Annotated in this window: 58 protein-coding genes and 6 pseudogenes (2 of these 64 only partly in view); 15 read left to right on the top strand and 49 right to left on the bottom strand. The window is 50.0% G+C overall.

All coding sequences use genetic code 11. From position 1 onward, the window contains the following. A protein-coding gene (locus GNG27_RS09705) for an ATP-dependent endonuclease (protein WP_156263543.1) crosses the window boundary here: on the bottom strand, positions 1 to 678 show its start. The gene continues 1,176 nt to the left of window position 1, outside the view; 678 of the gene's 1,854 nt are visible here — the first part of the coding sequence; the start codon lies at positions 676 to 678; the stop codon falls past the left edge of the window. Positions 679 to 1,055: 377 nt separating this feature from the next. Between GNG27_RS09705 and GNG27_RS23660 the strand changes: the two genes are divergently transcribed. Beyond that, entirely contained in the window at positions 1,056 to 1,265 is a 210-nt protein-coding gene (locus GNG27_RS23660; RefSeq protein ID WP_231600443.1) for a hypothetical protein, read from the top strand. 15 nt (positions 1,266 to 1,280) lie between these two features. Further along, entirely contained in the window at positions 1,281 to 1,679 is a 399-nt protein-coding gene (locus GNG27_RS23655) for a hypothetical protein (protein ID WP_231600442.1), read from the top strand. Between the two features lie 381 nt (positions 1,680 to 2,060). Here the strand turns inward: GNG27_RS23655 and GNG27_RS09695 are convergent, their stop codons facing one another. From GNG27_RS09695 to rcnR, 3 genes are all read right to left on the bottom strand, one after another. Next, positions 2,061 to 2,492, bottom strand: a complete 432-nt coding sequence (locus GNG27_RS09695; protein ID WP_156263542.1) for a hypothetical protein — start codon at positions 2,490 to 2,492, stop codon at positions 2,061 to 2,063. A gap of 86 nt (positions 2,493 to 2,578) precedes the next feature. Beyond that, a complete protein-coding gene (locus GNG27_RS09690) occupies positions 2,579 to 2,902 on the bottom strand; it encodes a hypothetical protein (protein WP_156263541.1) in 324 nt (107 codons plus the stop codon). Between the two features lie 223 nt (positions 2,903 to 3,125). After that, positions 3,126 to 3,398, bottom strand: a complete 273-nt coding sequence (gene rcnR, locus GNG27_RS09685; protein ID WP_000019951.1) for a Ni(II)/Co(II)-binding transcriptional repressor RcnR — start codon at positions 3,396 to 3,398, stop codon at positions 3,126 to 3,128. Between the two features lie 121 nt (positions 3,399 to 3,519). Here rcnR and GNG27_RS09680 point away from each other — a divergent pair, with 121 nt between their 5' ends. Continuing rightward, on the top strand, positions 3,520 to 4,629 hold the full coding sequence (locus tag GNG27_RS09680; RefSeq protein ID WP_156263540.1) for a nickel/cobalt efflux protein RcnA: 1,110 nt from the start codon (positions 3,520 to 3,522) through the stop codon (positions 4,627 to 4,629). 257 nt (positions 4,630 to 4,886) lie between these two features. Here GNG27_RS09680 and GNG27_RS09675 read toward each other — a convergent pair whose 3' ends face one another. From GNG27_RS09675 to pcoA, 7 genes are all read right to left on the bottom strand, one after another. Then, on the bottom strand, positions 4,887 to 5,321 hold the full coding sequence (locus tag GNG27_RS09675; RefSeq protein ID WP_156263539.1) for a copper-binding protein: 435 nt from the start codon (positions 5,319 to 5,321) through the stop codon (positions 4,887 to 4,889). Positions 5,322 to 5,537: 216 nt separating this feature from the next. Then, positions 5,538 to 6,938: a sensor histidine kinase gene (locus GNG27_RS09670; RefSeq protein ID WP_156263538.1), complete on the bottom strand. Its 1,401-nt coding sequence runs from the start codon at positions 6,936 to 6,938 to the stop codon at positions 5,538 to 5,540. Continuing rightward, a complete protein-coding gene (locus GNG27_RS09665) occupies positions 6,935 to 7,615 on the bottom strand; it encodes a heavy metal response regulator transcription factor (protein ID WP_156263537.1) in 681 nt (226 codons plus the stop codon). The genes GNG27_RS09670 and GNG27_RS09665 overlap by 4 nt, the downstream gene beginning before the upstream one ends. 54 nt (positions 7,616 to 7,669) lie before the next feature. Beyond that, on the bottom strand, positions 7,670 to 8,599 hold the full coding sequence (copD, locus tag GNG27_RS09660) for a copper homeostasis membrane protein CopD (RefSeq protein WP_156263536.1): 930 nt from the start codon (positions 8,597 to 8,599) through the stop codon (positions 7,670 to 7,672). A gap of 4 nt (positions 8,600 to 8,603) precedes the next feature. Next, positions 8,604 to 8,984, bottom strand: coding sequence for a copper homeostasis periplasmic binding protein CopC (copC, locus tag GNG27_RS09655; protein WP_156263535.1), 381 nt, complete (start codon positions 8,982 to 8,984; stop codon positions 8,604 to 8,606). Between the two features lie 39 nt (positions 8,985 to 9,023). Then, entirely contained in the window at positions 9,024 to 9,914 is an 891-nt protein-coding gene (pcoB, locus tag GNG27_RS09650) for a copper resistance outer membrane transporter PcoB (RefSeq protein WP_197090578.1), read from the bottom strand. 5 nt (positions 9,915 to 9,919) lie between these two features. Then, a complete protein-coding gene (pcoA, locus tag GNG27_RS09645; RefSeq protein WP_156263534.1) occupies positions 9,920 to 11,737 on the bottom strand; it encodes a multicopper oxidase PcoA in 1,818 nt (605 codons plus the stop codon). A 457-nt stretch (positions 11,738 to 12,194) separates the two neighbouring features. On the opposite strand from pcoA, the gene GNG27_RS09640 reads away from it, so the two are divergent. Further along, entirely contained in the window at positions 12,195 to 12,932 is a 738-nt protein-coding gene (locus GNG27_RS09640; RefSeq protein ID WP_156263533.1) for a peptidoglycan DD-metalloendopeptidase family protein, read from the top strand. Positions 12,933 to 12,965: 33 nt separating this feature from the next. Here the strand turns inward: GNG27_RS09640 and GNG27_RS09635 are convergent, their stop codons facing one another. The 7 genes from GNG27_RS09635 to silC form a co-directional block, all read right to left on the bottom strand. Further along, positions 12,966 to 13,154 (bottom strand): DUF2933 domain-containing protein, encoded by a 189-nt coding sequence (locus tag GNG27_RS09635; protein WP_156263532.1) that lies wholly within the window; start codon positions 13,152 to 13,154, stop codon positions 12,966 to 12,968. Between the two features lie 42 nt (positions 13,155 to 13,196). Next, positions 13,197 to 15,638: an Ag(+)-translocating P-type ATPase SilP gene (gene silP, locus GNG27_RS09630; protein ID WP_156263531.1), complete on the bottom strand. Its 2,442-nt coding sequence runs from the start codon at positions 15,636 to 15,638 to the stop codon at positions 13,197 to 13,199. A gap of 127 nt (positions 15,639 to 15,765) precedes the next feature. After that, entirely contained in the window at positions 15,766 to 16,206 is a 441-nt protein-coding gene (locus GNG27_RS09625; protein ID WP_156263530.1) for a DUF411 domain-containing protein, read from the bottom strand. 85 nt (positions 16,207 to 16,291) lie between these two features. Continuing rightward, positions 16,292 to 19,438, bottom strand: a complete 3,147-nt coding sequence (gene silA, locus GNG27_RS09620; RefSeq protein WP_156263529.1) for a Cu(+)/Ag(+) efflux RND transporter permease subunit SilA — start codon at positions 19,436 to 19,438, stop codon at positions 16,292 to 16,294. A gap of 10 nt (positions 19,439 to 19,448) precedes the next feature. Further along, complete coding sequence (locus GNG27_RS09615) at positions 19,449 to 20,732, bottom strand: efflux RND transporter periplasmic adaptor subunit (RefSeq protein WP_156263528.1); 1,284 nt, start codon at positions 20,730 to 20,732, stop codon at positions 19,449 to 19,451. 109 nt (positions 20,733 to 20,841) lie between these two features. Continuing rightward, positions 20,842 to 21,195, bottom strand: a complete 354-nt coding sequence (gene cusF / locus GNG27_RS09610; RefSeq protein ID WP_156263527.1) for a cation efflux system protein CusF — start codon at positions 21,193 to 21,195, stop codon at positions 20,842 to 20,844. 28 nt (positions 21,196 to 21,223) lie between these two features. Beyond that, entirely contained in the window at positions 21,224 to 22,609 is a 1,386-nt protein-coding gene (gene silC, locus GNG27_RS09605; RefSeq protein ID WP_156263526.1) for a Cu(+)/Ag(+) efflux RND transporter outer membrane channel SilC, read from the bottom strand. 189 nt (positions 22,610 to 22,798) lie between these two features. Here silC and silR point away from each other — a divergent pair, with 189 nt between their 5' ends. From silR to GNG27_RS09585, 4 genes are all read left to right on the top strand, one after another. Next, entirely contained in the window at positions 22,799 to 23,482 is a 684-nt protein-coding gene (gene silR / locus GNG27_RS09600; RefSeq protein WP_156263525.1) for a copper/silver response regulator transcription factor SilR, read from the top strand. After that, positions 23,472 to 24,947, top strand: a complete 1,476-nt coding sequence (locus tag GNG27_RS09595; protein ID WP_156263524.1) for a Cu(+)/Ag(+) sensor histidine kinase — start codon at positions 23,472 to 23,474, stop codon at positions 24,945 to 24,947. The genes silR and GNG27_RS09595 overlap by 11 nt, the downstream gene beginning before the upstream one ends. A 239-nt stretch (positions 24,948 to 25,186) precedes the next feature. After that, positions 25,187 to 25,618 (top strand): copper-binding protein, encoded by a 432-nt coding sequence (locus tag GNG27_RS09590; RefSeq protein ID WP_156263523.1) that lies wholly within the window; start codon positions 25,187 to 25,189, stop codon positions 25,616 to 25,618. Between the two features lie 153 nt (positions 25,619 to 25,771). Next, positions 25,772 to 26,122, top strand: coding sequence for a DUF305 domain-containing protein (locus GNG27_RS09585; RefSeq protein ID WP_156263522.1), 351 nt, complete (start codon positions 25,772 to 25,774; stop codon positions 26,120 to 26,122). A 168-nt stretch (positions 26,123 to 26,290) separates the two neighbouring features. Here GNG27_RS09585 and GNG27_RS09580 read toward each other — a convergent pair. The 3 genes and pseudogenes from GNG27_RS09580 to vapB all read right to left on the bottom strand — a co-directional run. Further along, positions 26,291 to 26,551: pseudogene (locus GNG27_RS09580) on the bottom strand (hypothetical protein); the annotation flags it as partial. 32 nt (positions 26,552 to 26,583) lie between these two features. Further along, complete coding sequence (locus GNG27_RS09575) at positions 26,584 to 27,003, bottom strand: type II toxin-antitoxin system VapC family toxin (RefSeq protein ID WP_156263521.1); 420 nt, start codon at positions 27,001 to 27,003, stop codon at positions 26,584 to 26,586. Beyond that, a complete protein-coding gene (gene vapB, locus GNG27_RS09570; RefSeq protein ID WP_039032651.1) occupies positions 27,000 to 27,230 on the bottom strand; it encodes a type II toxin-antitoxin system VapB family antitoxin in 231 nt (76 codons plus the stop codon). Before vapB ends, GNG27_RS09575 begins: the two co-directional genes overlap by 4 nt. A 427-nt stretch (positions 27,231 to 27,657) precedes the next feature. On the opposite strand from vapB, the pseudogene GNG27_RS09565 reads away from it, so the two are divergent. Beyond that, positions 27,658 to 27,840 (top strand): annotated as a pseudogene (locus tag GNG27_RS09565) (helix-turn-helix domain-containing protein); the annotation flags it as partial. Between the two features lie 32 nt (positions 27,841 to 27,872). On the opposite strand, the gene GNG27_RS09560 reads toward GNG27_RS09565, so the two are convergent. Next, positions 27,873 to 28,993 (bottom strand): IS3-like element ISSen4 family transposase gene (locus GNG27_RS09560; RefSeq protein ID WP_096147877.1). Its coding sequence is split into 2 segments (ribosomal slippage): positions 27,873 to 28,735 and positions 28,735 to 28,993, totalling 1,122 coding nucleotides; the frame shifts between segments, so codons are not numbered across the junction. 146 nt (positions 28,994 to 29,139) lie between these two features. Between GNG27_RS09560 and GNG27_RS09555 the strand changes: the two genes are divergently transcribed. Further along, a complete protein-coding gene (locus GNG27_RS09555; protein ID WP_197090577.1) occupies positions 29,140 to 30,219 on the top strand; it encodes a DEAD/DEAH box helicase in 1,080 nt (359 codons plus the stop codon). A 482-nt stretch (positions 30,220 to 30,701) separates the two neighbouring features. Here GNG27_RS09555 and GNG27_RS09550 read toward each other — a convergent pair whose 3' ends face one another. Then, complete coding sequence (locus tag GNG27_RS09550; protein WP_156263520.1) at positions 30,702 to 30,983, bottom strand: hypothetical protein; 282 nt, start codon at positions 30,981 to 30,983, stop codon at positions 30,702 to 30,704. 120 nt (positions 30,984 to 31,103) lie between these two features. Here GNG27_RS09550 and GNG27_RS09545 point away from each other — a divergent pair, with 120 nt between their 5' ends. Continuing rightward, positions 31,104 to 32,132, top strand: a complete 1,029-nt coding sequence (locus tag GNG27_RS09545) for a sensor domain-containing diguanylate cyclase (protein ID WP_156263519.1) — start codon at positions 31,104 to 31,106, stop codon at positions 32,130 to 32,132. Positions 32,133 to 32,176: 44 nt separating this feature from the next. Continuing rightward, positions 32,177 to 32,275: a YoaK family small membrane protein gene (locus tag GNG27_RS09540; protein ID WP_032617670.1), complete on the top strand. Its 99-nt coding sequence runs from the start codon at positions 32,177 to 32,179 to the stop codon at positions 32,273 to 32,275. A 127-nt stretch (positions 32,276 to 32,402) separates the two neighbouring features. Here the strand turns inward: GNG27_RS09540 and GNG27_RS09535 are convergent, their stop codons facing one another. Beyond that, positions 32,403 to 32,651 (bottom strand): GlsB/YeaQ/YmgE family stress response membrane protein, encoded by a 249-nt coding sequence (locus tag GNG27_RS09535; protein WP_106993575.1) that lies wholly within the window; start codon positions 32,649 to 32,651, stop codon positions 32,403 to 32,405. Positions 32,652 to 33,014: 363 nt separating this feature from the next. Here GNG27_RS09535 and yncL point away from each other — a divergent pair, with 363 nt between their 5' ends. Next, on the top strand, positions 33,015 to 33,107 hold the full coding sequence (yncL, locus tag GNG27_RS09530) for a stress response membrane protein YncL (protein WP_142489122.1): 93 nt from the start codon (positions 33,015 to 33,017) through the stop codon (positions 33,105 to 33,107). Between the two features lie 35 nt (positions 33,108 to 33,142). Here the strand turns inward: yncL and GNG27_RS09525 are convergent, their stop codons facing one another. Further along, a complete protein-coding gene (locus GNG27_RS09525; protein WP_156263518.1) occupies positions 33,143 to 33,406 on the bottom strand; it encodes a hypothetical protein in 264 nt (87 codons plus the stop codon). A gap of 151 nt (positions 33,407 to 33,557) precedes the next feature. Between GNG27_RS09525 and GNG27_RS09520 the strand changes: the two genes are divergently transcribed. After that, entirely contained in the window at positions 33,558 to 35,537 is a 1,980-nt protein-coding gene (locus tag GNG27_RS09520) for an acyltransferase family protein (protein WP_156263517.1), read from the top strand. A 27-nt stretch (positions 35,538 to 35,564) separates the two neighbouring features. On the opposite strand, the gene GNG27_RS09515 is transcribed toward GNG27_RS09520, so the two are convergent. The 4 genes and pseudogenes from GNG27_RS09515 to GNG27_RS09505 all read right to left on the bottom strand — a co-directional run bounded on the left by GNG27_RS09515 (position 35,565) and on the right by GNG27_RS09505 (position 38,795). Then, complete coding sequence (locus GNG27_RS09515; protein ID WP_156263516.1) at positions 35,565 to 36,887, bottom strand: IS4 family transposase; 1,323 nt, start codon at positions 36,885 to 36,887, stop codon at positions 35,565 to 35,567. Positions 36,888 to 37,008: 121 nt separating this feature from the next. Continuing rightward, positions 37,009 to 37,179: pseudogene (locus GNG27_RS09510) on the bottom strand (isocitrate/isopropylmalate family dehydrogenase); the annotation flags it as partial. A gap of 314 nt (positions 37,180 to 37,493) precedes the next feature. After that, positions 37,494 to 37,754, bottom strand: a pseudogene (locus GNG27_RS23650) (hypothetical protein); the annotation flags it as partial. A gap of 57 nt (positions 37,755 to 37,811) precedes the next feature. Further along, positions 37,812 to 38,795 carry a hypothetical protein gene (locus GNG27_RS09505; protein WP_156263514.1) on the bottom strand — a complete coding sequence of 328 codons (984 nt, stop codon included), beginning with the start codon at positions 38,793 to 38,795 and terminating at the stop codon, positions 37,812 to 37,814. A 194-nt stretch (positions 38,796 to 38,989) separates the two neighbouring features. On the opposite strand from GNG27_RS09505, the gene GNG27_RS09500 reads away from it, so the two are divergent. Then, complete coding sequence (locus GNG27_RS09500) at positions 38,990 to 40,885, top strand: acyltransferase family protein (protein ID WP_156263513.1); 1,896 nt, start codon at positions 38,990 to 38,992, stop codon at positions 40,883 to 40,885. Between the two features lie 158 nt (positions 40,886 to 41,043). Here GNG27_RS09500 and GNG27_RS09495 read toward each other — a convergent pair whose 3' ends face one another. The 20 genes and pseudogenes from GNG27_RS09495 to GNG27_RS09400 all read right to left on the bottom strand — a co-directional run. Further along, complete coding sequence (locus tag GNG27_RS09495; RefSeq protein WP_156263512.1) at positions 41,044 to 41,475, bottom strand: tail fiber assembly protein; 432 nt, start codon at positions 41,473 to 41,475, stop codon at positions 41,044 to 41,046. After that, complete coding sequence (locus GNG27_RS23645) at positions 41,475 to 42,014, bottom strand: hypothetical protein (RefSeq protein ID WP_231600440.1); 540 nt, start codon at positions 42,012 to 42,014, stop codon at positions 41,475 to 41,477. Before GNG27_RS23645 ends, GNG27_RS09495 begins: the two co-directional genes overlap by 1 nt. An 11-nt stretch (positions 42,015 to 42,025) precedes the next feature. Next, entirely contained in the window at positions 42,026 to 42,607 is a 582-nt protein-coding gene (locus GNG27_RS09485; protein WP_156263511.1) for a YmfQ family protein, read from the bottom strand. Next, positions 42,598 to 43,650: a baseplate J/gp47 family protein gene (locus GNG27_RS09480; protein WP_156263510.1), complete on the bottom strand. Its 1,053-nt coding sequence runs from the start codon at positions 43,648 to 43,650 to the stop codon at positions 42,598 to 42,600. The genes GNG27_RS09485 and GNG27_RS09480 overlap by 10 nt, the downstream gene beginning before the upstream one ends. Next, complete coding sequence (locus GNG27_RS09475; protein ID WP_156263509.1) at positions 43,643 to 44,062, bottom strand: phage GP46 family protein; 420 nt, start codon at positions 44,060 to 44,062, stop codon at positions 43,643 to 43,645. The genes GNG27_RS09480 and GNG27_RS09475 overlap by 8 nt, the downstream gene beginning before the upstream one ends. A gap of 2 nt (positions 44,063 to 44,064) precedes the next feature. Beyond that, complete coding sequence (locus GNG27_RS09470) at positions 44,065 to 44,607, bottom strand: phage baseplate assembly protein V (RefSeq protein ID WP_156263508.1); 543 nt, start codon at positions 44,605 to 44,607, stop codon at positions 44,065 to 44,067. Further along, positions 44,607 to 45,677: a phage baseplate assembly protein gene (locus tag GNG27_RS09465; RefSeq protein WP_156263507.1), complete on the bottom strand. Its 1,071-nt coding sequence runs from the start codon at positions 45,675 to 45,677 to the stop codon at positions 44,607 to 44,609. Before GNG27_RS09465 ends, GNG27_RS09470 begins: the two co-directional genes overlap by 1 nt. Before the next feature lie 2 nt (positions 45,678 to 45,679). Then, on the bottom strand, positions 45,680 to 45,964 hold the full coding sequence (locus tag GNG27_RS09460; protein ID WP_156263506.1) for a hypothetical protein: 285 nt from the start codon (positions 45,962 to 45,964) through the stop codon (positions 45,680 to 45,682). After that, positions 45,964 to 47,493, bottom strand: coding sequence for a hypothetical protein (locus GNG27_RS09455; protein ID WP_156263505.1), 1,530 nt, complete (start codon positions 47,491 to 47,493; stop codon positions 45,964 to 45,966). Before GNG27_RS09455 ends, GNG27_RS09460 begins: the two co-directional genes overlap by 1 nt. 134 nt (positions 47,494 to 47,627) lie before the next feature. Continuing rightward, a pseudogene (locus GNG27_RS09450) lies at positions 47,628 to 48,923 on the bottom strand (DNA circularization protein); the annotation flags it as partial. Between the two features lie 48 nt (positions 48,924 to 48,971). After that, positions 48,972 to 49,388, bottom strand: a complete 417-nt coding sequence (locus GNG27_RS09445) for a PH domain-containing protein (RefSeq protein WP_197090576.1) — start codon at positions 49,386 to 49,388, stop codon at positions 48,972 to 48,974. Between the two features lie 68 nt (positions 49,389 to 49,456). Then, the gene (locus GNG27_RS09440) at positions 49,457 to 51,283 is read right to left on the bottom strand and encodes a phage tail tape measure protein (RefSeq protein ID WP_156263502.1); all 1,827 of its coding nucleotides are present in this window, start codon (positions 51,281 to 51,283) and stop codon (positions 49,457 to 49,459) included. A gap of 141 nt (positions 51,284 to 51,424) precedes the next feature. Beyond that, a complete protein-coding gene (locus tag GNG27_RS09435; RefSeq protein ID WP_156263501.1) occupies positions 51,425 to 51,694 on the bottom strand; it encodes a phage tail assembly protein in 270 nt (89 codons plus the stop codon). After that, positions 51,694 to 52,050 carry a phage tail tube protein gene (locus tag GNG27_RS09430; protein ID WP_156263500.1) on the bottom strand — a complete coding sequence of 119 codons (357 nt, stop codon included), beginning with the start codon at positions 52,048 to 52,050 and terminating at the stop codon, positions 51,694 to 51,696. The genes GNG27_RS09435 and GNG27_RS09430 overlap by 1 nt, the downstream gene beginning before the upstream one ends. Beyond that, a complete protein-coding gene (locus tag GNG27_RS09425) occupies positions 52,050 to 53,546 on the bottom strand; it encodes a phage tail sheath subtilisin-like domain-containing protein (RefSeq protein ID WP_156263499.1) in 1,497 nt (498 codons plus the stop codon). Before GNG27_RS09425 ends, GNG27_RS09430 begins: the two co-directional genes overlap by 1 nt. Then, the gene (locus GNG27_RS09420; protein WP_156263498.1) at positions 53,543 to 53,725 is read right to left on the bottom strand and encodes a DUF2635 domain-containing protein; all 183 of its coding nucleotides are present in this window, start codon (positions 53,723 to 53,725) and stop codon (positions 53,543 to 53,545) included. Before GNG27_RS09420 ends, GNG27_RS09425 begins: the two co-directional genes overlap by 4 nt. Before the next feature lie 8 nt (positions 53,726 to 53,733). Next, a pseudogene (locus GNG27_RS09415) lies at positions 53,734 to 53,967 on the bottom strand (hypothetical protein); the annotation flags it as partial. A gap of 50 nt (positions 53,968 to 54,017) precedes the next feature. Continuing rightward, the gene (locus tag GNG27_RS09410; RefSeq protein WP_156263496.1) at positions 54,018 to 55,238 is read right to left on the bottom strand and encodes a phage major capsid protein; all 1,221 of its coding nucleotides are present in this window, start codon (positions 55,236 to 55,238) and stop codon (positions 54,018 to 54,020) included. Positions 55,239 to 55,247: 9 nt separating this feature from the next. Next, entirely contained in the window at positions 55,248 to 55,847 is a 600-nt protein-coding gene (locus tag GNG27_RS09405; RefSeq protein ID WP_156263495.1) for an HK97 family phage prohead protease, read from the bottom strand. Next, positions 55,840 to 56,208: the 3' portion of a phage portal protein gene (locus GNG27_RS09400; protein ID WP_156263494.1), read on the bottom strand. Its footprint extends 858 nt past the window's final position; only the last 369 of its 1,227 coding nucleotides appear in the window; its start codon lies off the right edge, out of view; its stop codon occupies positions 55,840 to 55,842. The genes GNG27_RS09405 and GNG27_RS09400 overlap by 8 nt, the downstream gene beginning before the upstream one ends.

Genomic DNA, 56,208 nt, shown 5'->3' with positions numbered 1-56,208 from the left:
GCTAAGCCCTACAGCAAGCGCTTGAGCTAACTGTTCCCCCATCATCGACAGGTGTCGGGATGATATTGCAGTATGGGTGTTATTAATGGACGCATTCAATTGAAGCTTTTCATCAAGCTCCTTCAACGCCTTGTTTATTTCTTCGCGACCATCGTCATCTGTGAGCAAATGAAGCAAGCGCGCCAGTTGACTGTTTCGACTAGGTCGAAGGCTTTGCGCAGCATCCCGCAGAGGCTGCAGATAGACTCCGCGAAGGTTTTCCATCATGTCTGAAGTAAGCGCAACCTCATGGTGATCGCCGCACCAACGTTTCACTTTAAAGCGGCCTGTCTGATCCACATCGGTATATCGAATATGGATATGTGCCTCCATGCTGTCGTCACCACATGGTTTAAGCGCAGCAATAAAGTCTGCTTCATCTTCAAGACTGAGATCTCTAAAGACAAAATGGAAGCTGATGTCTCCGGCTGGCTCACCCTCTTTGGGACGATGACGGTCGGAAACATCAAGGCGAGGATAAGGCTCATCATGTCCTGCGAGAAGCGTCCTGAGCGCATCGACTACTGCACTTTTACCAACGTTGTTCGCCCCTACCAGAACATTCAAACCAGGCTGAAATTTAAGTTTATTGTCACGAAGTTTGCGGAAATTTTTAATCGTGAGTTCAGCGAGATACATAGAATTCTCCGTCCTTAAGAACTGTTCCGAATAGTAAATCATTCAAAGAAGCGAACTAATCACCGCTTGTACAAGATGATTAATTGCTAGACAAAATACACTCAATAGGCTGATTTCATGTCTATCGTAACACCACTCGTTCGCGCACAAAGGCGATGCATTCACAAAAAATGCCAACGCGACAGAAGAAATAATTTGTCTACCGTACGGAATCTCTCATGCTGATAGAGTAAGGCTTCCGAGTAATCAAAAAAAGTAACGACTGCTGCAAAATACCGGGTTGGCCTTATGATCCATAAGTAACATACCTGATGGTGTAAGGACTACTGCCTAATAATTTAGCACTCTCAAAAGTGTGGCACTAGCTGGGGGTAATTATGAAGAAACACACCATAGTAGAGATTGAACTGCGATTCCCAGATAAACTATCTGAGCCACAGCAAAATCTCCTAAAGAGGATTAACGACCTTGCGATCTCGCTCATGCCTGAGTTTGAAGATAGAAACAAGGCTATGAACGCGCTTACTATGGATGATCATTCTCTGATGCAGCTGCTCTGCACTGTCCTGACGGATCAGAAGACCTGAGCGTAAGCTGAAGCAATGCGAAAAGTACGTCGACATCGTGAAAACCTCGGAGAGTTCTATAGTAGTCTTCAGGAGCTTGGTGGCATTCTAAGAATAGATGATGTTGCAGATATTCTTGGGATTACTCATCATGCGGTCAACGTGCGTGTGAAAAAGCATCAACTTATAGCATTTAAACTTTATGCGGATTTTATCTTCCCAGTCTTCCGGTTCATCGATAACGGGCTGCTGCCCGGATTTGATGAAATCTTGGAAGCATTTGATGAAGATATCCATCCAATACTGCATCTTACATTGCTGAAAACACCGATTAGTATCGGTAAAGGCGGGATGAAAACTCCTATTCAGATCATGCAAGATGGGGCAATTCCAGATGAGCTAAGTTTGGCAATCCGTGCAGTAAAAAATTCGTAAATCATGGTGCTTGCTAATATAAAACTTCTGTTACAAAGAACCGGCAAGCGGGTCCTTCTTTATGCGAATAACAAGAGTTCAAATAGCAACAACTGTTAAGGTGAACATCAAGTATTATTCTTTCTATAATAATTACTCAGCCGTAAATAACCTGCGTCCTGTTCAAGATGTGGCGCAGTTCGGGAAATTTCGTTGCGACAAAAGCTAAACTTCTCAGGTAACCATCGCCGGTTTGCTGTAGATATAATGGCATTCAGCAATACCACGGCTTCAGCAGGAAAACGATTACATAAACCCGATTCAAGCAGTCGATGTAATGCATAATTAGGATGTTCAATGGGTTGCAACCAGACTAATACTTCTTTCAATGCGAAGGGGAATTCATTTCCTGATGCGATCACCAGTTGGGTGAGCGAAGCTGAAACCTGCTGCGTCATTAATTCGAGTGATTTTGGCCAGATATTTCGCCAAAAAGGGAGGATACGATTCTTCCAGTAATCCTCTCGTTGATATCCTGCTCCTTCCAGCCTGGTAGAGCACCATAGCAATTTTTTCAAGCCCATGCTGCGGAAGTACGCTAATAGCCCCGCGGAATTCATCCACGGTGTAATCTTGTGTCGGACCTAAAGCTGCATAGGTGAGCAAGCTTGCATATTGCTGACGATGCTCACCAAGGTCTTCATAGTGATTTGCACTATCCAAAAAATGGAATTTAAAGGCTGTCATTAGTGGCTGGTACAATCGCGGCGACCAGAGAAAACCCTCCCATACAGCTTTCGCCTCGATGTGATTACGCCAGTCAAGAAATGGCAAAAGGTACTTCTCAGTCCAAGTTGGATCAACTCGAAAAAGTGCAATTAGTTGCGAACTTAACAGTACGCGTCCATGAATAAATTTCTCTACTTCTGAGTCACACAAATTTGAAAACTAGGCTTTAGGGTGTCCGGAAGTAGCTCATTATCACTCGGATTATGTTTGAACCACAGGTTGATTAAGGCCTGCGTAATATGGCCAACAGGATGATTAATCGCTGAGGTGACCGGGCTAAAGGTTTTAACTCCATTGCTAATGAAATGAGAACCGGAGCCCTTTTCCAGGGGTAATTCTAAAACCCTTTGGCAAAGAGAAAGCAGAATCTGCTCATGGCAGTCGATTTTTCTGGATACGTTTTCAATCCAACAGGCGACACTGGAAACAATCTTCTCAAAAATGCTATCTGGCATAACACTAATCCAAGAGGCTAAATATCGCCATGAAAGTAAAACAAGTCCCCCATCAGCCCATGTTTGAAATGCCTCCCGCCAGCGTTCTTCAGGCCATACATCAGTTTTTGCCTCATCCGCTCGTAAACCCTGCCCCGATTAAACTGACCGTGTGCATCTCTAGTTAGAGTGTATTTTAGGTCAAATGATGTCCATGACTTTACAGCCAAAGAGGAAATACTTGTTATTTGATGTAAGAATCCAGAACCTTCAGCACAACGTCCAGGTCTTCTTCTCGTTTCTGTTCTTCACTTTCATGAACAATATGTTCAGTCAAATGTCCCTTAATCACTTCACGCAATAAACCATTCACGGCACCACGTATGGCGGCTATCTGTTGCAGTACAGCGGCACATTCGTGAGGTTCATCAAGCATTTTTTTCAGCGCAGCAACCTGCCCCTGGATCTTGCTCGTGCGTGCTTTCAGTTTTTGTTTATCGCGGATGGTATGTGACATGTGGGCTCTTACTCTCCTGGATATTTATGTAACTATACCAGCGTTATTCTACTGGGGGGTAGTATATTGTACTGGGGGGGAGTAGAATCCGGCTTACACTTAATAACCAAGAATGATTTTCATGAACGAATTTACGACACTTCTTCAGCAAGGCAACGCATGGTTTTTCATCCCCAGCGCCATTCTCCTTGGCGCGCTTCATGGACTGGAACCCGGGCACTCCAAAACAATGATGGCAGCATTCATCATTGCCATAAAAGGCACCGTGCGTCAGGCCGTGATGCTGGGTGTAGCGGCAACACTGTCGCACACTGCAGTCGTATGGCTGATTGCTTTTGGAGGGATGTATATCAGTAATAAATTTACCGCAGAATCAGCCGAGCCCTGGCTACAGATGGTCTCTTCAGTGATTATTCTTGGTACGGCTTTTTGGATGTTCTGGCGAACCTGGAGCGGGGAGAGAAACTGGCTGGAGGGAGTGCAAGAGAATGAACATCATCACCATGACGAAACAAGGTTGATCGATACTGGCCATGGAAAAGTTGAACTGTCCATTTTTGAAGAGGGTCAACTTCCCCACTGGCGGTTACGCACTCTTAGTGGCCAAAGATGGGCTTCTGAGGATACCTCATTAACCACCCTTCGGGAAAACAGTACGATCTCTCAGACTTTTGATTTTGTTGATCATGGTGATTATCTGGAGTCAACATCGCCCATTCCAGAGCCTCACAGTTTTAACGTACGTCTGTCTCTGGGGCATCGTGGTCATGTCCATGACTATGATGTGGCGTTCACTGAGCACGACCATGACCACTCAGAGCTTGATGGGCTGGATGTGAATTCGAAAGAGTATCAGGACGCTCATGAACTGGCTCATGCCAATGACATAAAACGCCGCTTCGACGGGAAAGAAGTAACCAACGGGCAAATCCTGATATTTGGACTGACAGGAGGGCTTATCCCTTGCCCGGCAGCTATTACTGTATTGTTGATCTGCCTTCAACTTAAAGCGCTTACGCTGGGTGCCACACTGGTTGTTTGTTTCAGTATCGGCCTGGCATTGACCCTTGTAACGGTTGGAGTGGGGGCGGCGATCAGCATTCGTCAGGTCGCAAAACGCTGGAGTGGCTTCAATACCATCGCCAGAAGAGCACCCTATATTTCAAGCGCCCTGATTGCTGCTGTTGGGATTTACATGGGTATACATGGCTGGAATGGGCTGGTGCATTAACACCGGTACCGATGACACATACTCTGGATACTTACAAAGTACATCCTAAGCGCCACCGTTGAGGTTATGAGCAGAAACACCCGGAATATAAAGCTGCTCTTTCCGGGGCTTGTTGCTGAGGCAGGGATCAAGTAACTGATTAAATCCATCCCCATAAGACTCAATGATAAATGAAAGAATAAAAAAAACGCTCCCGGATGGGAGCGTAAGCCAGTGACTTCGGCGTCAAATGAGGGTCTAACAAGTGGAGCTGCGGGTTAATTCTGGGGGATCTGGCTGCGATGCTTTTCAGCCTGCTGCTGATGAATAACGGAAGACTGACCATTATTCGCCTTCTCGTGTACAACAGCGGCTTTTTCATGCTCGTTCATTTCAGAAAATGACTTTGCTGTTTCGTTGGTGGCTCCTGATTTGCCTTTCATCATTTTTTTATGCATTTCCGCCATGTCCTGGTGGGCAGAAGCGTTGCCGTTTTGCATCATTTCATGGGACATTGCAGCCTGATCGTGACCGCTCATATCCATCGTTGTCATGCTGTCTCCCTGAACAGTGCTTTTTTCAGAAGTTGACTGCATCTGATGGGCAGGCGCCTGGGCATTATTTACCTGGTCATGCATGTTCATTGTCTCTGCAGCCATAGCGGATGAAGCGACAGCCATAATGCCAACAAATGATACAAGGATCTTTTTCATGGTTGGGTCTCCGGTGTATTCATACCCAAACAATCAATGGCTTATAACAGAGAAAGCATTTGATCTCAGGGCGGGTTATTCATCAATCCAGGAACCAGGCGATTAAGTATCTCGCCGCTCCTGATTTATGAATGATTATAAAAAACCGCCTCTGTTTATCGCGTGACTGAATGATGACATTTTTGTCACCTTCCATATTTCTTCTGAATAACGGTATCAACTTCTTAACAGACACACATTGAACACAATTTCCCGCCCCTGCTGTTCAGCTGACAACTCGCCACCATGAGCATGAATGATCGACCTCGTAATTGATAATCCCAGCCCCGCACCTTCCGTGTTGTGGACCCGTGATGAGTCTGCACGATAGAACCGGTCAAACAAGCGCTCCAGATTTGCTGGCACCCCGCCTGATACTGGATTCGCGATCGTCACATTCACATATTCATTTATCTGAGCAAGGCGTATTGTTGTACGTGAATTATCGGGAGAATACTTGATTGCATTGGACAGCAGATTGATGAAAGCACGTCGCAGCATATCGCTGTCTCCAGCCACAACGCCCTCGCCTTCAACGGTGATCGTTTTTCCTGTTTCTTCTGCCAGAGGCTCAAACAGCTCACGTAGCTCATTCAGTTCCTCTGCCAGATCAACATCATGCTTTTCCAGTTGCAGCAAGCCATGCTCAGAGCGAGCCAGAAAAAGCATGTCACTGGTCATTCGTGATAACCTTTTCAGCTCTTCAAGGTTAGCAAATAAAATCTCACGGTAATGCGAACTATCTCTTTCCTTAGAAAGTGCAAACTGCGTCTGCATCATCAGATTACTGACCGGAGTACGTAGTTCATGCGCAATGTCGGAAGAGAAATCGGATAATCTCCGGAAAGAACTCTCCAGGCGGTCGAACATATTATTAAATTCCTGCACGGTCTCAGAGATTTCCGGGGGTGCCAGATCGGGGTTAAGACGTTGATTAAGGCTATGCACCGTCATAGAAGAAGCCAGGTTAGTCATCTCCCGTAATGGTTTCAAACCAATTCGTGTTGTCAGCCAGCCCAGAAAAATGGAAATAAAGACAAGACCGATATTAAACCAGAACAGCCAGGTGCTGAGTTTGTCCATAAATAAGGTATGATAACCTGTATCCGTGGCAACGGTAATGATGAAATGTTTATTTACACCCTGTTCAGGAGTTACAGCAACACGTCGCGAGATACTGCGATACACAGTATTGTTCTCTTCTGTCTGAACCATATAGTCAAGAATATCACCGGACTGGCTCAGCAAAGTCGCAGGGACGGTAGAATTCTTAGCATAGAGCTCAACTATTTTTTCATTATCGGTATTTTTTATAGAAATGAATAATCCATTGTGCCCCACCATTGCATCATTTATTTTTTCGGATAACGATTTTATATCCGTTTTGCTCCTGAATGTTTCTGTTTTAAGTAATTCTTCGGTAAGCTGAAGTTTACCCGTCAGAAAATCTCTGTCTTGATTATCGAAATAGCCATTCAGGGTGCTTATTAATATAAAACTTGATAACCACCATACCGTAAGCATAACTGCTGAAAAAATCAGGCTCAGGCGAGTGGTCAGAGAAATTTTAAACCTCACTCTTCTTTGATCTCCAGGACATATCCGGCGCCGCGAACGGTGTGGATCAGTTTTGGCTCAAAGTCATCATCAATTTTGCTTCTCAGTCGCCTCACAGCGACATCAATCACATTCGTATCACTGTCAAAATTCATATTCCAGACCAGGGATGAAATCAGACTTCTTGGTAAAACCTCTCCGGTACGCTGCAACAGCAGCTCAAGCAAAACGTACTCCTTACCAGTGAGATGGATCTTTTTACCCGACCGGGTCACGGTCCGGCGCACCATATCAACAGTCATGTCAGCAATGGTGCAAATCGTAGCACCCTGCGGACGTACTCGACGCAGTAGTGTTCTTACACGTGCAACCAGTTCCGTGAAATCGAACGGCTTTATCAGATAGTCATCAGCGCCAAGTTCGAGCCCTTTCACTTTATCTCGCACATTATCTTTTGCGGTTAAAAATAACACCGGCTCTTCATGACCTGATGCCCGCAGAGCGCTGATGATCTCCCATCCGTCCAGATATGGAAGCATGACGTCCAGTATGATCAAGTCATAATGACTCTCTAGTGCAGCACCAAGACCGTCCCGGCCATTATCAAAGAGATCGGCCAGATACCCTTCCTCAATCAGCCCTTGCTGTAGATAACGGCCTGTCTTTTGTTCGTCTTCAACGATTAAAATACGCTGCATAGTCCACTCGCTGACATGATAATAAAAATCTTCCTGCAGAGCCTTGCAATTGCCCTAACTGGCCTGAGTCGGGGCAAGCATCCCAAGCCAGGATACGGCGCCCAGAATTGTGACAGCAACAAAAAACTCTGTCAGGATGCTGTTTCGCATCAGGGCGACACTACGATCATAGTTACCTTCTCTGACCATTACTTCAAGTCTGGGGCCAAGGTGAAACCGATTTGCTGCTGCAAGCAGGAGCATCAGAACAAACAGAGCAGTTTTCGCAAGCAATATGCCTCCCCATGAGCTGCTGAACAAGGGGGTTAAATCACCATCCGCAATGTACAGATAGTTAACCAGCGCACTCAGGCTCAGGGCCACAACGATCACCGTTCCAGCCGTTGCAAATCTTGCTAACGAGTCAGAAATTATGCCGACCCCGTGTGCATTATGATTATCTTTTCGCATCAGTAAGATGGCGAATGCAGCCAGAGCGCCTGTCCATGCTCCTGCTGCACCGAGATGGGTTAAATCACTCAGCAAATGGAGATAATAATGCACACCGTCATGCATGACGGCATGCCCTCCCCATGCAAGTGTGGCCAGCGCTACGCCTCCACTCAGGGTCATCAGCACACAGGACAACACTCTTTTTTTAGAGTAAAGAAGCAGACCGCCAAGTGTGATAAACAGTGCGCAAAGTCTGATAACCCAACTGATCCCTACGTCGGTTTCTTCTATCACCATCTCAATAATATGGATGGATAATTCCCGGAGATCGGTCACCCCACTCATCGCATTTGATACAAGGAGCATATTAACACCAGTGAGCAGGATACCAGTCAGTACAGCAACAGCGATAAACGACCTGAAATTAGTTAAATTATACTTTTCATTCCGACTGCCGCTTATTCCATATATCTGGAAAAATGGCAATCCAAAGATAATCATTAAATCAAGATAAAGAAAAAAACGAATAACAATCATAATCAGGTCGTTCATGATATTACTTCACTGTAAAAGTGTAATTACCGGTAATAGGATGCGTATCTGAAGAAACGGCACGCCAGTCAACACGATATGTTCCCGCTGGTAAAGGTTCTCGCGGGATAATAACCATAGACTTAGGCTCCGTGCCTGGTGCAACTTTTGCGGCTATTGGCATAGGTGAATGCGATGACATTCCCTTCATTCCGGTCATCGTTAATTTTGCACCAGAGAATTTAACGGTCAGATCCTCTGTGAAATTAAGTTGTATTTTTTCAGGGGCAGTTACGGTTGAATTAGCCTGCGGTACAGATCCTTTTAATTCAGGATGTGCCATTGCAGAAAAAACGACGCCCATTACCAAACCGCCAGTCAGAATGGCTTTTTTTAAAATCAACATATTCTTTACCTGTTAAGTTAAGTGTTTTCTATCACTGCATTAAAACCATATTCTGGCTCCCGCCAGAAATACTACCTGATGGTCTTTTTCACCCTCTCTTTTCGCCATGTCGGATGTTTTGCCGTAAAGCTGATTCCAGGAAACGCCTATATAAGGTGCAAACTCGCGTCGAACCTCATAACGTAGCCGTAGTCCAAGTTCAGTGTCGGATAATCCCCTACCTCGCCCTCGGCCTTCATCATCATGGCTATAGAGATTTACCTCATAAGATGGCTGGAGTATCAGTCGGTTAGTCAGTAAAACGTCGTACTCCCCTCCCAGACGGAGGGCTGTTTTTCCGCCATCACTGACAAATCCTGTGATTTCAGATTCAAAATTATAAAGGGCTAAGCCCTGAAAACCGACAGCGGCCCAGGTCTGGGCTGACGCTGGTCTGAAATCCTGCCTGACACCTGCAACCAAATCCCACCATGGGCCAACCGCATGCCCCCAGAGTAACTGGGCTTCTGCCGTCTCCGTTTTCCCCCCGCTTCGTTCGCCTTCACTCTTTAGCCAAAGCCGGTCTGTGTCGCCTCCAATCCAGCTGTTAACACTCCAGCTGAAATTGTCGGTGTTATCCGATCGTTGCCATTCCAGTTGATCCAGCAGAACCAGATAATTAATTGCACTGTCATGGATCGCATGCCCCTGTAAATTGCCGAATGCAGCCTTCCGGTCGGCATCGGTAACAGGCGGAATTGGTGTTCTGCTCTCTGTTACCATGGGCTCCATCGAGGTCATCTCAGTGAAATTTTCATCTGCTGGCATCTGCATGGAAGACATGTCGTGCCCGGCGTGGGGATCTGCAGAGACGGAGCCCGCTGCAATCGAAACCTCTGAGGTAAATAAACCGGCGACCAGAACAGGTATGGCCTTTAAATTTCTCTTCATTCGCATCATTCCTCCACCCGGACTTCACGAAACATTCCCATTTCCATGTGATAGAGCAAATGGCAGTGATACGCCCAGCGGCCAAGCGCATCTGCTGTCACTCTGTAACTGCGTTTTGTACCAGGAGGAACATCAATTGTGTGTTTACGAACCATGAAATTACCGTTTTCATCTTCCAGATCGCTCCACATACCATGGAGATGAATGGGGTGGGTCATCATGGTGTCGTTGACCAGCGTTATTCTGAGCCGCTCGCCGTATTTGAGCAGGACTGGAGCGGCATCTGAAAACTTGATACCGTTAAACGACCAGGCAAACTTTTCCATATGCCCGGTTAAATGCAGTTCTATGGTGCGGCCGGGTTCACGTCCATCAGGATCTTCAAAGCTGCTTTTCAAATCTGCATATGTGAGAACTTTTCGGCCATTGTTGCGAAGCCCAAGGCCCGGATCGTTTAACTTCGGAGAGACACTCATCGCCTGCATATCAACCAGTGGGTTATCCGTTTCTGACGCGGGATGACTTTGCATACCCGGCATTCCTGCCATCTGGGAATGATCCATTCCGGCCATACTGCTGTGGTCCATAGGCGCGGAGGATGTCCCGCTTTCTGGTAGATCAGCACCGTCCATTGACATCATCTGTCCGCTGTTATCCATGCCACCCATCTGGCTGTGGTCCATGCCTGCCATATCATGACCCATTCCTCCCATGCCCATATCTTCCATAGTCAGCAGGGGACGGGGATCGAGAGCAGGGACTGCAGCATTTAATCCGTCTCTCGTGGCCAGCGTCCCACGGGCATAGCCGGTCCGATCCATGGATTGTGCAAAAATGGTATAGGCCTCACCCTGTGGTTCCACGATGACGTCATAGGTTTCGGCAACGGCAATCCTGAATTCGTCAACGGTAACCGGGTTTACATACTGACCATCCGCAGCCACGACCGTCATTTTCAGCCCGGGGATGCGGATATCGAAATAGGTCATTGCCGAGCCGTTGATAAACCGTAAGCGTATTTTTTCACCGGGACGGAATAGTCCGGTCCAGTTTTTCAGCGGGGCCTGTCCGTTCATGAGATAGGTGTAGGTGTAGCCACTGACATCCGCGAGATCAGTCGGATTCATTTTCATTTCAGCCCACATTTTCCGATCGGCAATGGTGGCTGAAAGGCCCTTGGTATTCACGTCGCGGAAAAACGAGCCAACGGTTGGTTTATTGAAATTGTAGTAATCCGACTGTTTTTTTAATTTTTTCAGCAGGCTGTGAGGGTTTTCATCGGTCCAGTCAGACAACATGACCACGTGTTCACGATCGTAAGCAAACGGTTCAGGCTCCCTTGCATCGATGATAATGGCACCGTATACCCCCTCCTGTTCCTGCAGACCGGAATGGCTGTGGTACCAGTAAGTCCCGTTCTGCTTAACCTTAAAGGTGTAGACGTAGGTGTCATCGGGCTCGATACCCATAAAACTCAGCCCGGGTACACCATCCATATTTGCAGGAAGAATAATGCCGTGCCAGTGGATGGACGTCTGTTCATTGAGGCGGTTTTTGACTTTCAGAGTAATGGTTTCGCCTTCTTTCCAGCGCAGGACTGGACCCGGCAGGCCACCATTGATTGTCTTGGCCTGGCGTTCACTGCCGGTGATATTCACTGCCGTTTCACCAATAGTCAGGTCAAAATGAGTACCATGCAGAGACGCAGCGGGTGGCAAACTTAGGGTGGAGCGCGCATTGAAACTCCATACGCCAAGACTTCCGGCTACGCCAGAAAGGGTCAACCCCTTCAAAAAAGTTCGGCGTGATGTTTTCACCAGCATGAGCGTTCCCTTAATTAAATTATGGTCATTAGTAGAGGTCGACCACCGATTTGAATTAGATTTCCCGGTACATCCTCTTTCAATGAAAGGAAGCTAGCACAATTAAAGAAACAATTTCATTACAATCGTGTAATGTAAGCCCTTCTATTACATTTGTGTCATCTTTGCCGCAGGATATTTATTTAATACATAATCACGAGGTCGTATTTTATTACGTTACACAGAAAGCATTCCCTTTTGTAAAAAATTAAATTTTTCACCTGGGTTAATCATTTTTATTGTAGAACCGCGTCGTCCCAGACACATCAGAAGTAGAGTACCGGACGGGGATGGTGTAGTGCATCAACCTGTCGTTATCTGTCAAAAACAGCTTCATCAGATGCTCTGACTGGTGACAGGTACGCAAAAATTCCTTAGCATACCTGGCAGTGATAATGCTAACTGCGAATTTCAGTAAATGTACTCTACAGATGTAGTGAAAGATAATGTTTACCTCTCTGCTGCGCGTTCAGGTCTGGAATCGACCGAAATTGCTACGCTTCAGCGTTCGTTACCCTCCCGATTTGATCTTCGGCATTTAAAGAAAAATGAATCACTAAAAATGCTGCTGCAAAAAAAAGCGGGAAAATCACGTGTAGTGGCCTATAAATTTACATCCGGAAAATTTAATTACACGGCGTATCGTATATCTGACAGGCAGTTTTTTAATCTTTCTGATACGGCTAGTAAAACCAGTCTTGATTACCCATTGCCGGCCACAGCCAGAATAAGTTCACCTTTCAATCCGGCACGTCTTAATCCTGTATCGGGCAAGGTTAGCCCCCACAACGGCATCGATTATTCAATGCCTATGAATACGAAAATTGTCAGTGTCATCAATGGGAAAATAACCCGGGCAGAATATAACAGTACGATGGGGAATTTTATTGAAGTAACGGGGAAAGACGGTGTCCAAACACGCTACCTTCATCTCAATAAAATACTTGTTAAAAAAGGTGCAAAGATATCGCGGGGAGCAACTATTGCTTTATCCGGTAACAGCGGACGTTCATCTGGCCCTCACCTTCATTATGAGCTGGTCATTAATAATAATCCTGTTAACTCACTGGCGTTCAGGGTTGCAACTCCCATGGATAACAAACTCGAACAGCACGCGTTTGCGCACGCCAGAGCCTATGAGCGATATCTGGACTAATAACGGGACCGCAAATGCAGTCCCGCCAGGCAGTTAATTTTTTTTATTGTGTTCACCACTGTGATGTTGATGCCCTCCATGTCCGTGAAAAAGATGCATCAGGGGGCATACCAACAGCAACAGATAAGGCCAGTAGCCTGCAATATGTGACCAGTGTTCTCGTATGAGCGCGAATGCCGCGATCGCGGCGACAGCAATAAGAGCATAAGTGGTACTTTTCATGCTGGACTCCTTCTGTTCGCAACAGACCATTCACTGAAGCGATTATTTGCCGAGCCTGACACTCCTCAGACGTAACGCATTAACGATGACGCTGACTGAGGAAAGAGCCATGGCTGCAGCCGCGATAATTGGCGAAAGCAGTATTCCATACACAGGGTAAAGCAGGCCTGCAGCCACAGGCACGCCGAGTGCATTGTAGATAAATGCAAAAAACAGATTCTGCCGGATATTCCTCATGGTGATCTCTGACAAATGACGGGCTCTGTTCAGCATCATCAAATCGCCTTTGAGGAGCGTGATGCCGGCACTTTCTATCGCCACATCCGTGCCAGTACCCATGGCTATGCCCACGTCAGCTGCAGCCAGCGCCGGTGCATCATTCACACCGTCTCCGGCCATCGCAACCACATGACCTGATTCTTTCAGTCGGGTAATCACTGCTTGTTTACCCTCTGGCAGAACCCCGGCCTCGACCTCTTCTATCCCCAGTTTACGTGCCACGGCTTCGGCGGTGAGTTGGTTATCGCCCGTCAGCATAACAATGCTAATGCCCGCCTGGCGTAAGGCTTTAAGTGCTTCCGACGAGGTTGCTTTCAGGGGATCCGAGATAGCGATCATGCCTGCGAGATGTCCATCTACCGCAACATAGATAACGGTAGCGCCTTCCATCCGCAACGAGTCCGCCACTGGCTTTTGCTTATCCACGACAATACCGTTTTCCTGCATGGCCACTTCATTACCAATAACGACCATTTGGCCTTCAACATTCCCTGAAACCCCTTTACCCGATGGGGCATCAAAATTAGTGACTGCCGGTATTGTGATCCCCTTTTCCTGAGCTGCTTTTACTACAGCCATGCCCAGCGGATGCTGCGATCCTTTTTCCACGGCAGCCGTTACACGTAAGAGAGAATTTTCTCTACCCGGACTCAGGCTGATTATGCCTGTCACAGTAGGCGCCCCTTCCGTAAGCGTGCCTGTTTTATCGACAACCAGCGTGTCCACTTTTTCAAGACGCTCCAGGGCTTCGGCATTCTTGATTAAAACCCCGGCCTGGGCTCCTTTACCCACCCCCACCATTATCGACATCGGCGTGGCCAACCCCAGTGCACAGGGACAGGCAATAATCAGGACCGATACAGCCGCAATCAGACCATGCGCCACCCTGGGCTCGGGCCCCCAGAGAGACCAGATCACGAATGCAACAACCGCGATAAGTATCACCAGAGGAACAAACCAGCCTGAGACGCTGTCAGCCATTCTCTGGATGGGGGCGCGCGAACGCTGTGCATCAGCGACCATCTGAACAATTCGTGAGAGCATCGTTTCATCACCGACTTTCTCTGCACGAATGATAAGACTACCTGTCTGATTAATGGTCCCGCCGATGACAGGGTCACCTTCTGTTTTGGTCATCGGCATTGACTCCCCGGTCACCATCGATTCATCAACAGTTGTTTTGCCTTCGACCACGATACCGTCGACCGGAATACTCTCTCCTGGTCTGATGCGGAGCTTATCGCCAGGCAGGACATCTTCCGCATTAATATCCGTTTCATGCCCGTCATGATCCAGCCGCCTGGCGGTTTTGGGGGCAAGGTTCAGAAGCGCAGTAATGGCACCTGAGGTTTGTTCCCTTGCCCGCAACTCAAGGACCTGCCCCAGCAGGACAAGCACCGTAATGACAGCTGCGGCTTCAAAATAAACGGCCACCAGGCCATCTATGTTTCTGAACGATGCAGGAAACCAGGAGGGAAATACGGTTGCAATGACGCTGTAAACCCAGGCCACGCCGGTCCCCATTGCAACGAGGGTAAACATATTCAGGGAGCGGTTACGCAACGACATCCCGGCCCGGGCGAAGAATGGCCAGCCACACCACAACACGACAGGAGAGGCCAGAAGTAGCTGCAGCCATGTGTTGTACTGAGCCGGTATTATATTCCTCAAAGCGGGAAACAAATGAGACCCCATTTCGAGTACCAGAACCGGAAACGCAAGCAATAACCCCAGCCAGAAGCGTCTTGTCATGTCGCGAAGTTCATCACTCTGCCCCGTGGATGCAGTAGCTACGAGCGGTTCCAGCGCCATTCCACAGACAGGACAGCTTCCGGGACCACTACGGCGTATCTCCGGATGCATCGGGCATGTCCACACACCTTCAGAAATCTTTTTCTCCGCATGGCGGTGAGACTTTTTTATCTTATCAGGGCTGGCTTCATGGTGGTCGTGGTGATGGGAATGTTCACTGACATCTTCGGTAAGATAATGATCGGGATGGGCTTTAAATTTGCTCTCACAGCTGGCGGAGCAGAAATAAAACTGATGGTCCTGGTATCGAATGCTGCTGTGCGCCTTGTCGGGCAGGATGGCCATCCCGCAAACAGGATCTCTCACCTTATGCAATAAGTGACTCTTGTCTGCGGATAATGTCTGTTCAGAAGCAGTCTGGTTGTTGTGTTCCGCTGCATTGTCATTTTTCACAGTAATTCTCCTTATGCACACCTGAAGTGTCTTCTATCTTCAGGGTATGTCACGGATACGATTACCACGAATATCGCCGGCATAAGACTGGCTACTGCCGGCGTCCCGTTATCAGCAGCTCCGCTGCCTATTCGATTCGCTGGAAGACGTTCTTACTTCCATCCGGTGCGAATGCGATAACATCGTAAGCCTCTTTACGGGCCCCCATCTCCATTCCCGGACTCCCGTCAGGCATGCCGGGGGTGGCGAGGCCATAAATACCCGAACCAGACTGCATTGCCTTATGAATCGTAGAGGCAGGGACATGGCCTTCGATGATCAGATTGCCTGCAACCGCTGTATGACAACTCCTCAATCCTGCCGGAATGGCATGTTTCTCTTTCAGGGCGGCCAGTGCCTGATCATTCATAACGTGGGTTCGCACTTCAAACCCATCTTTTTCCATCGCCTTGCCCCATAACGAGCAGCATCCACAATTTTCAGACTTATACATTTCTATCACTTTTTCACTCGCCATTGCCGGCAGTGAAAGGCCGAGAGCCAGGGCCATTAAAATTACTTTTTTCATAAATACCTCTGTAAATTCTCGATACAAACCCTGATGTTCAGGCGAATGTATTCAAAAGGACACCCGCAGGGGTGCCCTTTTAGTTCTATGACACGCTTTTTTTATGTCTGCGCAGCCAGATTAATTTGTAGGCGGCAGGAATAATGAACAGGGACAGCAGCGGAGCCGTGATCATCCCACCAATCATGGGTGCCGCGATACGGCTCATCACTTCTGAACCCGCACCGGTTCCCCAGAGTATTGGCAGCAGACCCGCAATGATCACCGCCACGGTCATGGCTTTCGGCCGGACACGCAGTACGGCACCATGGTAGAGGGCTTCATCAAGACCTTCCGGTGTGAACGTCTCTTTACGGGACAATTCCGGGTGCGCTTCAATGGCATGACGCAGATACATCAGCATGACCACACCAAACTCTGCTGCCACCCCGGCCAGGGCGATAAACCCGGTTCCGGTCGCCACTGACATATGGAAGCCCTGCCAGTACAGGAACCATATCCCGCCAACCAGGGCGAACGGCAGGCTCATCAGGATCAACAGGGCTTCATCAACCCGGCGGAATGCCAGATATAACAGGATGAAGATGATCATCACCGTCATCGGCACCATCAGCTTCAGTTTCTTGTTGGCATGCTCCAGCAGTTCAAACTGGCCGGAGAATGACACGCTGGTACCCGGTCTCAGCTTCACGTTCTGACTGATGGCCGTCTTAATATCATTGACCACCGACACCATGTCCCTGTCGCGGGCATCAATATAAATCCAGCTCGCAGGCCGCGCGTTTTCCGTTTTCAACATGGTTGGCCCGGAGACCACGTTAACGTCCGCCACATCACCCAGCGTGATTTGCTGCTTCATCGGGGTCAGGATCGGCATCTGTTTCAGCGCCTGCGGACTGTTCCGGTAATCCTGGGGATAGCGGATATTGATCGGGTACCGGGCCACGCCCTCAACCGTTTCCCCTACCGTCGCGCCGCCGATGGCTGAGGAGACGAACAGCTGCACATCGCCCACCGTCATTCCGTAGCGGGATGCTTTTTCCCGGTTGATATCGATATCGATGTAGCGCCCACCCTCAAGTCGCTCAGCCAGGGCAGACACCACGCCCGGCACGGTTTTGGCGACCGCCTCGATACTCTGCGCCGTCGCATCGATATCCGCCAGAACGGTCCCGGACACCTTGATACCTATCGGGCTTTTGATCCCGGTTGAGAGCATATCAATACGGTTACGGATTGGCGGCACCCAGAGGTTTGCCAGCCCCGGTAAACGGACGGTCCTGTCGAGTTCTTCAATAATCTTGTCAATCGTCATGCCTGGACGCCACTGATCCTCAGGTTTGAGCTGGATCGTGGTTTCAACCATTTCGAGCGGTGCGGAATCCGTTGCGGTCTCTGCTTTACCGGTCTTGCCAAATACAGAGGCCACTTCAGGAACGCTTTTGATGAGCTTGTCCGTCGTCTGCAGGAGCGCTGCAGCTTCAGCCGGAGAGACGCCCGGCAGGGTCGACGGCATATACAACAGGTCGCCCTCGTTTATCTTCGGCAGAAACTCACCGCCCACCTGACTCAGGGGCCAGATAACGGTGAAAATGGACAAGGCCGCAACCAGCAGGGTTGTTTTTGGCCAGTGGAGAACCCGCAACAGCAATGGATGATAGGCTTTGATCAGTACCCGGTTCAGGGGGTTACTGGTCTCGGCAGGAATTTTCCCGCGGATCCAGAACCCCATCAGGATCGGAATGACGATGATAGCCAGCGCGGCAGCTCCCGCCATGGAGTAGGTTTTCGTGAACGCCAGCGGGCCAAACAGGCGCCCTTCCTGCCCTTCCAGGGTAAAGATAGGAATAAAGGACAGAGTAATAATCAGCAGGCTGATGAACAGCGCGGGCCCAACTTCCACGGAGGCGTCGGTGATCACTTTCCAGCGGGTGGCGTTGTCAATCTTCTGACCCGGATGCTGATGATCCCACTCTTCCAGCCGTTTATGCGCATTTTCGATCATCACGATGGCGGCATCCACCATCGCCCCGACGGCAATGGCTATTCCGCCCAGCGACATAATATTGGCGTTGAGCCCCTGGAAGTGCATGACGATAAAGGCGATGCACAGGCCAAGTGGCAGAGAAATAATCGCCACCAGGGCTGAGCGGAGATGCCACAGGAACAGGGCGCAGACGATGGCCACTACAATAAACTCTTCAAGGAGCTTATAGCTGAGGTTATCAATGGCCCGGTCGATTAACTGGCTGCGATCGTAGGTGGTCACAATTTCAACCCCTTCCGGCAGGCTGGCCTTCAGCGTTTCCAGTTTGTCTTTCACCGCGGTGATAACGTCGCGCGCATTTTTACCCGACCGCAGGATCACCACGCCGCCGGCGACTTCACCCTGGCCGTTCAGCTCGGCAATACCACGCCGCATTTCAGGCCCGGTCTGCACGCGGGCAACATCCCGCAGATAAACCGGCACCCCGTTCTCGCCTGTTTTCAGGACGATGTTATTGAAATCATCAATGCTCTGGAGGTAACCGCTGGCCCGAACCATGTACTCGGCTTCCGCAATTTCCACGGATGAGCCACCGGCTTCCTGGTTAGAAGACTCGAGAGCCTGTTTCACCTCAGGCAGGCTGATACCGTACTGGGACAGTTTTAGCGGATTGACCTGGATCTGATACTGCTTGACCACGCCGCCAACCGACGCAACCTCGGCAACGTTCGGGATAGTCTTCAGCTCATATTTCAGGAACCAGTCCTGCAGGGAGCGCAGTTCGGAAAGGTCATGCTTTCCACTGCGATCGACCAGCGCGTATTCAAAGATCCAGCCCACGCCCGTGGCATCAGGGCCGATTTCAGAGCTCACGCCAGCAGGCAGTTTTCCCTGAACCTGATTCAGATATTCCAGCACCCGCGACCGGGCCCAGTACAGATCGGTCCCGTCTTCAAAAATGACGTACACATAGGAATCACCGAACTGGGAAAAACCGCGCACGGTCTTTGCCCCTGGCACCGACAGCATGGTCGTCGTAAGCGGATAGGTGACCTGGTTTTCAACAATTTGCGGAGCCTGGCCAGGATAGCTGGTTTTGATAATGACCTGCACATCTGACAGATCAGGCAAGGCATCGACCGGCGTATTGATGATGGTCCAGGTGCCCCAGATGCTGAGAAACAGCGCTCCCATCATGACGAGGAAACGGTTGGCGACGGAGCGCCGGATAATCCATTCAATCATCGTCGTCTCCTCAGTGTCCTGAATGCATATTTACAGGCTGGTCAGACATTGCAGGCATAGGCTCATCCGTTTTCTCAGAATGGCGCATACGCTCCAGCGCACCGGTAATATTGGCTTCGGAGTCAATCAGGAACAGACCACTGACGACCACATTATCCCCTTCATTCAGGCCTGCACCGATACCAGACTGTTGCTGAGACTCGTGCAGAACTTTTATTATTTTCGGCACAAACCGACCTTCAGCATCGACAGTGATCACGCGCTGTTCCTTACCGGTGTCGATAACGGCCTGGCTCGGTATCAGCAGCATTTCCTGGCTTTGTGTATTCAATTTCAGATAAGCATTCATACCCGGCTTAAGCAGTTCGTCCTTGTTTGCCACCTGCAGGCGGACCTGCAACGTTCGGGTGGTGGGATCCACGCTGGGAAGGATGCTCCATTTTTCAACATGGAACGCTTTATCCGGATAAGCCGGCACCGAAATGTCAAACTGCGACGTGTCTTTCAGGAGATAAGCGATGGATTCTGGTATTGCCGCGCTGATCCACACCGGATCCATCCCCTGAATCTGTGCCACCACTTTATCTTTTGAAATATTCATCCCGGTGCGCAGATCAAAGGCCGTAATGACACCATCTATGGGTGCCTTGATGGTAAATCGGGTCTGGATACGCCGTGATGAACGCAGCCTCTGGATATCCTCTTCCGGCATACCCGCCAGACGAAGCCGCTCCAGAACCCCTTTAAGCTGTGTCGGCGTACCGCCGGTATCGGATAGCAGCAGGAATTCGCTTTGTGCCTCAACCCATTCCGGAATGGTGATATCGATAAGCGGCGTGCCCTTCTTCACATGATCGCCAATCGTCAGGGGATACACTTTTTCAACGAAGCCGTCAGAGCGCGCCTGCACAATGACAAACTGGTATTCGTTGTAACTGACATTGGCCGGGATCGTCTGGGAATAACTCAGCGTTCCGCGGGTCACTTTTTGTGTTTTTAATCCCAGGTTCTGGACCTGAGTCGGATCAATACGAATACCGTCACTGCTTTCCCCAACGTTTTCATCAGCATATTTAGGCACCAGATCCATATCCATAAAAGGGGATTTACCCGGCTTATCGAATTTAGTATCCGGTTTCATTGGGTCATACCAGAAAAGAACCTTTCGCTCAGATGTTGCCTTTTCTGATTTTTCTGCTGAGTTTACATAATGCAAGGCAGTAACAGAAATCAACCCTCCTGCTATGAGGCTGCTAATAATTATTGCAGCATATTTTATCTTTAAAGAAGCCATACAATTTCCCGCTAAAAAATCAAAACCCCTGGCATATGCGCCTGATTATTCATAGCGATAATGCTATGAATGCTCAGGCGCACAGGATGTCTTCGCTCCAGATCGCTAATCAGGATTGCGTATTTTTAATGCTTTTGAGTAAAGAGAGGTTGCCCTGCTGAACAAATGAAAAATCAACATGACTGCCAGTTTTAAGGGTAGTAATGCTGTCGTCAGCATTAATAAAAGTGAAACGCATGGTCATTGCAGGCCAGCCAACCGCAGGGATCGCTTCATGGGAAATGGTGATCTTTTTACTATTAAGATCAATATCTTTCACAACGCCTTTCCCCTCGATAATCTGTTGCGACGAGGCGTCAGCGGCGGCATTCATATCCCCATGCTGATGCATTTCAGCATGGAGGCCAGTAGAAAACATAACAGAGAGAGCACCAAATACAACGGCTTTAAGTGAATTACGCATTTTTAATTTCCTGATTAATTGAATAAATTTATTCTACCCAACCGCCACCGAGGGCGGTGAACAGATTAATTTCATTAACCTGCCGGGAATATGTAAGATCGAGAATGGCTTGTTGCGTTGTGAATAGAGAACGTTCGGCATCAAGCACTTCAATGTAACTGACGGCACCACTAGAATATAAACCTCGGGCACGCTGAAGCGTTATTTGCAGCGAGTCAAGGTAACGCTGTTGAGCCTCAATTTGTTGGCTAATACTGTCCCGCAATGCGAGGGCATCAGCTACTTCCTTGAATGCTGACTGAATTTTTTGTTCGTAATTAACCACCGACTGTTGTTGGCGAATTTCAGCCAGCTTCAGATTGGCTTTGTTCCTGCCAGCATTAAAAATAGGAATTTCGATTTTAGGAATAAAATTCCACATTCCGCTCGCTGGCGTGAAGAGACTGGACAGCTCCGTACTGCTTGCTGAAAGACCACTGGTAAGTGTAATGGACGGGAAAAAAGCCGCTCGTGCAGCGCCAATATTGGCATCAGCTGCTTTCAGCTGGTATTCAGCTTCCATGATATCCGGGCGCTGCAGCAAAATTTGTGATGACAGATTGGGTGGCAGTTTTACTGGGGCGATCTCGCCACCCTTCATCCCTTTTTCTGAAGGAAGCGCACGGTATGTCCCCAGAACCAACTGCAGGGCATTATTTGCCTGTGCCAGATCGCCTTCTCTTTTGGCAATCTCTGCGCGGGTACTTTCAATTTGTCCCCGGGCCTGTTCAAGCGCCAGCACATTTGTGCTGCCCGTCACCAGCTGTTGCTCAACGAAAGCATAAGACTGTTGATAATTTTTCAGCGTTTCCCGCGCAATACGGAGTTGTTCGTAAGCCAGTTGCTGGCTGAAATAGCTCTGTGAAACGTTGGAGACCAGCAGGATGTGTACGGCCCGACGGGCTTCTTCACTGGCAAAGTAGTTCTGGCGGTCAGCGTCACTCATGTTCTTAAGTTTGCCGAAAAAATCGAGCTCATAGCTGAGCTCCAGTCCCGCGTCGTACTCCTGTGTGGTCGGCTTGTCACCTTTCAGACCACCGCTGTATGTGATCCCGGATGAGGCATTCAGCTGGGGATAACGATCTGCATCCGTGACGTTGAACTGGGCCCGGGCCTCTTCAACCTTCAGGGCGGCCATTCTCAGATCACGGTTATTAGTCAGAGCTTCACCGATCAGCCGGGTAACCTGGGGATCGACAAAAAAGTTACGCCAACCCGTATCCTGATAGCCATTTACGGCGGGCGTCAGGCTGTTACGGGACAGTGAAAACTGTTGGGGTACCGGTGCTGCCGGCTGCTGATATTCAGGCGCAAGAGACACGCAGCCTGCCAGAATGAATATCGTGCTGATGCTGAGTAATTTTAATTTGAACATAACGCTTCTCGTCCAGGCAGACCTGGTAAATGGTTCAAATGAAGTCCAGAGTATTGATAGGGATACTTTACCGAACGCTCTCTGTTTGCCGGGTGACAGGATAATGACAATGTTGTCATTTTTGCTGGAATTCGTTGATAACGATCATGGGCACAATAGAATGACATTAGCAGCCAGCCGGGGAGCAAGATGAAAATACTGATCGTCGAAGACGAAATTAAAACAGGTGAATATCTCAGCAAGGGGCTTACAGAAGCAGGGTTCGTAGTGGATCACGCCGATAATGGTCTAACCGGATATCATCTCGCCATGACCGCCGAGTATGATTTAGTCATTCTGGATATCATGCTGCCCGATGTGAACGGCTGGGATATCATCCGCATGCTTCGCGCTGCTGGAAAGGGGATGCCCGTTTTATTACTGACAGCGCTCGGCACTATTGAGCACCGGGTTAAGGGGCTTGAACTGGGCGCGGATGATTACCTGGTTAAACCTTTTGCGTTTGCTGAACTTCTCGCCCGGGTTAGAACACTTTTACGACGTGGTAATGCAGTGATCCCGGAAAGTCAGTTTAAGGTGGCAGACCTCACGATTGACCTTGTATCGAGAAAGGTCAGCCGTGCCGGCAACCGCATTATGCTGACCAGCAAGGAATTCAGTCTGCTGGAATTTTTCATTCGTCATCAGGGAGAAGTACTGCCCCGCTCCCTGATTGCATCCCAGGTCTGGGACATGAATTTTGACAGTGACACTAACGCGATCGACGTCGCAGTAAAGCGGCTTCGGGCCAAAATAGATAATGATTACGAGCCGAAACTGATCCAGACGGTCCGCGGCGTGGGATATATACTGGAGGTCCCTGATGAGCATTAAGTCCTCCCGGCGCCCGTTCTCCCTTGCCCTGAGGCTGACTTTTTTCATCAGCTTATCCACGATAATAGCTTTTATCGCCTTTACCTGGTTTACGCTGCATTCCGTTGAAAATCATTTTGCAGAGCAGGATGTCAGCGACCTGAAACAAATCAGTAGCACGATGCACCGTATACTGCAGTCACCTGCAGATCCGGATGAAAGAAAAATAAGTAAAATTAAGGAGTCGATTGCTAGTTACCGCAACGTCGCCGTTCTGCTTCTTGATCCTCAGGGGGATGTTTTGTTCAGTTCGGCGCAAGGTAGAGCATTACGCCCGGCCGTGAAGACGGAGGATTTTAGCGCGCACAGTCGCGCACGTGATGTTTTTCTCTGGACGGTAGAAGATCCAGCGAGACCGATGCACGCTGGGTCCGAAATGAAAATGGAAACATACAGGATCGTCGCCTCTTCAGGGGAAGCAACATTTCAGGGAAAACCCCAGAGCTATATAATGCTTATCGGTCTTTCCATCGATTTTCATCTTCATTACCTCGATGCTCTTAAAAAGAACCTGATTGCGATCGCCGTTGTAATCAGCCTGATAATTATTCTTATCATTCGAATCGCTGTCAGACAGGGACATCTCCCCCTGCGTAACGTCAGCAATGCCATTAAAAATATTACCTCCGAAAATCTCGATGCCAGGCTTGAACCGTCACGCGTGCCCATTGAGCTTGAGCAGCTGGTGATCTCTTTCAATCATATGATTGAAAAAATTGAGGATGTGTTTACCCGCCAGGCAAATTTTTCTGCAGATATTGCGCACGAGATCAGAACCCCTATCACCAATCTGGTCACGCAAACAGAAATTGCACTGAGCCAGGACCGGACGAAGAAAGAGCTTGAGGATGTTCTCTACTCCAGCCTTGAAGAATATAACCGGATGACCAAGATGGTCAGCGATATGCTTTTCCTTGCGCAGGCTGATAACAATCAGCTGATCCCTGATCGGGTCATGTTTGATTTAAGTGCGGAAGTTATAAAAGTCTTTGATTTCTTTGAAGCATGGGCGGAAGAACGCAACATCAGACTGAAGTTTAACGGGATGCCCTGCCTGGTTGAAGGGGATCCCCAGATGTTCAGAAGAGCCATCAATAATCTGTTATCCAATGCCCTGCGCTATACACCGGAAGGTCAGGCGATAATCGTCTCGATCAGAGAGCAGCACAACTACTTTGACCTCGTGATTGAAAATCCCGGGAAACCGATCCCTCAAGAACATTTACCAAGGTTGTTTGACCGTTTTTATCGAGTAGATCCGTCCAGACAACGAAAAGGGGAAGGCAGCGGTATAGGTCTTGCTATTGTGAAGTCAATTGTGGAAGCGCATTACGGTAAGGTCCATGTGGAATCGGATGTACGTTCGACACGTTTCATCTTATCAGTGCCAAGGCTGGAAAAAATGAGCCAGGCCGCTCGCCACTGACAAGAAAGAATAAAAATGACAGAGATGTCATCAGTCTGTCACGCATTAAACAGAAGCCATCCGATATAATTAGTGCAAGTTATCAGGAAGGCTGAATTATTTTATCTACATGGGCGTTATTAACACACCATGAGACAGATATACAGCCCTTTAGTCTGGTAAATAAGGTCAAAGCAGTATGAATCAAAGGCAATGGCTGTAATTACCTGACATCACTAATTCAGTACTGGAGAATTACTATGAAAAATATCGTATTAGCATCTGTTTTAGGTTTTGGCTTAATTTCCTCAGCCTGGGCCACCGAAAACGTCAATATTCATGAGCGTGTTGATAATGCACAGGCTCCCGCACATCAGATGCAGTCGACTGCAGCTCCTTCCGCCATCAAGGGTGTAACTCCACAAATGGTCGATATGAATCAGCATGAGCAGGCCATTATGGCGCATGAAACAATGAACAACGCCTCTGCGGATGCACATCAGGAAATGATGGCCAGCCATCAGAAAATGATGGGACATGCCCCGGCTACTGGTGCCCCCACATCAACGTCATTCGCCGCTATGGATGAACATGAAAAAGCGGCAGTAGCCCATGAAACCATGAAGAATGGCCAGTCAGGGGTACATCAGGCGCTGGCTGAAAAGCATCGCCGCATGAGCAGCGCTGGCTGAAGCATACTGTAGTACGAGCATTGTTACCCTCTCATTGGCATGATTTTCCTTAACAGGATCTTGTTAACATTCCTGTTTCGCCCCCTGACGGGGGCTTTTTTCTCACTCTCAACTATAATAATTTGGTACCCAAATGATATAAGGAGATATTTCATGAAAATTAAAACATCCCTTTTTGCATTATTAATACTGACCATGCCTGCTATTTCAGCCGAACCGTCAACGATGAAAATGTCAGAAATGTCATCATCTGCATCATCGCACGAATATATGGCTGGCATGAAAGACATGCATGAAAAAATGATGACTGCAGTAAAGGAACCTGACCCTGACAAAGCGTTTGCTAAAGGCATGATCGCACACCATGAGGGGGCGATAGCAATGGCTGAAACTGAGCTTAAATACGGAAAAGATCCCGAAATGAAGAAGCTTGCACAGGACATCATAAAAGCTCAAAAAGCTGAAATAGACCAAATGAACAAATGGCTCAGCAGTCAAAAATAATGATTGTTGGAAAAGCAGATTAAGCGTACATTAAAAGGGTTCCTGGGCACAGGAACCTGTTAAACGTAAAATAATCAAAACCCGATTTATTTCGGGTTTTTTATTTTAGCGATGCTGGCATCTGTACTGGTGCGGAGTATACTCGTCTGCAAGATTTCTTTTGACCGATTAACTCGTCATAGAAACAATACCTCTCAGGATTTCAACTAGTTCAACTCTTTCATGTAATCCGTCATGATAGGTTGATCTTGTGATTATTTTTTCTGCTGACATCTGGGGCCAGAATTTATCAAGCACATTATCGGGTTTCATTCCCACAGCCCGGCCGATTATTTTTTTAGCATCGCAGGTGTCCGTAAACGTGACTGATATACCGGTGATTTCCTCGATAAGGTCCGGACACAGGTAATTATCAATTTCACGGATACGTCCGCTATGAGCACAAAGCGGACATTCCTGTATCAGGCGATAACCCAGTCTTCCAGCACCAAGCCCGGCACCCGCTCAAACTCTCTCACATTATTCGTCACCAGCACCGCGCCGGCGGCAATCGCGTGTCCGGCAATCGCTGTATTGTTCGGGCCGATCGGCGTGCCGGCGAGGCGCAGCGCGACCTTGATTTCCGTAGTGGCGTCCACCGCGGTGCGGTCCCAAGGCAGGATGGCATCGAGGCGGGCGCAGAACGCGTCAACCAGCTGGATGTGGCGCGAAGCGGCCTTCGGGCCGGTGGCACCGAAACGCATCTCGGAGTAGGTGATGGCCGAGACCACAATGCGCTGGTTGCGCAGCACCGCCTGCTCCAGACGCTTCAGAACGGCTTCCGGCTGCTCGCGTATGATGAATGAGCAGATATTGGTGTCCAGCATATAGGTTTTGTTCACAGATCAAATCGTCCTTCGTCGGTGACAACGTCCTCGCGCTCCGCCATAAAGTCCGGGTCTGCCTTTTCCAGCTGTGCGAAAGAGCCCCAGGTCGGCCGGACGGGGCGCAGGATGATGCTGTCCCCTTCCCGGACGATCTCCAGCTCGCTCACCCCCTCAAAATCCAGATCGCGGGGCAGACGGATGGCGCGGTTGTTGCCGTTTTTAAAAATAGAAACTGTTCTCATGATTACCTCCAGTTCCTGGAGTCGCCAGGTCGAATGAAAAGACATACTGAAATACCGAAATCGTCCTCATATGCCAAGTATATGCAGATGCATAGCATATGCATAGGGGTTAGATGTGATGGATATGCGTATGCCTGACACATGCAGATGCCCGGCAAATGTATATGTTCAGCCTATACGGTTTTTTCTCTTTTCCTGCGCAGATCCGAAAAAAGCTAAAGTCGGATCTTCACTGAAAAGCCGCATGACGCCTCTGATTCCTTCAGCAGTTCTTATGGATTCGCGCCGCGGCCGGTGCCGCCAAAGGCTTCCGGAATGGCGATCGGAATGTCAAAGTTATGTCACTTGATTTCACCCTCTCCCTGTTCCAATCCTTTCCAGGTGGTTTGCATTGTACTCATCGTAAAAATCTCCGTCGGGTTATGTTGTCCGGAAGTGCCACCCGCTTGCTCTTTCGCTCGATGAAAGAGAGGAGATATCCAGAGGGCTTGTAGCTAAACGTAGCATTAGGGAGATAGCTCAACACTTATCAAGAGCCCCCTCAACGATTAGCCGGGTGATCAAGAGACATGGAGGTACAAAACAATACCGCACTGCAAAAGTGGAGGCTGACTGACCTGCCCCCACGATTAGATACAACACTCAGTTAGTAACGTCGGAATCTTCATTCTCAGAATGACCCTTTCTCCAGCCCGCTGCAAATTCAGACGGTGTCTGATAATTCAGCGTGGAGTGCGGGCGGCATTCGTTATAATCCTGCCGCCAGTCATTAATAATTTTCCTGGCATGAACGATATCGCTGAACCAGTGCTCATTCAAACATTCATCGCGAAATCGTCCGTTAAAGCTCTCAATAAATCCGTTCTGCGTTGGCTTGCCCGGCTGGATTAAGCGCAACTCAACACCATGCTCAAAGGCCCATTGATCCAGTGCACGGCAAGTGAACTCCGGCCCCTGGTCAGTTCTTATCGTCGCCGGATAGCCTCGAAACAGTGCAATGCTGTCCAGAATACGCGTGACCTGAACGCCTGAAATCCCAAAGGCAACAGTGACCGTCAGGCATTCCTTTGTGAAATCATCGACGCAGGTAAGACACTTGATCCTGCGACCGGTGGAAAGTGCGTCCATGACGAAATCCATCGACCAGGTCAGATTGGGCGCCGCCGGACGGAGCAGCGGCAGACGTTCTGTTGCCAGCCCTTTACGACGTCTTCTGCGTTTTACGCCCAGGCCACTGAGGTGATAAAGCCGGTACACGCGCTTATGATTAACATGAAGCCCTTCACGGCGCAGCAACTGCCAAATACGACGGTAGCCAAAACGCCTGCGCTCCAGTGCCAGCTCAGTGATGCGCCCTGATAAATGCGCATCAGCAGCCGGACGGTGAGCCTCATAGCGGCAGGTCGACAGGGATAAACCTGTAAGCCTGCAGGCACGACGTTGCGACAGACCGGTCGCATCACACATCAACATCACGGCTTCCCGCTTCTGGTCTGTCGTCAGTACTTTCGCCCAAGAGCCACCTGAAGCGCCTCTTTATCCAGCATGGCTTCGGCAAGCAGCTTCTTGAGTCTGGCGTTCTCTTCCTCAAGCGACTTCAGGCGCTTAACTTCAGGCACCTCCATACCGCCATACTTCTTACGCCAGATGTAAAACGTGGCATCGGAAATGGCATGCTTGCGGCAGAGTTCACGGGCGGGTACCCCAGCTTCGGCTTCGCGGAGAATACTGATGATCTGTTCGTCGGAAAAACGCTTCTTCATGGGGATGTCCTCATGTGGCTTATGAAGACATTACTAACATCGGGGTGTACTAATCAACGGGGAGCAGGTCAGTGGGTTGTTCTTACACTTATCAAAGTATGCTTTTCTTTAACAAGGATTTCTGGAGTCTATTGAAGCGGAACCGCGTGCTGGTAATTTTTGACGAAGTCCACCATTGTTCTGGTAGTTCTCTTGAGAACGCGAATAGCTGGGGTGAAGAGATTATCCTCAATATACAGAACCATGCTGCATTTACGCTGGCATTAACAGGCACACCCTGGCGTTCTGATAAAACCCCTATTGTCATGGCACGTTACAGCGATCCTGAAGGAAGAATTCAGTGTGACTTTGCCTATGGTCTGAAAGAAGCAACACGAGACCATGTCTGCCGAGTTCCTAATATTGTTCTGGTTGATAATGAGCATTTAGTCCTCTCTGAGGATGATGAAGATAAAAAAATATTTAAAAGCCTACAGGACTTACTGAGCCATTCCGATATCACTTATCATGCTGTCATTACAAATGATTCGGCAATGAAACACGTACTCAGTCTGGCAATATCCCGGCTTGAATCGATCCGCGAAGACAATCCTGATGCTGGCGGTTTGATAGTGGCCTCATCAGTGCAACATGCTTTGCTTATTTTGCATATCCTCAAGGGCATCTTTAACCAGTCAGCAGTGCTGGTATCTTACAAAGACCCGAAGGCAGTAAAAACGATTGAAGACTTCAGGGCCAACTCGATAAAGTGGATTGTCAGTGTAGGAATGGTCAGTGAAGGCACCGATATTCCAAGACTACAGGTTTGCTGCCATTTAAGCAGAGTTAAAACCGAGCTCTATTTCCGTCAAGTGTTGGGCCGAATTTTAAGAATCAACAAAGCGTCCAACCAAGAAGCGTGGTTATATACTTTTGCTGAACCTCAATTGACTGAGTTTGCTCACCGACTTAAAGAGGATGTGCCTGAATGTATAGTAGTTTTTGATGCGATGGATAAACATCCTACCCAGACGAATACAGGAATTACCCTTGAGGGGCTTGGCTTAACTTCATCTCCTATTAGGGACTTTCAAAAACTTATCTTTTCTCGCAACATTCCAATAACTGACAAAGTTACTTTATCTTCCCCGTCACTTTCTGAACACACACATACTGAAGTGTTGCAATTCCTAGGACGCTTCAGAGAAAGAATGGTAAATGTGTTTGATTCTCCGTTTCAGAATTAACTTTCATAGGATTATTTTTGAGAAATTTGTTGATAAGTTGGGGTGTTTTGATGATTCATAACTAAATATCAATAAATTAAATAGCATTAACCGTTCACCCTATTTATTTATAAAGTCCCGGAAGGAATTTTCTTCCTATCAACACCGTACTGTTGCCTGTAAAACAGGTCATGCTAAATCTTTTGATGGCCATAAACGCAACCAGACTTCATTCGGAACGGCTTGCTCTTCCTGATAAGCCTGGGATTCGTTAGATAACGTTGCGAAAGAAGCTGCAGTTTTGTTAGCTCCAGTGTGTCTGTAAGTAGTATTAGCTTCAGCTGGAGTCACCAGTCTCAACCTGAGCATCTGAATGAATTTGCTTAGTGCATGTATCTGATTCACGCATCCCAATCAAAGCATAAAAGCTACTTTTAGTGAACAATAGTCGTGCATTGACACTTACCTGTTCCCCCATCTTTTAACGTACTAGTACTTACGGCTTACATCTGCGCTGCACATAGCAATGCCTCTAAAGCATTGAGCAAAAAATGGACTGCGAACATTTTTTGGTCCATTTTTTTTAAAAAATAATGGGCTGCAACAAAAACAGTAACAAGTTGTATATATTGATAAAAAACATGTCCATTTGATGTGTACTTGTTAGTATTGATGACATGTTTCGTTGCTAGAGTGGCTCTGTTCTCACATTGACCAGAGAACATCATTCCGTAATCAAGATGTACTTTTCCCCGGCCCGCGCCGGGGATTTTTTTACCCGCCACATTTGCTGTTCCACGCCAGAATATATGAAATGTCGTCAATTCATGTTCTACTACCCGTAGTCGAATCTTTCAGCAAAACAGACAGGTACAGAGGTCTTCTGTAGGGAGTTGAGCAGCGCCATGTCGGATATTATTCTTGCCCGTGTTTCAGAAACGCTCAGCACTGAGCAATCGCTTGAGAGCCTGGTGCGTCAGCTGCTCGAAATGCTTGAAGTGGTCACCGACATGGAGTCGACCTACCTTACCAAAGTCGATATTAATGCCCGCCTGCAGCATATTCTGTATGCCCGAAACAGCAAACAGATGCAGATCCCGGAAGGGCTGAGCGTTCCCTGGGGCGAGACCCTGTGTAAGCGGGCGATCGATTCCGACTGCTTCTTCAGCAACAACGTGGCCGAGCACTGGGGTGACTGTGATGCGGCTAAAGCGCTGGGTATTACCACCTACATGAGCATACCGATTCATCTTGCAGATGGTTCCCTGTACGGCACCCTGTGCGCCGCCAGCTCCAGCAAGCACCAGCTGAGCGAGCGCGGCGAGCACGTCTTAAAGCTTTTCGCCGGGCTTATCGCCCAGAACATCGAGAAGGAGTCGCTGGTCAGACAGCTGCGCGAAGCCAACGCCGCGCTGATTGCTTACTCTTATACCGATGCCCTGACCGGCCTGCCGAACCGCCGCGCCATCTTTGAGAATCTCACCACCCTCTTCTCTCTGGCGCGCCATTTGAACCGCAACGCCATTATCGCCTATATCGATCTGGATGATTTCAAGCTAATCAACGATCGCTTTGGTCATGAGGCGGGCGACCAGTTTCTGATTGAGGTGGGCAAGCGCCTGAACGACGGACGGGACGATGATGATATCGTGGGCAGGCTTGGCGGGGATGAATTTCTGGTTGCCTGTCTTTGCCAGGATCGGGAGAGCGGCGAGCAGACCTCATTAAACGTGGTGAAAACGCAGCTGAGCGCACAGATTGCCGGGGAATACTGGCTGGGAGATGTGCATCTCGTCTATCCAGGTGCCAGTCTCGGCGTAATTGAGGTGGATCCTGCCGAACTCGATGCTGACGGCGCGCTGCGGGCAGCCGATGCCGCCATGTACAACGATAAGAAAGGCAAACTCAAAACGCCCTTTCTCAATATTGATTAACCCCGTACACTCGACGGGTTTTGCATTTCAGGACAGGTGGTAACATGCGGCTTGGTATTCTGTTCCCGATCGTGATTTTCATCACGGCGGTCATCTTTTTAACGTGGTTTTTTGTCGGCGGTTACGCTGCGCCCGGGGGATAAGTGAGAAAAACGACCATTATTATGCTGATTGTCGCCATCGCGGCCGTTGCGGGTAGCCAGCTGGGCTGGTGGTGACCGATGCAAAAAGACCGCCACTGTCGGCGGTCTTTTTGTCTGAAGCGTCGGTTTAGCTTCTTACTTTACGGTAGATAAACAGCACAACCAGTGCGCCAACCACCGCGACCATAAAGCTGCCGAAGTTGAAGCCATCAACTCTGCCGAAACCGAAGAGGGTACTGATCCAGCCGCCGACCACGGCGCCGATGATACCCAGTATGACCGTAACGATGAATCCACCGCCATCTTTGCCCGGCATGATCCACTTAGCCAGAATACCCGCGATAAGCCCAAAGATAATCCAGGATATGATTCCCATAGCTGCTTTCCTCTCTGTATGGTTTTTGTCGTCAAATCAAATACACACAAAGCTTAGCACAGGATTCAGAATTGCAAGTTTGTGATAGCCATCACGAGAGAAATTTAAGAAAAAAGCGATTAACCGACGTTCCGCACAAAAATTGGGGTTGTAATCGTTAATGAGAAATATTATCTTTCTCAACACTGAATAGTTGAGCAAATCACTCAGGTATTCAGTACGACATTGCTCACATTGCTTCCAGTATTACTTGCCCACGTTACGTGGGCTTTTTTTTGCCCTGCCCGTCTGATTTGATCGTTCCGCTATTTGCTATTACGCTTATTAGCACAATTCATTCATAAGCAGAATGGTGTTGATAACATGAACGTTTCCAGTCGATTCGTGGTCTGTATTAACCTTGTTTGTGCCAGTTCCTTGTTACTGATCCTTTCTGACAAATTTAACTGGTTTTAATGTGAGCAGGCCCGGCACCCGCCGGGTTCTTCGCTTTAATCATCCCCTTCGATCAAAAACCCTGCGCGGCGTATCGCCTCTTTGCTGTCGGTAACCCCTGCGGCGTATCCGGCTTCGATATCGCACACTGGACTGGCGCTGGTCCAGGGGAGCTTCACTTCCCGGGCGAGAAGCTGTTTCAGCCGGGCGTTCTCCTGACGGAGGGAGAGCAGTTCGTTGGCAAGCTCTGCAAGGATTGAGGGCGTTACTTCGGAAATCTCACCTGCTACAACGCGACGAATATCAGTCTCATCGATCATGGTTTTTCCTCCTCTGAAGTAATTGAAATCTAGAATATTATCAGTATTAATGGGCTGCACGCATTGGTTGAGAAGTGAACGGTTGTAACCCCAAGAGGTTGATACGTATACTTCTTCACCTTTCCGCTTCGTTTGTTGGAACTGACGAGTTATGCCTACCAGTTATCATTCAGGGAAGGTCGCCTCTCCTTCTAAACAGTATCGCCATGACATTAACGGGCTCCGGGCATGGGCTGTGCTGGCCGTTATGTTTTATCATTTTGACGTTCCTGGTTTTGCGGGTGGCTTTGTCGGCGTCGACATGTTTTTTGTCATCTCCGGTTTTTTAATGACCGCCATCATTATCAACGGGCTTGAGCAAAACAGGTTCTCATTGTGGGAATTTTATCTCGCCCGGGCACGACGCATTCTTCCTGCGCTGATGATGTTGTTAGCCTGCCTGGTCATCCCCGGCTGGTTCTGGCTACCCACCGCCGATTATCATACGCTCGCCGCCCACGCCGCCGCTGCCCTGCTGTTTATCTCGAATCTCATCTTCTGGCGCCAAACCAGCTATTTTGAGGCTGACGCTCATGAGACCTGGCTGCTGCACACCTGGTCGCTGTCGGTGGAGTGGCAATTCTACATTTTGCTGCCGATTGGATGCATCGTACTGTGGCGCTGGTGGGGATATCGTGGGGCGCAGGTCTGCCTGCTGGCAATAGGTCTGGCATCATTACTGGTCTCGATATATGCCAGCAGCCGCTGGCCTGGAGCAGCGTTTTATCTGCTGCCCGCCCGTATCTGGGAAATGCTGGCGGGTGGAATGATCTGGTGGATAACCCGCACGCGCCCGATGATCCGTCCCTGGGCCAGGCTGGCGGAAGGGCTCGGTTTTATCCTGATTATCCTGGCGATTGTGATGTTTGACGCCACTCTTCGCTGGCCGGGTTACCTGGCGCTGGTACCCGTCGCGGGCACAATGCTGGTACTGGCTGCGCACCGTTCACATTCGTGGCTCACCGCTAATCCATTGACGCGCCATCTGGGCGCCAGCTCTTATTCCGTTTATCTCTGGCACTGGCCGCTGGTTGTCCTGCTGACTTACTCCGGCCAGCAGGATAATCCGCTGTGGATTGCCGCCGGGATAGTATTCAGCCTGCTATTGGGCGAGCTCTCCTTACGCTGGATCGAAATCCCGACCCGCAGAGAGCTGGGTAAGCTTACGTTCAACCGGCAGCAGTGCGTGCTTGGCTCAGCGCTGCTTCTTACCGGGTTGATGGCGGTCGGCGCCAGATTTCTGCACGTGGACGAGCGCATTGATCCCGCCATTGAAAGGATTGCCCGAGAGTCTGAGAATGTGAACCCCAGACAGGACGCCTGTTTTACCCTGTCCGGCATCGCCTCGACATCCTGCGTTTTCGGCGGCGAAACGATCAAAGCTATCGTCATTGGGGACAGCCATGCCGACGCGATGATCACCTCGGTACAACAAGCGCTGAAGCACCCCAATGAGGGCGTTCTGGACTGGAGCTACGTCAGCTGTCCGACCATTGACGATCTTCACCGAAACCCGGACAACAAAGATGCAGACTGCTATGGTTTTAACAAATGGGCTGCGCAGGAGATTGCTAAGTACGACAGGCACATTCCGCTCATCATCATTAACCGCACCTCAGCCTATGCATTCGGTGAGCACAATATAAAAGATAAAATGCATATCCCGCTGGCCTACTTCGATCAACCGCAACGGACAATCACCCCGGACTTTATCAAACACTACAGTGCACAGCTGGTCAAAACCGCCTGCACTTATGCTCAGGCGAGAACGGTGTATATTACCCGGCCTGTGCCAGAAATGATGTACAACGTGCCGAAAACCCTGTCACGCGCCATGATGTTTGGGCAACCGGTGCCACAAATATTCATCTCCCTGGAGGCGTATCATCAGCGTAATGCCGCAGTATGGGCAGCACAGGATCAGGCCGCTCGTCAGTGTGGGGTAAAAATCCTCGACCCGTTGCCCTATCTCTGCCATGACGGCCGCTGTTCCGGCAGCAAAGCGGGTCTACCGATTTACCGCGATGACGATCACCTGAGCGAATATGGCAATAAGTTACTGGTGCCGATGTTCCGCACGGTATTTCAATAAAAAAGGGAGCCGTGAGGCTAATGCTGGTCACTTAAGGTGACCAGCATTGTTTTTAAAGGGGTATTTGGACCTTTTTGGTCTCACTTCTCTCTCATATTTCCGCTCCCGCCTCCCTGGTAGTTTCAGCATCGCGGCGTTACTGTAGAAGTGCTTCAGGTGACCCGGGATGGCTCCCGGTGAAGACCACGGCAGCCCGATTAACAACCGCAGTATCTCTGCCACCGAGCCGCTGAAGCTCAGCTGATACGGCAGGTAATCCCCTTTCAGGCTGAACGCCATTTTCACCATCTGATACCGCACCAGGTTGTACGTCAGCAGTATTCCCCACAGCTCCTGCCTCACCAGTTCCGGTAATTTACTTCTCAGCGTCCAGCGGTTGCCGCACAGGTACTGCTTTGCCTCACGGTACCCCAGCTCGATTTCCCACCGGTGCTTATACAGCTCAGCAATGTCTGCTGCCGGATAACGCATCGCATCCGTCATCGACGTGACAACCTGACGCTCCACGCCGTTAACCTTCCTGCTGATTAGCCGTACGGTGAGTTCATCCGGCAGGCCTTCCCACTGCTTTCTTGCCTGCGGCGAGGTCTTCAGCATTATCAGCTCATCCTGTTTACCCAGCCTGCGCACCACTTCATACTGCGTTCCCTTCTTCAGCGGCAGCAGCCAGTGGCGGTTCTCACCTGTCTGATGCCAGTCATGCAGCAGGGCCGCTGACCAGAAGCCCCGGTCGAACAGCGTCACGCTGTTATCCGGAGCCTGCTTCGCCAGTCCGGCGGCCAGCCGCACTTCACTGACATCATAGCGGTCCATCACGCTGGCCCGCAGCAGATGGCTGCTCAGCTCCATCAGGCACACCATGCGAACCTGCGGACAGCCACGTGCTCCGTACTGATTGCCGGCTTTCGCGAAGGCTGCGGCATTTTCCGGTGTGTCGGGCGTGCGCCAGACCACGCCGTCAACGGCATTGAGCGTCAGGCCGTTCCAGTGCGGGTGCCGGGCTTCCTCATGCCAGTGCTGTTGCGTGAGCCCGAACAGCACCCGGATGGCATCCTCACCCAGGGTTTTACGGCGGGCAATCACGGAGCTGGGTGCGGTGAATGGTCTACCGGTCCGGTCAACAATGTCCATCAGGTTGACGATATGGGACAGGGGTTTGTTGTTGAATATCGCCATGCCAATAACCAGCCAGACCATGGACTCAAGGGGAAGCTTGCGCTTACGCAACGTCACCGTGTCAGTGAGGGAAAAGGCCTGCTGAATAAGGTCGGGAGGAAGGAGGTCGGCAAGACTCTGGACCTCTTCGGGGGCGGTGAGATTGATAATGCCGAGGGCCTGGGAAAGTTCCATTTAAAAAGGGCTCCATGATGAACATGGAACCCTTTTTACACCAGCCACCGGATCGGTCAACCGATCCTTAAACGATCGGCATTAGCCGTGAGGCTCCCTTTTCTCTAATCCGGAATCCGGATTACATGTTTTCGATGATCGCGTCACCAAACTCTGAACATTTCAGCAGTTTAGCGCCTTCCATCAGACGTTCGAAATCGTAGGTTACGGTTTTAGCGTTAATCGCGCCTTCCATACCTTTAACGATCAGGTCTGCGGCTTCGAACCATTCCATATGACGCAACAGTAGTTCCACGCAATCATTGTAAGCCATTACTTTATATTAGAATGATAATGCAAAATCAGTTTTGAGGGCTTATTTGACCTTCTTTATAACCCCTTGTTTTTGCGATGCTGGCTAAGAGTTTTGATAACCACTTTTTACACCGGAATGTCATCAGCGTCTGTACTGTTGATGAAGAACGTCACCCTGCCCCATAACCTCGACCTCTTCAGCCGCGTCCCGCTCGATCGCCTCGCCGTCTCCGTGATTAAAGCTTTGCCTCTGAGCTTAGCGAACTGCGTACGCCCGCCGCTGAGGATCAGCAGCACCTGATTGTTTACCAGACGAAGGATCCAGTAGTGATTGTCGGTTCCGTCAGTTGTCTTATCCGTAAAATCTGGCTGGTAGCGCTGTATCCACTCGTTAGCGTCGGTCCGGCTGAAATGCCAGTGAACCTTTGGTAACTCGCGGATAAAGTCTTCAGTGCGCAAGCACCGGTAGCCCTTGGGGTTTAGCTGTATTGCTGCCACAAATGCGGCGTGAATGTCATTTTGTGTGGCATGATAACCTCGGAATGACACTGTGTATACATACAGCACAAACAACCGGCGTTATCGCTCAAGTTAGCTTGATGCCCATATAAATTTGGATGGCCTTGATAGCTATACCCACCCTTTAACCTTCAGAAACTTAGCAACAAATTCAGCATTAACTTCAGTGCCTGCATGCAGAGCATCTGGTTTTTTTGTAGCGGATGGGTGTAATTCGTCCGCTCTGAGGGAGGATGGAGTCAAGCCATTGGCAATGTCTTTGAGGTCTTGTTCGTTGGATGGATTGTGATGGTCCATAAAGTTTTGAAGCAAGTCAGCCCCGTCAATTTCGCAATAGTTTTCAGGCCAGGCTTCCTTATACAGGCGATTGATCAAGGCTATCTCTTCCGCACCCTTAGTCCCTTTTGGCTCATAAGTAGCCGGGAATTCTGGGAGGACAACAAATCGATTATTCCCCTTCTCCATTCTTGCAACTATTGCCCTCGCATCTCTCATAATCTCATCTGGTTGAGTGGAGTTGTTCCTCCCTAGCCAAAGAAGGTAGATGGATTCAGGGTGCTCAGGATAGCTGAACCGCTCGGGTACGTTTTCAGTAGCGACGGTGGTCATTGGATAGATAACAAGTGATAAAGGCTTACTTAGAGGCGTGGTGGGGCTACCCTGGTCAGGCGTGAATGTTACTTCTTTCCCGTTCCAGTCTAGAACCCCGCTCTTCCCAGCAATTTCGCATGGCAGATGAAACCAATCAGCAGCATAGTTCCCCCACATGCGGAGCGGTCCGGGGACATTGGGAGTTAGTAAATTTTTTCTGCCACTCATAATTACACCATCTACCGAGGCGTATTTAATATGATAGGCACCATTACGTAATGCGATGCTTTCAGAGGTAGCGCCTGAAAGACCAAAATTGAACACTTTACAACCAGTGTGCTCAATCAACCTGCTTGAAAATGTATTGTTGTTTCCAAAGAATGAGTGCCCCCATAAAGAGATCGCTTTTTTTGCTGCACGTCCTTGGCTCCATCCCATCCCCGCTCCAGTCAAGGCTGCCACACCTAAAGAAAGACCTATAAATTCCCTTCTGTTCATTGCCATCTCTAAAGCTTCTCCGAGGAAGATGTCAAAAATGTGATGATATCAGACAATACTCATTGAAGTTTAACGTTTAGATACTTTGGAGTGGTTTACAAATGTTGGCCCCTGTATAGAATGTTATTCCTACGAATATCAAGAAGGCGTCTTCTGTACTTGCTTTACTTAGATGCGCTCAATATCTGGAACAATAATGCATGAAATTTAGGCATGATATTAATGGGTTAAGGGCAATAGCTGTGATGGCTGTGGTGCTTTTTCACTTCAAGCCATCCATGTTGCCTGGCGGTTTTGTGGGTGTAGATGTTTTCTTTGTGATATCGGGCTTTTTAATGACATCAATAATTTTTGGTGGCATAGAAAAAGGTAGTTTCAATATCATTAAGTTTTATTGCGCAAGAGCCAACAGGATAATACCAGCGCTTTCTATTCTCTGCTTATTCCTATTAATATATGGATGGTTTAATTTAACTCCCAATGATTATAAAACATTAGGGAGGCATGTAGCTGGCAGCATATCCTTCATATCAAACATGATATATATGGGGGAAACAGGTTATTTTGATACGTCTGCGCATGAAAAATGGCTGCTGCATACCTGGTCTCTTTCTGTTGAGTGGCAGTTTTACATTATATACCCAATCATGATAGTGTGTTTAGGAAAAAAACTATCAATTGAAAAAATAAAAATAAGCTTGATATTGATGTTTACTTTAAGCCTAGCTATAGCCATTTACGCGTCGCTTGCTAACTCTGCTGTAGGTTATTACTTCATACCGATGAGGGCATGGGAAATGATTGCTGGCGGATTGGCTTATCTTTACCCATTAAAAAACAGGGATAGTATCAGAGCGCCACTTTACTATGTTGGGCTAGCCTCAATAATTATATCTTGTTTTATTTTTTCAGAAGAAACGGCGTGGCCTGGTTACTATACTCTACTGCCAACTCTAGGTGCTTATCTAATTATTCTTGCTGGATGCAATGATAATAAAGTAACCTCAAACAAAATTTCTTTCTACATCGGAAAATGGTCATATTCAATTTATTTGTGGCACTGGCCCATCGTTGTATATTTATACATTAACCAACTTTCATATTACTTTGTCTATGGCATTTTGGCGTCAATTGTTCTTGGTGCGATCAGTTATATAACAATTGAAAAAAGAGAATTTATTTCTGTTGATAGTGTAAGTAAGTTATGGAAGATAAAACCTATTTATATAGCTTTGGTTGCATTATTCCCATCACTTTTTGTTCTAAATTCTAGTGGTGCTGATTACAAATTTAGATATGGAGCATCGTCAGAGACACAGGCTTTCTTGAATGAATATGCGGTCAAACATTACTACTTAAAAGAAGCTTACTGGTTAAAGTGTAATTCTTATGAATCTTTGACTGTTAAAAAGAGCTTAGAAGTATCTCCTGAATGCATAACCAAGAGCGGAGATGGTGGAGTTTTCTTGTGGGGGGATTCTCATGCTGAGGCATGGTCTTTGGGTATAAGAACATTGCTCAATGGGAGGGTTCCTTTTTATCAAAAAACCTCTGCAGGGTGCTATCCATCCCTAAGTGATTCTACAATACAAACTGGCGACTTTAAGGTGGCCTGCGATAGCTCAAATAAAGTAGCCCTCTTGAGTATAGAAAAAATCAAGCCTACTACGGTGATTATCGCTCAGCACGATAACCATGAATTGACCAACTGGAAAGAGATAGTTCTAACTTTAAAAGGCTTCGGAGTGAAGAATGTGGTTGTTATGGGGCCATTGCCACAATGGGACCCATCGCTTCCAAAAGTGATAATCAAGTCCACTCACTGGAAAGGAAAAGATCAGTATGTAACTGATGAAGGGCTAAGTGAAAGGCCATTTAAATCAGATTTATACATGAAAAGCATTGCAAATGATGCTGGATTTATTTACATATCTGCGACTGACAAGCTTTGCCATAAGGAAGCCGGATATAACCACTGCCTGGCTCGCCTTTCAAGCGGTGAGTTGACAGCGGTAGACTATGGACATCTAACTCAAGAAGCGTCTGTTTATGCTGCTGAAGAAATAATAAAGCCGAAGCTTGGTACAATTCTTTAGATAATAAAGCCCCTTTGGGGCTTTATTTAAAAATTCCTTGATGACCACTGTATGGATATCGTAACTGTGGCGTTAACATTGACTCGCCTGATCATGATCTGCACTCCTTTTACTGTTTTATAAATAGTGGTTTTAAAGGAGTTGCAGATCAGGGAGGTTTACACAGCCGGCTGTTCCGGCCAGATAATATCAGGCGCAGTGGTGACGTCTACCGCCTCCAGAGCATCCAGGTAATCAAGCCACTCGTTATACCGGGCTAACTCATCGCCCTTCAGACGACCGATTGCCGCCTTTCCCGGCCACTGCTTGCTGTTGATGAAGGTATTTGCCTGATCAATCTTCCCTTGCTTTTCCGCGTCAGCAGCGGCCACCTGTTCTTCATGAGACGGTGGTGGAATATCGGCCCAGGACGGATACCCATTTTCATTGGCTTCCCTTATCTTTCCCTCTGGTGCGACAAGGAACGCTGAGTAGGTTTGTTCATCTACATCCACCCCTGCTTCAGGCCATGACCCTGTTGCCTCATAACTCTCTTTCAAGCTATATGGATAGAATGCGTTTGTAGCCGGATCATATTTATAGATATTCATCATACCCCCAAAGCGATATAAGCCTGAGGAACGCCCGGGGCTTTATCTGCGTTAAAAGTGAAACCATTTTTTTGATAATTATTCGCGGCCAGAAACGCACCAGAACTACCTGCAGCCCCGAGGGTGACGACAAACGGACCTTGCGGGAATGGTATGGGAAAACTAACAAATACACCGCTAACAGTCGGCGTCGCCATGCCTTGCTGGATAATTAAACCACCAGGCAACTTTTGATATCCATTTACAGCCAATGATGATGCGAAAGCACTCATGTCAGGCACCTGGCCCGCGCCAACGCCTATGTTTGTACGGGCCAGAAACAATGCCTTCAGCGCAGTTAAGACCTGGTTGCGTTTTGATTTATCTAACGCGGTTGCAGCCGCTTCAACAATACCGGCTAATTCTTCCTGCAGCATGTCAAAGTAATCGTCATCCAGATCAGTAGCTGGTGTGCCTGTTTGCGGATTACCACGGGTAAAACCGTTCTTTCCCACGCCAAATTTATCTTTCTGCGCAGTAAGTGTGTCGATACGATGCATAATTTCTCCGGTTAAGGATATTTGAAAAGTACGTAGGTGTGGGACGGGCAGAGTTTGCTAATTACGCATTCAGCAACCGTGTCGCCCCAGTAACGAACTGGTGTGTCGCAGTCATCTGTACATGTCATCCAGGTGGCATCCGTAGCGGCTGGCATATTTACCTGCCAGTAGTAACGCCATTCGGTGGAATACACGGCCTCAGTGCAGGCGGAGGTGCATTTAAACGGGCCCTTGTTGTACCGGGTTATCGTCGCTCCTGGCTTACCCAAAGCAGCCAGCTGATCGAGATAAAACCTCTCGTTGATGCCACCGATTAAATTTACCTTTGCGTCTAGCCTGTTCTGCCGCTGCTGCAGTGTTTGCGTCCCAGTGGGAATGCATTCGTCTGGAAGGCCGCAACATGTTTCCCAGCGGTTTATCAGCTCGGTGGTGGTGCGCGGATCAACCTCCAGCATCAAATCATCGGCCCGCTGGTGAGCCCGTCGCAAAGAGGGGGCCGCGCCGATAATTGCCGGATCGTCAGCGGACCATGCCGGACCAGGTGGCAGTAGCGCTGACATCAAATTGATATAGTCGTCATCAGTCACGTCCATGCGAGCGTCCCCAGTATGGCCAGTTCGTTTTTCGCGATCAAAATATTGGCAGTCGGGGCCACCAGAACATGGCTGTGCTCGCCTGCAGCAATGGAAATAGCCTCGTTTATCCTGGATAGCTCCAGTTCACCCTCAGGGTAACCGTCCCTCAACAGAAACGAGCGCAACTCCGCTGTCACCGCCGCCCGGACTTCAGGCGTGTCAGGTGTCAGGCGTATCCTGAAATCAACGTTGTGGGCAACTGGCGCGAATGGATACAGATCGGCCCCGGCAACAGGTGCAAGCGGAGCAATGTGGGCTTTTACCGCTGCAACAGTCGCGGTATCGGGGATAGGGTTGATGGGATCATCACTGGCCACCATCACGCCAACCGTACCGGCCCCCATCCAGTGCCGGTAGGTCCAGGCCCTGGTTATGCCCTGCACTTCTTTAGCCCATACGACATAATCACCGTCCGCACCGCCTAATGGTGTCCAGTAGTAACGCTCCAGAACGCGGGAGCGCCAGGTCTCCAGTTCTTCAATATCGAATCCACCAGCAACAGAGTCAGCCACGCCAGAAGACGGCAGGCCATTCACAGGCGTTACCAGATACAGCGCAGCGCCATCGTCAATCTCACCTACGCGCCCGGTCACACTGCACACCACTGGCGCGCGCAGAACGCCGCCCGCGCTGGTCGCGTCCGCTGTGGTGGTGTACTGAATCAGGTCGTCGCGTTGAATGACAGCGCCGGCCTTAACCGTAATGCCGTTCGTCACGCCATCCCAGCGCATAAACCCGGCCGAGGCCGTGGGTGTTTTCCGGGGGCAGCGCTTCATGGCGGCATGCCTTTCCAGCCAGGCTTCATCGCATTTATCCGGCAGCATGTTCAGCGCCAGATAATCGATGTAGCCGTACACAGTATGTAGAGCGGCCGCATACACTTTCGCCCTCACGTCTTCATCCATACGCCTGATGGTGTCGCTCGCGCGGGAAAAGAGGTCGGTGCGGAGCATGCTGATATTTTCGGCCAGCGTCGGGCGCTGGAATTCGCTGTCAGCCATTAGTGATCGCACTCCATAGATCGTCAAAAGAAATCGTCGTGGGCTGGTTGTAGCGCCACAGCGTTATGCTGTTACCCAGTTCGTTGATGCCGGTACGCTGAATGAGGAGATCAATCTTTGAAACAACGCCGTCGTCAATCATCCACTGCAGCGCTTCGTTGATATACGTCCTGGCGATCAGCGCGGTCTGATTGGTCAGCTTCTGACGCTGGAGAAGCCAGAGACGCGAGCCGTAACGATCGTTCTGAACAGCCGGCCAGGTATCGCCCCACCATCCATTAGGCTGATCGGCATTATCATCCGGCTGCGCGCGGCGCCAGGTGAATAGTGAAATCACGACAGCGCGGGTGAGTAAATCCATTGGGGCACTCGCTGAAACACTTACCCCGTTTACGGTTAGCCACAGGTCCATATTTACGCCCCCATTTGTTTGTCCGGCGCGTCTGTTTTGTTACCGTTCTCTTCGTGTTTATGGCCGTTGTAGGTAAGACGCATCTCCGCCATCGTGACGCCGGTTGTATCGCAATGGTCTTTGATCTGGCCTGTCGATTCGATGTCCATTTCGAACCGGGCTTTTGGTGCGTTCCGGAAGGTAATGGTACTTCCGCCGCCGTCGACGACGATACCGCTGCGCGTCAGCGTGACTGACTGCCCCAGATCGTCATAAATGGCGACTTCACCGGGCTTAAGTGACCGGATGCGATAGCGGCGATCAGACACGGCGACCGCTACTGCATGTGAGCGATCAGCGGCAGGAAACAGAATCAGAGCTTCTGCACCTGGCTTCGCGTGTGATGTAAACCCGTACGCCTCCAGATGCTCAATGCCGCCCTTTTGCTCACCTGCGAGTAGCTCAACATCCACGGTCTGGCATTTAGAACCAGGCTTAACGCTGTCGACCACAGCACGGCAAATCAGACTAAGTAGCTGCCGCTGAAATTGTTGAAAGTTACGCATCAGAAAGGGGCCTCCGCGGCTTTTTTCTTTTTCCGCCGTTTAGGATCGGCGGGTTCTGGCAGGTACGCATCAGGCGGGCCGACGCGCAATTCGGTGATCGTGCCGTTGCTGTCTTTGGTGAATGACACCTCCGAAATCAGCAGTTCGCGATTGTTAAACCCGCAGACGGGGTCAAAAACGATCACACGCTGGTTAGGCTGCCAGAGAGAGCCGTCACCCTGGCGCCACCCCCATACGGTGTACGTTGTCTCGTCAGTTCGCGCGGCGCGCTGGCGCGCTTCGAAATCAGCCCGGGCAATGCAACTGGCCCCTGTCGCCTGTCCAGTCTGCTGAACGACCATTGGCCGGTACCGCCCGATCCCGGCATCTTCTGTTTTCGCCCGGAGAGCGGTTGTGGTAGCCGCGCCGAAGTCGTCATCATTACCGGCGCGCTGACCGGAAACCTGATACGTTGAGAAACGGTCTCTGATACTTTTTTCGGTATCACAGGAAATAATGTTCTGGCCGAGAACGAGCGCAGTATGCGCCCGCGTAGCCCCTATCCCGCCAATCACCAGGCGTCCTTTTGGATCGTCATAGGCCAGCGCCTGCTGCTGGCCCAGCACCTTATTCAGTACCTCGATAACCGTTTCGCCGTGATCCGGCTGCACGCCAGGAATAACGTCAGTGGGTGCGCCGGTATTGACGACTTCAATACCAAACGGCTTAGCCAGTGCAGCGGCTACCTGAACCAGCGACTGCCCGTTGAATTGCGTCGGTTCTGCGGCGCAGTCGATCAAATCTGCGGTCAGGCTGCGCCCGCTGATTCCAACGCGGACAGAGCGGGAATCGTAGCGAACCGGAGTCGCCTCTACCCAGCCAGTGATCACCAGATCGCTGCCTATCAAAACCTCTACCCGGTCGCCTCCCTTCACTCTTGGCCGGAGAGTATCGCCGTTCTCACCGGGCCACTGCCGGGTAATTTCAACGCTGAAGTCCCGGGCCAGTCGCTCCACGCCAGCGCCGATCCTGACTGATGTCCAGCCGCCCCACTCCCGGCCATTTACTCGCAGTGTAACGTTGTCGTTCATAGTCAGGCCCAGACGCGAGTAGGTGTTTTTGGGGACACAGCAAATTCATCCAGAGGAGATAAATCAAGATCATCGTTTATAACGCGCAGGTTTACGTGATAGCCGGGCTCGGCTATATATTCCAACGACTCTCCTTCACCGATGTTGGTCGTAATAATACCGACCACATCCAGGCAAATATCGGGATGATATAAAATGCCCTGTTCCTCATCGACCGCAAACCCCGCCTCAATTAATTGTGCGCGCATTTCGTCGGCGTCAGCGAAGCGCAGATATAAATCTTTCATCAGAGGAGTCCTTTAATTTGGATATCGGAAAGTACGCGGTGCCAGATACGAAAATTACGTATGTGATAAACAAGTGAATTCGTTGTGGAGAAAATTAAAGAAGTTGGACTTCCCGTTAACGTTGAAGGAGGCCCGGTTCTTGTGCCAGTTTGCCCCCCAAAATAAGCTGTGAGTTTGTTTGTCGTGTCGATTGTTTGCACAAATATCTGTTTATAGAATGGATACGTTACGTTTATCGTTGGGAGTATTCCGCCACTACTTCTGAGGGAGTTTAAAGATGTCGAAACCGTCCTTAAAGGAACGTCATAGGAGACGCCAACAACATTCAGCACATTAAAGTACCCTGCCCCAATTGGGGAAAATGAATCTACAGAAAACTCTAACGCTAAAGTTCTATTAAATAGATCGCCAACAAGTTTATAACCAACATTACATGATGGTTGAATGCTTAATGCTTCCCCTCCTCTTGTGACTGTAGAAGAAAGTGTAGGTATATAACTGGTTGTATGAACTACTTCGAACTGGGCTCCCCATATGTAAATGCCTTTAACACCATCGCCAGCAAATGTAGTTGTATTCTGATCCATGACCCAGATGTTTGCGTTAACAGTGCCGTTTGCTGCTATTGTTTCAGTTCTCGCTGAAATACGATACCAGCCGTCCCCCAGTGCTGTAATTGTAGGTAAACCGTCCGATGTGACACCCGTAGCCGTTCCCGCAATCAAGTCGAAATCGCAGCTCATATTGTTGGTCACGGCTGACCCAGAGAAGTTAAGTCTGCATTTTGTATACTCACCCGCTTTAACAAAAATACTCCAACCGTGAGCATTGCCAGCTGTCACATTAAATGGCTTACTAATATAGTGAGACGATGCTTCTTCCGCAGTTGGTATTAACTTAACCGCATTCGCACTATTGTCAGGCGCTGTAAATCCAGGCGTGGTGGTTACCCGGGCCTTTGGCCAATACGCGTTGCCAAAGTCACCAGAGTTCAGCGCAAGGTTCGTGGCTGTACCTTCCATCAATAAACCGTCACGTTCAAACCTTGGTTCATTAATTGCAGCCGTTTGTAATACCCCTGATTTATCGATATATGTCGCCGTGGTTGCCCGGGTGAGCGTCAATGACTTTGTTGGTAGCGTGTAACTGGTGCCGGGAATAATGTCCGCTGGCGCAAACCCGGCCAGCAGCCGCAGATCATCATTGAGCGGAGCCCAGACGTCCGGGAATGGTGGTGCGACGTATCCGGTGGCGACGGCTGAGTTCGCAGCATCAACAGCACTCTGCGCGGCTGCCTGCTGCGCGGTAAGGGCTTGCTGAGCAGCTGCAGATGCCTGCGCCGCAGCTTGGGCCGGTTTTACAGTGACGGCATCAATAGCGCGCTTCAACCTTTCGGCAAGGCTTGGTTGATCTGCGCCTATTGGCATTTCGATCACTTTACCTTCCGGCTCAGTCAATACTTTTTCAAATGCCGAAACGGCTGCATTCAGGCGATTAACCGCTGAATCACCTTCAGTAAACTGGGACATGTTGACTCCTAAAATCCTAATGAACAGGCTTTCTCCACTGCGATCGCCCACCGCAACCAGTCGCTGGTCTTAACCGCATAGAGCTGGTCCTGATCAGCAAGTTGGTTAACCCGCCACGCCAGCTGGCGCGTCGACAATTTAAGTGGCTGCAAAGGTACGAATCCGGGGTGCGCAATACCGTTGCGCTGGACAATTTCGGTTGCGCGGCTGGCGTCGTCGTAGATACGCGCCGCCAGAACGATGGCAGGCTCTATTCCCACGGGCAGTACCGTTATGGTTCTGTCTGTTTGCCTCAGGCGTTGCGTCAGGTCGGCATTCAGATCTGCCTTTAGACGGCGCAGTGCAGTGAAGACACGATCGTCAGTCGTCCGCTCCATCTCTTTCACGATTGCCTGGTTCAGGGTGTCGCGAACTACAGTGAGTTCATCCCACGACGGAGCATCAGGAGTGACGGTGTTCGCTGGCGCGTTGATCAGCGCCGGATGAGAGACATTCGCCACTATCGCAGTACTTTGACCGGAGGAGCCGGCAGCTGTCACAGCAGACGGAGCGGGAAGTCTCGTTACGGTGTAAACCGCCTCGCTTAAGGCTGTAGTACGGATCGCACTCGCAACATAGTTTCGCTGCTCTGTTTTGGATCTGGTGCTCTGGCTGTCGGTTTTCCACACTCCCCTGGGTGCCAGGTCTTTTCCAAGGCTGATACCCGAAAGAGCTTTTGCCATCGTGAGCAGATCGGCAGAGTTGCCGTACAGCCGGTTGCCCGTTCGCCACATTTTTTGCAGCGACTCAATAAAACCCTTCCCTGATGACGGAGGAGGCAGCAGCACCGAAATATCACCCTGGAGAAGACGCGATCCAGCAGACACGCCATCGTCGATCATCTTCATGGCGTTTGAGACGTAGCCAACCATGCCGCTGGCCTGTCCAATAACGTCCTGCTGCACAAAATCAGCCATGCCATCCATGCCAAACCCGTCGAACGCATCACTGATGCAGCTGTCCAGCGCGGAGCATGAGGACCCGAGTATCTGGGCAGTTGCCGCACCTGATGTCGGGTAAGCCAGTTCACCGGCCTCAACGAACCGGAGGTCAAAGCGGACCATGCGGCCCTCTTCCTTTCTTGTGCTGACCCTGATCTCACCATCAACACAAACGCTGATCTCACCAAAGGTTGGATGAATCAGCGTGCCGGGACCCGGTTTATTCAGCGCTTCCTTCAGCGCATCGCGCTGTTCGAAACAGTCATCCCCGATCACATAAGCTGTAATGGACGCGCGGAATGTTGCCTTACCGAGGTCCTCTGTATACGGTTTGTCACGATTCGGGTATTCGTGGGTTTCAACCCGGCGCCCGCCGGTGGAGTCTTCATCCTCAACTTTGAACGGGACGCCGCGAAACGAGGCGTTTTGCAATCGGTCTTTCCACGCCATACCATCTCCAGAAACAAAAAACCCGCCGATTGGCGGGTTTATTTAAGATTATTTATTTTCTATCTCTTCCTGAAGTTCAAAGAAACGCTGCCTGAACTTCATTGGATCTTTGATAAAGCGGATTGGAGCGTGAACAGCTCCGGTATCACTGATAATAAGAGATCCATAACCCAGCAAACGCCCAGATATCCCCTGCTTAACCTGCAGGCTCGAAATTTTCCTGATAGGAATTTCTACAGTATCTCTCTTGATTAAGCCGGACTTAGCGATCAACCGCTTGTTAGTTATCGCAGCCTCATTTGAACGCAAGACAAAATAACCTAAAGGAATCAGAACGAACCCTATGAGAGTAGTGAAACCTAAAATTAAGCCCCATACTACCCATGGCAACCAAGCCCACAAAGTAACATGCCCACGGTAAACCACTTCTTCATTGCCGACTAAGTTTGAATCGATATATGACATTTTTTTATCCATCAGATATTGAGGATAAAATCATAACATCGCATTTCAGATTATTTCCAATTGAAAATCTAACCACCCATTCCTGTCCTCCCTATTCTGGTATAACCCACATCATGGTTTACATCTATCCCCGACGCTCGGGTCTCAGTCACCTTCATGCCTGGCGGAGCATTTTCAAACTTAACGGTAACCTCTCCTTGAGGTTGAGCAGCAGCGCCCTGCTTAATCTGGTATGGGTTGTAGCCAGAACTTGCCACCCCTGCGCCATAAGCACCGTAACCACCCGCTCCCCACTGCGCAGCATTCGCAGCATTCGCAGCATTCGCAGCATTCGCAGCATTCGCAGCGGCGACGGTATCACTGGCGCCGTCGGTAAACCACTCAACTATAGGTTTCAGCTTTGCCCACATATCCTGAAACCACTGCACCACTGGCCCCCAGTTATTTATTACTAAGCCCAGTGGAGACCAGTCAAAAGCCAACTTCGCCCAGCGCATCCATTCAGAAAATATGGGCTGAACAAATCCCCATAGTTTTTTGAAATAAGGACCGACTACATCCCAGTTGGAGATAATCAGTCCGGCGGCTAACGCAATCCCGGTAGCGATCATGCCAATGGGGCTCATTGATAAGATTCGACTTACCATGCTAATTGCACCGCCAACTCCCATAAACCCCAACTTCAAAACAGCCAAGCCAGCAGCTAATCCAAAAGCACCGCGAATTACTCTGGGGTTCTCATCAGCAAACTTTGTAAAACGTTCACCCAGGTCCCCTAGCCAGGTTGTTATTTCCTTCGCGTTTCCGGAAAAAGCCCCGCCAATGGCTGCGAGGCCATTAGTGGCTGTACCTGTCATTGCCTCCCAGAGGTTGGTGAGAGTCCCCAGTTGGGCCTGAACTCGATTATTCAGGCTGGCCTGCCGATTCATTTTTTGCTGAATCTGGTCATAGCCATCTTTGCCTTTATCGATCAGGGCATTCACGACCTGAAGGGTTTCTGCATCATCACCAAATAGGGCCTTCAGAACACCGGTACGTTTAACATCGGTCAATTTGCGAAGCTTGCTCAATTGCGCAAACAAATTGTCGAGCCCACCAAAGCTGCCCTTCCCGTTGGTAAAATCGAGATTGATGCCAAGTTTCTGGCTCGCCAGAACTTTGTTAACGCCCTTAACGTTCTTAATATTAAGGCCTGACTGAATAACTTTTCGAAGCGCGTTACCCGCCGACTCGCCCTGCATCCCCATCTGATCCATCATCACGCTGATTGGCGCAAGACCCTGCGCTGCCTTTAGTCCGTCCTGATTAATCATCTTCAGAACGGAGCTAGTTTTGGTGAAAAACGACAACATGTTGGTGTCGTCAACACCAAGGTAAAACGCTTTCTGGATGGTATCGAACAAGCCCATCATGTCATCTGATGCGGTCCCAGTTGCATCCTGCATTTTAGCCGCGAACTCAGCAGCTGCTTCGGGCGTCTTTTTCAACTGCACAGCCAGATAAGCTGTCGCTTTCCCCACCCCGCCGAGAATGTTCTCTGCCGGGATCCCCTGGCGTACCAGCATTTGCATCATGTTCAGGAAGTCTGCGGTTGTCCCGGGCAGCTGATTACCCAAACCCACGGCAAGCTTATTGATTTTCTCAAAGCTACCGCCAACCTCGCCATTGTCCTGCATCATGGCGACTTTCAAACCAGTAGCCGCGTTCTCCTGATCCGCGTAAGCTTTCATCGATAAGGTCAGCCCGGCGGCCAGACCTCCCCCAAGTGCGAGCCCACCTTTTGATGCTTCCTCTGCCTGCCGCCTGAAGCCACGAATATTTTTCTGCATTCGCGACAGCGCAGGTGACAGCTTATCGACACCGGTGATCAGCGCCTTAAGTTCAAACTCAGCCATTGCGCTGCTTCTCCTGCTCTATTCTATTTGCCTGACTGACCAACAGAGGTATCTCACTGATTGGTTTGTCCAGCAATTCAAAAGGGTTAATGCGCCAGTAACTGGCGCAGTCAAAAAAACGATCAGTAAGATATTCAGCCGTCAGGCCTGGAGGAAAAAACCCGCCACCAGCCAGCCGGCGGTATTGAGATCACCCGGAGACATCTGGTCAACCGTGCTTAACGGGACACCGGCCAGCTTGACGATATATTTCGCAATAATATGCGCCTGAAGCTTGATAGATTCGTCCTGGTTCATCTGATACGGATAACCCAGTTCGCGAACGTCTTTGCCGGTTGGCTCTTGAAACTCAAGTACGCTGATGGTTTCACCATGAGCGCTTACTGGCTGATTCAGCACCATCTCTTTCATTACTGGTAACCTCCCTCTTCACCGTGGAACTCGAGGTCAGCGGTGCCTTCCTCTGCGTTGTGGTTTGCCTCGCCATGCAGCCAGGCAGATGACAGCACATAGACCTGACCATTCGCCAGCTCAGCGGTGATCGTCATCTGGTCTGAAGTCGTCACCTTGTTGACCGGAAACTCTTTCGGCACCTTGAAGGTGCCCTTCACGTAAGGCGCGCGGTGAGTCTCCTTACGGTCAACGTCACCGGCCATGCCAATGACATCATCGTTGATCGTGGTGTTCATTGGCACCTCGATACCACCGGTCAGCGACAACTGCTGACCGTCAATCTTGAAATAACACGTACCAGCAATGCGCGGCATTATGCGCTCTCCTCTGCATACTGAAGACGGAACTGGTTAAGCAGCGCGAAGACACGCAGCTGGTTAACGTAATCAGGTGGGTACAGCACGTTGATGCGGGTCGGGTCATTGGCATCGCGCTCAACGATCAGGTGCGCTTTAAACAGGTCGTAGTTTTCGACGATCCCCTCGCGCTCCATCTGTCGGTACGTCGACAGCAATTCACCTTTGATCACCGCCGGGGTGACGATTGCCTGGCCCGGGCCGAAGCGGGTACCGTCGTTCGCCAGCTTATGGCGCCCGTACTTACTGGTAATTACTGTCTTCAGGCGACGCAGGACGTATGCGCTGGTATGCAGCGTTTCACTGTCCAGGTAGCTGTTATCGGCGACGCCGTAAGCGTTTTTCTTATAGGTGGTGATGTCACGCTGAATGCGCAGCACGCCACCTTCGGTGTAAGCCGTCGCGATCCCGTGCGTTAACAGGGATTGCTGCTCGGTCTTGATGAAGCGCTTACCGCTCGGCGGTGGCAACATGCCCACCAGTTCGCCGGTCTGCGTCGGGCGGGCCGGGTCAATTCGCAGGAATACCGCTGCGCGGGCAGTACGGCTGGCCGCCAGCTCATCGGCGCAGGACTGCACCGTTTTTTCATACCCGGCAATCGTCAGGTGCGGGTCATTGAACATGTCCCCCACGGTAATCAGATCGCTCACGACGGCAATTTTTGCGGTGTAGACGTGGCCGTAAATCTGGCGTAACCAGCTCCAGCGCCCGCTGGTATCGTTCATTTCCTGGCTGATGGTGTTAACGGACGCCGTGTCGTTGAACGGATGGCCGATATAATCGAAGGCCTCATCCCCCATAGCCGCGATCGTACCGGTCAGAACTGGCGCGCCTGTTCCTGCGGCCCCGGTGGCGATCGCGATATTCACGCCAGATGGCAGAGATTCGCCACCGCTAAACCCGTAGTAGTTCAGCGTCACCGGGATGTCGTTTGCCCAGGTGCCCTTATGGCGCGCCGTCAGTGTGACAACACCTGCTGCAGCTGCGGCCGTGAATGGCGTTCGCCCGTCAGCAGTAATGGCGTTGGCAATAGACGTGGCAATAGCCGCTACGGCATCACTGGCACTGACGGCCGCCTGAATGCGACGGTTACCGATATAAATCGAAACCACGCCTGCAGCCAGGGCCGATCCTGTTACCGTCAGTGTGACCGTTGCTGCCGTTCCGGTAGGCTCCGGCACTGCGATAACCCAGAGTTCGCCGAAGGGATCGGTTTTCCGGTACGCATCGACCATGCGCGCCAGCTGGCTACCGGCGCCAGCCACACGAACCGCGTAATCGGCTGACGGCATGAAAACCAGCTGGTTGGTTGCAATGCTGGCGCCAGCGTTAGCATGGCCGATCAGCAACGAAGGGGCGCTGGTCTGGGCCGTATTCGCCGCGCTGTTATCCATCTCAGCATAAAACAGCGGAACGCGGAGATCAGACGGGATGGTGTTCATCGATACAGTCATTTAGTGCTCGCCTTATTTTCCGGTTCGCCGCCTTTCACCGGCTGAACAATTTCAATATCCCCGTCGATTTCCCGACGGTACCAGTACTGGCTGTCTTCAACGTTTCGCCCTTCCTCAGGCAAAAGGTCGCCCCAGGCCGGGTCATGGACAGACCGCCCGTTTTTCGGTTTTACAAACATGGTTTTCCTCAGGTGGGAAGGTTGATTTCAATGTGGTGTTCGATCTCACCGTCCGGCCCCTGGCCCGGATCGATAAAATCAACATCAATAGACAGGGTTTTGAACTCATCCAGCGCGTTCAGATCGTCCTGCTGCCGGGTGTCGTCTTCTGTCAGTTCAGTCTCAACAACAAAGTCGAACTGATAACTCAGCTCGTGACGGTTCACATCCAGCAGCGTGCCGCCGTCATAGGTGATCGGGTTGACGGGCATAAAAAAACCGCTTACGCGGCATCTTTCCCGGGTGGTCTGTATTACGGAGCTTTACCCACCAGCGCTTTGATGGCTGCGGTATCTTCCAGAACACAGTCGAAACGGTGGAACGCCAGGAACGCTGTCTGATCGTATTCGGCGTAACGTTCAACCAGGCGCTTGAGGGTCATATAGGAAACGCGGCGAACGATGAAGCGATTAAAATCACCCAGGAAAATAAATTTCTTACTCGCCGCCGCCGCATCAATTGCCTGATCGATCACATACGGAATACCCAGAACGGTCGCCGGGGAACCGCCAACAACATCCGGCAGCCACAGCGGGCGTTTCTGATCATCAACCATCTCTTCAATGACCTGAAGCGTACCGTCATTAAATGCCCAGCGGTATTTAGGTCCGCCGCGATATGCCGGATCAATCGCGTGTTTCAGGCTGTTCATTTCCTGCCAGGTGAAGGCTGCTGCTGCCGCTGCAGAAACGGTCCCGGTGACTGAAGCCGCGAGTCCCTTTGGCTGCAGCGGTGTGCCTGCACCCGTACCCTGGACCAGGTATTTAGCTTCGCCGCGGCCAATGCGCTGTGCAATACGCCCCGCCAGGTATGCTTCAATATCTACGCCGCTGTCCTGCAGCAGTTCGTTAGAGACGCGGATGATTTTGGATGACAGTTTTTTGGCACCCAGGATCGCCGTACCGAACGTCACATCACCTTCACTGGCCGCAGTGTTTTCAGCGAGCAGCTCACCTTCTTCAGCGGTCCCGTCAGAAGTGGACCAGGTAATATCCTGACCGTTCGATGTGTTGAGAATCTGTGCAACACTCGCGATCCCGCCGTAAGCCTTCATCGCATCGATGATGGTATTACGCATCTGGGTAGGTACGGTATAGCCGCCTTTGTCATCAGGAGACGTACCCTGGGCGCGCAGCTCTTTAACGGCCTGACGCTCTTCGGCGGTGAGCTCACCAAAGCCATGGCGGAGAAGGCGATCAAATGCCGCGGCGCGGCGCTCATCTGCCTGCTTTTCCGGGTTGCTCTGGCGCTGACGCTGCTCCGGCTCCTGCTCGTCAACGTAGCTCTGATCGTGACGGCGCAACTCTTCTTCGCGGCCGATTTGTTCGTCGAGCGCATCCAGCTCGTGTTTTGCTTTATTCCACTGAGTGCGCTGCTCTTCAGTCCAGGTGGTGTTTTCAGGGATACCCTCGTGCAGAGCACGCATCTCGCGGGCAATGGTGTTACGTTTATGCTTCAGTTCATGCAATTTCATGGTTTTTCCTTACGCGTTAAGAAGAGTCAGCATGCGCTCGCGCGCCGTTCGTTGATTAATGGCTTGCGCCAGCGCGCCGCTGTCGCGCGCCTCCTGCCAGGCTTTCATGGAGCGAACTCCGGAATCGGCATCCTGATAAGCCGGATAGGTCACCGGGCTGACATCAAAAAGCCGTGAAAAGCGGTTAATCTCGCGAATGACGATGCCCTCATCGTCCTGGTACCAGTGTTCGCCATCGTGGGCGATCCTGAATGCGAAAGACGACTGGGTGATATCGCCGCGCATCATCGGTGCCAGCACCAGATCACGAATGGTCTGGGTGTCAGGGGCATCGATGTCGTAGCGAAGCCCTTTATCATCGACGCTGACGCTCAACGTACCGGAAGCGCTGCGCCCGAGAATAAAGTTCGGATCATGGTTAAACAGACCGCGGATATCGTCACCCAGCACGTCATCGAAAGCGCCGGGCTTAATAATCTCGCGGAATCCCCAGAGGGGTTCGGAGCGGCTGTTAAACACCGATCCGTAACCGATAATGCGCGTGGGCTGTTCCCCCAGCTGTTCGGCACGGACCTCACCGCTGTAACAGCGAGTCTCGCGATCACTCATCGGTTTTTTCCTTTTCGGTTTTGGTGGTTTTGAAATCATCTGCCGGGTTGGCGGCGTTGACGCTGACGAGCATTTCGTCCAGGCCATCGACCGGGTTCATATCCTCGAAAGCACGGGCTTCGTTGCGGCTCATCCAGCCGTCGGTGATCGCGAAGTGATAGAACTGCGCGCGTTCCTGCGGGGTGCCGCGTAACAGGCCAGTCAGGTTAAACCTGACGTAATACCCGGCGGCCAGTTCGGCGCGGGTAAACAGGCGTCGGTTAAGCTCCTGCTCCCAGTTCGTCACCCAGGGCATCATCGAATAGCGGACAAATTGAATGGCCTGCTGCGTAATGTTGCTGAAGGTGGCTTTTTCCAGGTC

Source organism: Leclercia sp. 119287, assembly GCF_009734485.1.
GTDB classification, from domain to species: domain Bacteria; phylum Pseudomonadota; class Gammaproteobacteria; order Enterobacterales; family Enterobacteriaceae; genus Enterobacter; species Enterobacter adecarboxylatus_C.
Note: the sequence above shows the minus strand (reverse complement) of the source record. Positions and strands in the feature narration are given on the sequence as shown.

What these genes read in the sequence shown, in the direction of transcription:
- GNG27_RS23660 (WP_231600443.1), top strand. Translation starts at nt 1,056, where the DNA reads ATGAAGAAACACACCATAGTAGAGATTGAACTGCGATTCCCAGATAAA.
- GNG27_RS23655 (WP_231600442.1), top strand. Translation starts at nt 1,281, where the DNA reads ATGCGAAAAGTACGTCGACATCGTGAAAACCTCGGAGAGTTCTATAGT.
- GNG27_RS09690 (WP_156263541.1), bottom strand. Translation starts at nt 2,902, where the DNA reads ATGCCAGATAGCATTTTTGAGAAGATTGTTTCCAGTGTCGCCTGTTGG.
- rcnR (WP_000019951.1), bottom strand. Translation starts at nt 3,398, where the DNA reads ATGTCACATACCATCCGCGATAAACAAAAACTGAAAGCACGCACGAGC.
- GNG27_RS09680 (WP_156263540.1), top strand. Translation starts at nt 3,520, where the DNA reads ATGAACGAATTTACGACACTTCTTCAGCAAGGCAACGCATGGTTTTTC.
- GNG27_RS09675 (WP_156263539.1), bottom strand. Translation starts at nt 5,321, where the DNA reads ATGAAAAAGATCCTTGTATCATTTGTTGGCATTATGGCTGTCGCTTCA.
- GNG27_RS09665 (WP_156263537.1), bottom strand. Translation starts at nt 7,615, where the DNA reads ATGCAGCGTATTTTAATCGTTGAAGACGAACAAAAGACAGGCCGTTAT.
- copD (WP_156263536.1), bottom strand. Translation starts at nt 8,599, where the DNA reads ATGAACGACCTGATTATGATTGTTATTCGTTTTTTTCTTTATCTTGAT.
- copC (WP_156263535.1), bottom strand. Translation starts at nt 8,984, where the DNA reads ATGTTGATTTTAAAAAAAGCCATTCTGACTGGCGGTTTGGTAATGGGC.
- pcoB (WP_197090578.1), bottom strand. Translation starts at nt 9,914, where the DNA reads ATGAAGAGAAATTTAAAGGCCATACCTGTTCTGGTCGCCGGTTTATTT.
- pcoA (WP_156263534.1), bottom strand. Translation starts at nt 11,737, where the DNA reads ATGCTGGTGAAAACATCACGCCGAACTTTTTTGAAGGGGTTGACCCTT.
- GNG27_RS09640 (WP_156263533.1), top strand. Translation starts at nt 12,195, where the DNA reads ATGTACTCTACAGATGTAGTGAAAGATAATGTTTACCTCTCTGCTGCG.
- GNG27_RS09635 (WP_156263532.1), bottom strand. Translation starts at nt 13,154, where the DNA reads ATGAAAAGTACCACTTATGCTCTTATTGCTGTCGCCGCGATCGCGGCA.
- GNG27_RS09625 (WP_156263530.1), bottom strand. Translation starts at nt 16,206, where the DNA reads ATGAAAAAAGTAATTTTAATGGCCCTGGCTCTCGGCCTTTCACTGCCG.
- silA (WP_156263529.1), bottom strand. Translation starts at nt 19,438, where the DNA reads ATGATTGAATGGATTATCCGGCGCTCCGTCGCCAACCGTTTCCTCGTC.
- GNG27_RS09615 (WP_156263528.1), bottom strand. Translation starts at nt 20,732, where the DNA reads ATGGCTTCTTTAAAGATAAAATATGCTGCAATAATTATTAGCAGCCTC.
- cusF (WP_156263527.1), bottom strand. Translation starts at nt 21,195, where the DNA reads ATGCGTAATTCACTTAAAGCCGTTGTATTTGGTGCTCTCTCTGTTATG.
- silC (WP_156263526.1), bottom strand. Translation starts at nt 22,609, where the DNA reads ATGTTCAAATTAAAATTACTCAGCATCAGCACGATATTCATTCTGGCA.
- silR (WP_156263525.1), top strand. Translation starts at nt 22,799, where the DNA reads ATGAAAATACTGATCGTCGAAGACGAAATTAAAACAGGTGAATATCTC.
- GNG27_RS09595 (WP_156263524.1), top strand. Translation starts at nt 23,472, where the DNA reads ATGAGCATTAAGTCCTCCCGGCGCCCGTTCTCCCTTGCCCTGAGGCTG.
- GNG27_RS09590 (WP_156263523.1), top strand. Translation starts at nt 25,187, where the DNA reads ATGAAAAATATCGTATTAGCATCTGTTTTAGGTTTTGGCTTAATTTCC.
- GNG27_RS09585 (WP_156263522.1), top strand. Translation starts at nt 25,772, where the DNA reads ATGAAAATTAAAACATCCCTTTTTGCATTATTAATACTGACCATGCCT.
- vapB (WP_039032651.1), bottom strand. Translation starts at nt 27,230, where the DNA reads ATGAGAACAGTTTCTATTTTTAAAAACGGCAACAACCGCGCCATCCGT.
- GNG27_RS09545 (WP_156263519.1), top strand. Translation starts at nt 31,104, where the DNA reads ATGTCGGATATTATTCTTGCCCGTGTTTCAGAAACGCTCAGCACTGAG.
- GNG27_RS09540 (WP_032617670.1), top strand. Translation starts at nt 32,177, where the DNA reads ATGCGGCTTGGTATTCTGTTCCCGATCGTGATTTTCATCACGGCGGTC.
- GNG27_RS09535 (WP_106993575.1), bottom strand. Translation starts at nt 32,651, where the DNA reads ATGGGAATCATATCCTGGATTATCTTTGGGCTTATCGCGGGTATTCTG.
- yncL (WP_142489122.1), top strand. Translation starts at nt 33,015, where the DNA reads ATGAACGTTTCCAGTCGATTCGTGGTCTGTATTAACCTTGTTTGTGCC.
- GNG27_RS09525 (WP_156263518.1), bottom strand. Translation starts at nt 33,406, where the DNA reads ATGATCGATGAGACTGATATTCGTCGCGTTGTAGCAGGTGAGATTTCC.
- GNG27_RS09520 (WP_156263517.1), top strand. Translation starts at nt 33,558, where the DNA reads ATGCCTACCAGTTATCATTCAGGGAAGGTCGCCTCTCCTTCTAAACAG.
- GNG27_RS09515 (WP_156263516.1), bottom strand. Translation starts at nt 36,887, where the DNA reads ATGGAACTTTCCCAGGCCCTCGGCATTATCAATCTCACCGCCCCCGAA.
- GNG27_RS09505 (WP_156263514.1), bottom strand. Translation starts at nt 38,795, where the DNA reads ATGGCAATGAACAGAAGGGAATTTATAGGTCTTTCTTTAGGTGTGGCA.
- GNG27_RS09500 (WP_156263513.1), top strand. Translation starts at nt 38,990, where the DNA reads ATGAAATTTAGGCATGATATTAATGGGTTAAGGGCAATAGCTGTGATG.
- GNG27_RS09495 (WP_156263512.1), bottom strand. Translation starts at nt 41,475, where the DNA reads ATGAATATCTATAAATATGATCCGGCTACAAACGCATTCTATCCATAT.
- GNG27_RS23645 (WP_231600440.1), bottom strand. Translation starts at nt 42,014, where the DNA reads ATGCATCGTATCGACACACTTACTGCGCAGAAAGATAAATTTGGCGTG.
- GNG27_RS09485 (WP_156263511.1), bottom strand. Translation starts at nt 42,607, where the DNA reads ATGGACGTGACTGATGACGACTATATCAATTTGATGTCAGCGCTACTG.
- GNG27_RS09480 (WP_156263510.1), bottom strand. Translation starts at nt 43,650, where the DNA reads ATGGCTGACAGCGAATTCCAGCGCCCGACGCTGGCCGAAAATATCAGC.
- GNG27_RS09475 (WP_156263509.1), bottom strand. Translation starts at nt 44,062, where the DNA reads ATGGACCTGTGGCTAACCGTAAACGGGGTAAGTGTTTCAGCGAGTGCC.
- GNG27_RS09470 (WP_156263508.1), bottom strand. Translation starts at nt 44,607, where the DNA reads ATGCGTAACTTTCAACAATTTCAGCGGCAGCTACTTAGTCTGATTTGC.
- GNG27_RS09465 (WP_156263507.1), bottom strand. Translation starts at nt 45,677, where the DNA reads ATGAACGACAACGTTACACTGCGAGTAAATGGCCGGGAGTGGGGCGGC.
- GNG27_RS09460 (WP_156263506.1), bottom strand. Translation starts at nt 45,964, where the DNA reads ATGAAAGATTTATATCTGCGCTTCGCTGACGCCGACGAAATGCGCGCA.
- GNG27_RS09455 (WP_156263505.1), bottom strand. Translation starts at nt 47,493, where the DNA reads ATGTCCCAGTTTACTGAAGGTGATTCAGCGGTTAATCGCCTGAATGCA.
- GNG27_RS09445 (WP_197090576.1), bottom strand. Translation starts at nt 49,388, where the DNA reads ATGTCATATATCGATTCAAACTTAGTCGGCAATGAAGAAGTGGTTTAC.
- GNG27_RS09440 (WP_156263502.1), bottom strand. Translation starts at nt 51,283, where the DNA reads ATGGCTGAGTTTGAACTTAAGGCGCTGATCACCGGTGTCGATAAGCTG.
- GNG27_RS09435 (WP_156263501.1), bottom strand. Translation starts at nt 51,694, where the DNA reads ATGAAAGAGATGGTGCTGAATCAGCCAGTAAGCGCTCATGGTGAAACC.
- GNG27_RS09430 (WP_156263500.1), bottom strand. Translation starts at nt 52,050, where the DNA reads ATGCCGCGCATTGCTGGTACGTGTTATTTCAAGATTGACGGTCAGCAG.
- GNG27_RS09425 (WP_156263499.1), bottom strand. Translation starts at nt 53,546, where the DNA reads ATGACTGTATCGATGAACACCATCCCGTCTGATCTCCGCGTTCCGCTG.
- GNG27_RS09420 (WP_156263498.1), bottom strand. Translation starts at nt 53,725, where the DNA reads ATGTTTGTAAAACCGAAAAACGGGCGGTCTGTCCATGACCCGGCCTGG.
- GNG27_RS09410 (WP_156263496.1), bottom strand. Translation starts at nt 55,238, where the DNA reads ATGAAATTGCATGAACTGAAGCATAAACGTAACACCATTGCCCGCGAG.
- GNG27_RS09405 (WP_156263495.1), bottom strand. Translation starts at nt 55,847, where the DNA reads ATGAGTGATCGCGAGACTCGCTGTTACAGCGGTGAGGTCCGTGCCGAA.